Source organism: Rhizobium sp. BK098 (assembly GCF_014193155.1).
Classification (GTDB): Bacteria; Pseudomonadota; Alphaproteobacteria; order Rhizobiales; family Rhizobiaceae; genus Rhizobium.
Genome location: NZ_JACHYY010000017.1, coordinates 1 through 50,189 on the forward strand (window position 1 = coordinate 1; position 50,189 = coordinate 50,189).

Here is a 50,189-nt window from a genome sequence, read left to right on the forward strand (position 1 = left end):
CAATCCCTTGACCAAAGCCTGATCAGAAAACCATATTTAAACGTGGCTCACTTCTCGGTGGAAAAACCGGCTCTGTTCCGCGTGAAAACCAACATCTGGGGTAAGGATGGTCTCGCAGTATACACTGCAGCCTTGGAAGACCTTCTTGAAGTCGACCTCTTGGATCGACTCGAACCCCATGTCGGCCGTAACGATCTGCGTCGCGATCAGCAACACGGGAGCGCGGTTGCGGTTCGCTTCGTAGAGGCCGTTAATGAAATGCAGGCTCCCCGGGCCACAGGTCCCCGCGCATGCTGTCAGCTGTCCGGTGAGCAGTGCCTGTCCTGCGGCTGCAAACGCGCCCGCCTCCTCGTGCCTCATGTGCACCCACTCGATGGAGCTGCGTTCGATGGCGTGGGCAATAGTGTTCAGCGTATCTCCGACAATGCCATAGCACGCCTTCACACCAGCCGACTCCAGAACCTCCACCAGAAGATCTGCGACTTTTCTGCTCATTTTTTCCTCGACGTTCTTGGACCGCGCCCGAATCCGGGAAATTATCGCGTAGGCGAACTATCGAAGATTTTGACAGGACGTTCTTGTACCGAATTCTCCATTTTCAACAGGTCCCGTCCGCCTTCTCAGCCATCCTTTGTGGCCATGAGGCGCTGCCAATGGTGAGCGGTTGCTCCGTATACGTCACGTCGGGCTCGGTTCAAGTTTCCAAGGGGGCGAAACTGCGCCGGCGCGTTCCACGGATTGAATGCCAGTGCGTCGATAGTAGACATTTGATGTCTTCCCTCGATCCCTTGTATGTCCTGCTTTGGTATACGCAACGTCGCAATTTCGATTGAAGGCGACGCTATCTCGGTCCACTCAACCGCGCCGTCTTCAATCGGGGTGACAAGCTCGTTCTTATATTGTTGGATCGCCAGTCGATATCGTACGTCACGCTCCGCAAGCCTGGCCGCGAGTTCTTCACGAAGACCCTCGCCGCCTGCGGCTGTATCGAGAAATGCGTCCGCAGGACTGGCATCAGGAATAAGGTTAAACCGTACCGGAACGGTTCCCCACAGAATCGCACCACGACTCCAGAAGCGCTCAAGTGCGATACTACGGCAAGGCCGCATGCCCTTGGCGATCGCTTCAACGAGGCGTATCGCCTCCGACTTCCCAAAGGTCTGCTCCAGCCTCTCCATCATCAGCGCTCGGTCACCCGAAGCGATCGATGCAAATTCGACAAACTGTCGCGCGTTTCGGGCGTGCGACACTGGAAAGTTGGTCATGAGGAGATCGTGAAACATTCCCTGCCCGGTGTCCAAACGAATGGCGACGCCGCGCATATCAGCAGTGCCATCCGGCTGCGGGACGCCGCTGGCATTGGAAAACCGGACGGTCGCAGCCAGCGACGCGCCCGGCTGAAAATGACTGACGCGCAGGCTGCCTGGGAGGTTTTCGTCGATCGAGAGCACTGCGTTCGAGACGGCCGCGATTACCTTTGCGTGCAAGGCTCTTCTCGCATGAACCGCTCCGGCCTTCTGCCGATTGGCCTCCTGTACAGCAAGCATTTTCTGGACGAGTTGGCGGAAAATTTCCTTCTCCGCCTCTGGTGATCCGCCGTCGTAGATTTCGATCCAGTCGTCTTCCATCTTTGCCAGTCCATCGTAACAAATAAGAGCAGCCACATACCGATTTGCTGACCAGGGTCCCTAATAATCTTCGGGCCTGCTCGCTGTGACCGGTCGGCTGCACCGTTTCCATGAGCACCGGCCCCGCGACCGAATTTACGGCACAGGCATACCAATGTCTTGGATGAGGCTCACATGACCAACGAGTTTAATACTGTCCCAGACGCATCGATTTTGCCGCATTTCGCGGGTGGCAACTATGTGCTGTGTCATGCGGAGACTCAGCGAGTACAATCCGAACACTGCGCACGAAACTGCTGATAATCTTTCTGTGGTTCGACCACCTCCGAACCGCGTACGGGGAAACAAATATCGATGTAATCGTCGCTCGAGTTCGGGGTCCGTTAATTCCAGTCGCTCATAGGCTCTTGCAGGGACCTGCAAGGATAACCAGCAGCTTCCAGCGCCCCCTTCACTTGATGGGAATTGAACCATCGACCCGCTGTTTCGGGACCAGCAGCCCGCCCAGCAGGCGCCTTTTTATTCAAAGATCCCCGCGACAAAATCTGCAAATGCCCGCGCCTTTGCGCTTGCCAGGCGGCCAGTAGGAAATACCGCCCACAGGTCAAGCGATGGTAACTCCCAGTCCTTGAGGAGACGGATAGCTTGTCCATTGTGGAGTTCTGGCCAGAACATCCAGTCGGACGCGATGGCAAGACCCATATCCGCGAGCACCGCCGCGCGAAGTCCCTCGGCCGCGCTGAACCTTACTCGCCCCGAGACCGCGACCGAGGCTTCCGTTCCACCCTTCCGGAATATCCAGCTGTTGCCGAGTTGCGTGTAGACGATCGCCTGATGGGCGGCGAGATCGGCCGGTACTTTCGGGGTCCCATGCCTTTCGAGGTAGACCTTCGTTGCGATCACCGATCGACGCCCCGTCGTCAGGCGGCGGGCGACGGCGGACGAGTCCACCAGATCGCCCATGCGTAGCGCGATGTCGATGCCCTCGGAGACGAGATCAATGACCCGGTCATCGAGGATGACCTCAATTTCTAACTCTGGATGCGCCGCCATGAATTCCGACAGGCGCGGCACGATCATGAGCCTTGCGAATGTCGTGGCCGCGCAGATACGGAGCCTTCCCGACAATCCCGCGCCGGCGCCCCGCGCCTCCAGTTCCGCTTCATCGGCTTCCTGAATGGCCGTTTTGGCACGTTCGAAGAAACGCAAACCGGCGTCGGTCGGTGTCAGGCCGTGGGTTGAGCGGACCAGCAGCCGGACCTGCAGCCTATCCTCAAGCTGTGCGATCGTCTTTGATATGGCGGGCTGACCGACGCCGATGCGCCGTGCTGCCTCCGAGAAGGAACCCGTTTCGACCACCCTGACGAACGCCGTCATCGCGTGCAAACGATCCATGTGCTTATTCTCCTTCGGAATAAGCATTATCGCTTCACGCCGCCTGACGCAATATCCCGAGAATGGGCATAACTCTCCTCACCGGCGACATACCGCCAAGGAGAGACAGACATGATCGAAGTTTACGCATTTGCCACGCCCAACAGCGTCAAGGTCCCGATCGCCCTCGAAGAGCTCGGCTTGGCCTACGATCTGAAGCCGGTCAACGTCCGTAAGGGCGAGCAGAAGGAGGCCGGCTTCGTCGACCTTAACGCCAATGCCAAAGTGCCGGTGCTGGTCGACGCCGATGTAGAAGGCGCACCGCTGGTGCTGACCGAAAGTGCCGCTATCCTCGTTTATCTCGCTGAAAAGACCGGCAGGCTGCTGCCGGCCGGTGGCGAGGCCCGGGCTCGCGTCTTCGAACAGTTGTTCTTCCACGCTTCCGGCCTCAGCCCGGCCTTCGGCAATGCCGGCTTCTTCAAGCGTTCTTCGCCGGAGCCGCAGCCGGTCGCCGAAGCCCGCTTCTCGGGCGAGGCTGCACGCCTCACCGGCCTGCTCGATACCCTGCTTGCCGAGCGCCGCTTCGTGACCGGCGACGATTTCAGCATCGCCGACATTGCCCATTTCGGCTGGATATGGCGCCGCCAGTTTCCGGACGTCACCTTCGACGGCCGTCCCCATCTTGCCCGCTGATACGACGAGGTCGCAGCACGACCGGCCGTCAAGCGCGCCATCACCCGCGTCGAGGCCGTGGTCCCCGCCGCCTGACCCTTCTACCGCCTCAAACACCAGAAAAAACAAAGGAGACCACCATGTCCAAATTCGAAACCTACAAGAACACCTTCGCCAATGCCCGCCTGACCCGTTCGGAAAGCGGCGTCCTCGAAGTCGCGCTGCATACCGATGGCGGCAAGCTCGTCTTCAACGGCCATACCCATGAGCAGTTCGTCGACCTGTTCCACCAGATCGGCTCGGATGCGGACAATCGCGTCGTCATCCTTACCGGCTCGGGCGACGCCTTCATGGATGCGATCAGCCCCGAAGGCTTCGATTTCTTCTCGCCCCGCGGCTACGACAAGATTTTTCGCGAAGGCAAGAAAGTGCTGATGAACATCCTCGATATCGAGGTGCCGCTCATCGCCGCCCTGAACGGCCCAGTCCTCTTGCATTCCGAATATGCGCTGCTCGCCGATATCGTGCTGGCAACGCCCGAGACCGTGTTCCAGGACAAGCCGCATTTCGATTTCGGCATCGTCCCCGGGGATGGCGTCAACCTGCTTTGGCCGGAAGTCATCGGCAGCATCCGCGGCCGCTATTTCATCCTCACCCGCCAGGTGCTCGATGCCGCGACTGCCAAGGACTGGGGCGTCGTCAACGAGGTCGTGGCTTCGGACAAGCTGCTCGCCCGCGCCCATGAAATAGCCGAGGGCATCGCTTCCCTGCCGCCGCTGACCAGCCGCTACACCCGCATCGCCCTTACGCAGAAGCTGCGCCGGATCGTCGACGAAGGTGCCGGTTATGGCTTGGCGCTCGAAGGCATCAGCGCTGCCGAAGTCGCCCGCTCGATGGCTACCAACAGCTGATCACTCCCTCGTCCATCACCGGGCTTCAGCACAGATCCTGAGGTTCGGCATGCCCAACGCCTCCCATCCAATTCCAATCAAAGGAGAATTCCCATGTCCCTCCAAGCCAAACTCGACGCATTCAAGGCCGATTTCGAAGCCGGTAAGCCACCCTACAAAGTGCCCTATTCGGTGATCGAGACGATGCACCGCGCCACCGCCGAGCTGATCGCCTCGGGAGCGGCAGAGCGCGCCCTCAAGGCCGGCGACAAGATTCCCCGCTTCACACTCGACGATCCGGACGGCAACAAGGTCTCGTCCATCGACCTGCTGCGCAAAGGACCGCTGGTCATCAGCTTTTATCGCGGCGTCTGGTGCCCCTATTGCAACATGGAACTGCAGGCGCTGCAGCAGGCCCTGCCGGAGTTCCAGGCGCTGGGCGCCAGCCTGGTGGCGATCTCGCCACAGAACCCGGTCAACAGCCGCAAGTCGCTCCGCCAGAACAGCCTCGACTTCCCGATCCTTTCGGACTCCCACAATGACGTTGCTGCCGCCTTCGGCCTGCGCTTCGAGATGCAGGATTATCTGGTCGAGCTCTACAAGTCGTTGAAGAACGACCTGCCGGCCTTCAACGGCGACCCGAGCTGGACCCTGCCGATGCCGGCCCGCTACGTCGTCGGCCAGGACGGCACGATCCTCTATGCCGAGGTCAACCCGGACTATACCCGCCGCCCCGAGCCGGAAGACATGCTGCCGGCGCTGCGCCGCGCCGCATCAGTCTCCGCCTGATCCGATCCACCAGTAGAACCCTGCCTCCGACGAGGCAGGGCCGCATGATATTCAGAAGGACTGTCCCATGAAGAGAACCTTCCTGATCACCGGCGCCAGCAAGGGCATCGGTCTTGCCTTGTCGCAGCGCCTCGTCCGCCACGGCCATCGGGTCATCGGCGTCGCGCGCAATCCGACAGAACCCTTCCACGGCGAATTCCATGCCGTCGATCTTGCCGACCGTAAGGCCAGCGAGCGGCTTTCTGAGATCGTTCGCGACAATGCCGTCGATGGCGTCGTCAACAATGTCGGGCTTGTCCGGGCAGCCCCGCTTGGCGCGATCGCGGTGGAAACACTCGAGGAAGTCATGCGCGTTAACCTGCATCCAGCGCTCGTTTCCGCCCAGGCAGCGATGCCGGGCATGAAGGCGCGGGGTTGGGGGCAGATCGTCAACATCACCAGCCTGACGGTTCTCGGCAGCGTCGAGCGCACGGCCTATGCCGCGGCCAAGGCGGCACTGGTCAGTTTCACCCGCAATTGGGCACTGGAACTCGCAACGTCGGGCATCACCGTCAATGCCGTTTCGCCTGGTCCGACCGAGACCGAACTCTTCCGGGCCAATAATCCCGCCGGCAGCGCCGGCGAAGCACGATACCTGGCCGGCGTACCAATGGGACGCTTCGGCGCCCCGGACGAGATAGCGGCCACCATCGCTTTCCTGCTCTCCGACGATGCCGCCTTCTAAGCCGCCGGGGAAATCGGCGCCTTCGGCCACCAGTTCATCTCAAACCCGGGTATTGCCGATCGTCTGCGCGACGTTATCGCCCTGACGCCCTATGACAGCTCGACCTTCTATGACGGCAATGCCATCGGCTACACGGTTTATGAGCCTCATCACGAGGCGTCCATAGCGAAATGATCAACAGCGACCCGACCGGTGCTATCCATTACTTGGTCGAAAAATGGGCTTCAGGCGCGCCGGTCGTTCGCCGCTCGACGGGCAAGGCTTATCCACTCATCCACTTGAAGTATGGTGAATGACCGCAAGCTTTCATATCTCATAACCTCAAGTTCTTTGAAGTCACGTCCTAGCTGGATCACTAACACGCGGCGCGTACCAAGAAGCGGACGCAATCCTGATGAGTATATTGACTAGCCCCAGGACCCGCCCGGCGTCTCATCATAAATCGGACTAAAAAGTAGTATCGATCCCGATGCGGAACCTGATGCATGCGGTCACAAAAAAGAGCACTCGAAGATAAGGCAGAAGTAAAGACAAAATGACTCGGATGCTCACACGACGGACTACATTTCTGACCCCACTCATTGCATTACCTTGGTTGTTCGGGCGTGGCGCGCGCGCAGATGACGGCCGAAGCATTGTCGAAGACCGGCTCCGAGAACTCGAAATCCGCAGTGGTGGTCGTCTTGGCGTTGCGGTACTGGACACCGCAACCGGTCGGGTAATCGGGAACCGTCTCGATGAACGCTTCGCTCTGTGCAGTACGTTCAAGGCTCTGGCTATCGCGTTCACGCTCGCTCGCGTTGATCGCGGAGAAGAGAAGCTGGACCGAAGAATCTTCTTTGCCGAGAAGGATCTGGTCATGCCTTTCAAGGCGACCAAGCCGCACCTTGCTGACGGCATGACAGTCGAGCAGCTCTGCGAAGCGGCAGCAATTGTCAGCGACAGCACCGCGGCAAATCTGCTGATGGCCAGCTTCGGCGGACCTTCTGCATTGACCGCCTATCTGCGCTCAATAGGTGATCAAACGACCCGTATCGACAAGACCGAACTGGCTCTCAATATCGTCAAGTCCGGAGAAACGCACGACACGACTTCGCCGCGCGCGATGGTGGGCACACTGCAACGCATCGTACTCGGCTCCGCTCTGTCGTCTACGTCGCGGGCGCACTTGACCGAGTGGATGATGGCGTCCAGGGATGCGGCCGCACAACGCCTGCGGGCTGGTTTGCCGGTGGGGTGGCGGATCGCGAACAAGCCCGGGACTTGGGAGGGAATAGCGACCAACGATATCGGGGTGATCTTTCCACCCAATCGCCCTCCCATCGTCGTCGCTGCTTATCTCGGCAGGGCGCGCGGCTCCGTGGCTGATCAGGAAGCAGTTTTGGCTGAAGTCGCGCGCATCATTACGAGAAGCGCATAGTCGAAACAGCCTGCCAACGGCGGTAGAAAGGCCGCTGTCGATCGAGCAAGCTAGCATCTTAGCTGGTGCGGGAGAGAGCGTGCACTTCCGAAAGCAGCCAATCCGCAAATGCCTGTATTGGACCGTCACTCAACCGGATCGGCTCTGGGAGGATCAGACTGAAGGTCTTGGAGATCGACTGGCCTTCAGGCCAGGGTGCGACCAGACGACCTTCCGCCAATTCCGTCTGGACATAGAGGCGCGGCACCAGCGCAACGCCAAGTCCCGCCAGTGCGGCCTCGATCAACATGATGTGGAGATCGTAGCATGGGCCGATCGCGGGATTGGTCAGCGTGGTTCCGGTTTCCTGCGCATAGCGCTGCCAGGCATCCGGGTTCTGGCGACGGTGCAGACGTGGCAGGCGGTCGAGCGACGCCGCGTCTGCGGCTTTGTCGAGAAGGGCCGGATGGCAGACAGGCACCAGCGTCTCGTGCAACAACTGGTGCGTTCTCATACCAGTCCACGCGGGATGTTCGAAGTGGATCGCGGCGTCGAAGCCGCTTCCGGCGAGCACGAATGGTTCCATTCGTTCGGCAAGATGCACGATGATGTTGGGGTGGCGCTCCTGAAATCCTCCAAGGCGGGGAATGAGCCATCGCGTGGCGAAAGTCGGGATCGTCGCGATATCGATGCTGGCACCGTCGCTGGGCTGCCCCATCAGATACTGGCTGTCACGCTCCAGCCGGTCGAGAGACTCGCGAACCTGGGCGGCATACCGTTCCCCGCTCGGCAGAAGCCTGACGCGATTGCCGACGCGCTCGAAAAGCGTCACGCCGAGGAAAGCTTCCAGCCGGCCGATCTGGCGGCTGATGGCACCTTCGGTCAGCGCCAGCTCGTCCGCTGCGCGCGCGAAGCTGCCATGACGCGCCGATGCCTCGAACGCCATGAGAGCGGAATTGCTGGGAATTTTACGGCGCATCGGTGGCCTCCACAGGTTTGATCGGCACATGATCGACCCCAGCTTGATATTAGATCATTGAAGGGTGATGCAATATCGATATTCAATGGATCTCTCGCCTTCTACTATGACAAAATGTCAATTACAAAAGAAGCCGGAAGCGCTGCGCGGCCGGCCGGAGGCGATATGATGATCTATACGGTTGAATGCAGCTTTGCTGATCCGCACAGCGAAGCGGAATGGAACGCGTTTTACAGCCTGGACAAGCTACCTGCCCTGATTTCTGTCAGCGGCTTTCACACCTCACAACGCTTCAAAGCGTTGAGCGGCGGCTGTCCCGTCTACCTCGCTCTTCATTCGATCGACGGCCTCGATATTCTAACCGGCGAAGAATATAGCCGGAAGGGCGGCGGCAACTTCGCCCGTTGGCAGCAACACATCACCGATTGGCACCGGAACCTGTACGAGGGCATCGAACGCGCCCCGGCCGTCGGAGAAACCGAATATCTGGTGCTGAGCACAACAGGCCCTCAGCGGCTTCGCGAATTCGGCCTGACGCCTTTTGCGATGCGCGCGGTCGCCATGGAGAAGTTCCCGGAACATCGCTGGCTCGCGAAAGCGGGTCGCCACATGATCGGAGATATCGGACATCTGCCGGACGATGTTCACGTCTATGCGCCGATGACGCCGCAATTGACGAACCGCGATGACGTCGCCTCCCCAAGCGCGCGGTGAACGCCGATGCCGAATGTCACCCTCTACATCTCGCAAGACAGGACGCCGCCGGAGGAGATGCTCGTGGCGCTCACGGAGCGATGCACCGCGCTCTGCACCGGCATCCTTCGGGCGGCCTTGGAGAATGTGCATATCATTTTTGTCGCCGTTCGGCATGGCCGAGGCCATCCAGCCTTTGTCGATATCCAGTATCGCCTCGAACCGTTCCGGACAGCGGCCGTGATGGACCGGTTCATGAAGGAATTGGACGACGTCATTCAGTGCAGCACCGATCTGACCGCGCGCATTCGCTGCTTCGGCTACGAAGCGTCGAGCATCCACGCACGCAGCTGAACTCACGCCAGAGAAGAACCATGACGATGACCGATTTTCCCAGCCAGACGGTTGGCGACCTGACCCTCATAGCCATCAGTGACGGCTGTCTCCACGCCGGTTTCGGCCTACTCTCGAATATCGATGCTGACGATGCCTCTCAAATGCAGGGGAATGCGGGGATACGGGATCACACCGCTATCCACATCAACTGCTATCTGGTGCGGGGAGGCGGTCGCACGGTCCTGATCGATGCCGGCGCGGGCGGTTTCAAACAATGGGGCGGCCGGCTGAAGGACAACCTCGCCCGGGCGGGCATCCAGCCTGCTGCTATTAACGCCATCCTGTTGACGCACGCCCATCCAGACCATGTCGGTGGACTGCTCGACCCCACAGGCGAAGCCGCATTCCCAAATGCCGAGCTCATCGCCCATCGGCAGGAAGTCGCGTTCTGGCAGGATGACGGTAATCTGAGCCGCGCGCCGGAGCGTGCCCATGGCAACTTCATCTTCGCCCGTCAGGCGTTTGCCGCTTATCGTGGCAGGTTGCGCATGTTCGAGACCGGAGACGTGCTTCCCGGCATGACGGCAGTTCCGCTCCCTGGTCATACGGCAGGACATACCGGCTACCGTCTTGAGTCCGGCGGCCAGAACCTGTTGGTCTGGGGCGACATAGTCCATTTCCCAGAGATCCAAATCCCGCGGCCGGACGTGTCGATCGCGTTCGATCAGGATACGCATCTCGCCGCAGCGACGCGATCGAGGCTGCTGGATATTGTCAGTTCGGAACGGCTTCTGATCGCCGGGATGCATCTTGGTGAGCTCGGTTTCGCGCGCATCGAGCGAGCGGGGGGAAATTACCACGTCGCCTATGAGGAATGAGCACCGCAAACTCCACATGCGTGACAGAAGGTGTTCACGCGCGTTCGGTGTTGAGGAACGTCAGACCAACTTCCTGCCCAAGTCCTCCAGATCGCCCAGAAACCAGCACGACGATCCCAGATTTGATTCATACACGAAGTCCTTCAGCGCTCTGCTTCGCTCGCATGCACTTGAAATGTCGCCGAGGACTGCCAGGCGAAGTTGGTAATTGACGAATTTCTGAACGAGCAGCCCCGCAAATCCCGTTTGGAGATCGAAGAAATTCTGCGCCAATCGCACTGCGGGTAGTGCGACCAGATCGGCCCTTTCGCCAAAAGCGGTTCCGATGAGGCTGTTGACATCAGCCTCTGTAGAAATGTGCTGACCGTTCGGGTCGCAGGACCATACGCGTAAATTGCCCAGGGTTGTAATGACGTCGCTCATGGAATGCGTCCGATTTGCTTGTCTCGAAGAAAATTGAAGATGTTTTCCCGCTGATCGGGGAGGTGATGAAAGGCCTGTTCCAGATAATGAAGTTGCGCGTTCGGCATAGTGCTCTCCACCCGCCGCCCGGTCTCGCTTGAATGAATAAGAGCATCCCGTCCCCCAACAATGATGAGGGCCGGCATCTTCAGGCTGGTGAGATCTGCATCTGAGACAAGCGGAATCGTAATCGACCGTGGGCGGACTTTCGAATGGATGCTGGAGACGAGATCCATCAAAGGTCGCGCCCTGTCGGCCAACGTTTGCGACTGCGGGCCCATGACCATAGCGCGAACCTTGGCCTTTCCCCAGGAGCCAAGCAACAGAAGCGGCAAGGCTTTTAGGAAGAACGACTTCTGGCGGCCGATTCCTGCCGGACAAAGCAACGCGAGACGATCGACACGAGACGGACGGCGGACGGCGTAATCCAGAGCAAGCCACCCTCCGAAAGAAACGCCGACAAAGGCTGCGCTTACCAGATCCAGCCCGGCAAGCACGTCGTCAAGCCACGCAGCGTACCTACCGCCTTCCACGGGAAGCTGTTTAGCTGTACTCAGTCCGGGCTCCCCGATCACGTCGACAGCATAGACACGAAACGACTGCGACCAGAGTTCGGCATCGAACATCCAGATCGCCGAATTGGTCAGCGCTCCATGCAGGAGGACGAGCGGGGGCGCATCCTTGGGACCACAGGCGACGACAAAAGTGGTGCCCTCTCGTGTATCGACCCAGAGGTGATCGGCAGCAACCGGCCATTGATCAAGAACGTTCCGATATTGATCGATGAGCACGGTGTCGAGTTTCGACATATTCGATATCTCCGTCGTCACCTGACTGCCTCCAGTTGCCTGTCCAGGCTCCTCAAGAGTTCGGAAGTATCTGATGCGGAGCCGATCATAATCAGCTTCAAATGCCGCAACTCCGCGTCATAGACGGAATTGAATTGAACGCGATCGGGGCTGCGCTCCTGAGAAAGCAGCATCGCCTGAATGGTTACCGTCAGGCGATGCGACAGTTCGGGGGAGACATCGGGAACATCGACAACACAGGATACTCGCGCCGTGATCGGCAGCTGCAGAGCCCGCCCCGCGCCGGCGAATTCATCCAGTTTGGATCGTAGAATTCGATAGGACTTACCGATTTTCGTCCCTTGCAGGCGTCCTTCACGGATAAGCCGGAGCACGGTTTTCGGGTGCAGTATCAAACGTTCCGCCGCCTGACCGACAGTATAAAACTCTTCAGACATGTCGCCAAAAGCATCCTTATTATTCCATAAAAAGGGACCTTATGGGTATAATAAGTAGTATTGCGGAACATGGCAAGGCGCAGCACTCAGCGCGACCTGTTAGGTATGCCCGTCTCGAGCATCTCCGGGACTGATGACCGGCGCGGCGGCTGAGAACCAACGCCGTTTCTCGCCAACTAAGTGCATAGTCAGGCAACCGATTTTATATCGGAGGGGATCGATATCGTTGCGATAGCCGCAACGATAGAGGCGATGCCCGTCAAAACGGTCAAGGCGTCAAATTGATACCGTCAATCGGGAAACGGGCGAGCCAGTCGAGAGGGATCATCTCGGCGTGCGGCCAGGGCGCGGCGCCGACGCGTTAATGACCTGGCGGTTCTCACGGGGATCCGAACGTGCAGAGTCCTCTGCAGTCCGTTCCGGCCAAAGTCAGGGCGCGGACTATCCCGCTGTCCGGGATGACCATTCCTCCGCCAGAAGCCCGTAAATCAGAGAATCCCGAACGCCGATATGCGTCTGCCATTCGGCCCGCAGGCACCCCTCCAGCGTGAAGCCGAGCCTCGTCAACAGCGCGATCGATGACTGGTTGTCCGGATCCGTATCGGCGAAAACGCGCCGGTGTCCCTCGGCTAATAATTGGTCGATCAGTATGGCGACAGCTTCGCGCGCATACCCATGCCCCTGCGCTTCGCGCGCAAGCAGATAGCCGATCTCGGACACACCTTCGCGTTTCTGGCCTGCCGCCACGAAGCCAATGGCAAGCTCTTCACCTGTCCGTACAATCGCCCATGAGCGCCAGTTCGATTGATCGTCGTTGGCGAAATACTCTGACCTTGCCCCCAAGTTTTATCCAGTTTTGAGTTCGCTCCAGCGGTTTTTGAGGTGCTCCCCGATTTTGGGCCAGCGGGAGCTGGAATTTTCCGGGGTTAAGGCTCAGCTCGGCGGGGGTGCCGATGAGCCATTCATGAGCGAAATCGGCACCTTGTTGCCGATCGCGCTGTGTGGCCAGAACTCGTTATACTCTCTACGCCAATCCTCCATCTTCAAGCGTGCGTCGTCAAGAGACATGAACCAATGAGCGTTCAGGCACTCGGCGCGGAACTTGCCATTGAAACTTTCGATGTAGCTGTTGTCGGTCGGCTTGCCTGGCCGCGAGAAGTCGAGCACGACGCCCTTGTGATAGGCCCATAGATCAAGGTCTCGGGAGATGAATTCGCTGCCGTTGTCGACCCGAATGGTGGCGGGATAACCGACCTGCCGACATACCCGCTCAAGCGTCTGGACCACGTCTTCGCCTCGATAGTTGAAGCGTGCATCGACTGCTGGCGAGAAGCGCGAGAAGGTATCGACCACCGTCAGGACTCTGATCTTGCGACCCGTGGCCAACTGGTCGTGGACAAAGTCCATGGCCCAAACATGGTTGGAATGGGTCGCCTCCGTGCGATCGGCCCGTAGCTTCGCCTTGACCCGCCGCTTGGGGACCTTATTGCGCATTTGCAGGTCCATCTCCTTGTAAAGACGATAGATCCGCTTCGGATTGACCGTCCATCCATCACGCCTGATCAGTATATGGACACGGCGATAGCCATAGCGCACCCGTGTCTGGCAGATCTCCTTGATCTTCAGCTTCAGTTCGGCCTGCTCGCCGCGCCTGGACTTGTAGACATAAAGCGACCGGTCGATCTTCAGAACCGCGCATGTGCGCCGTACCGAGACCTTCCAGTCCGCTTTGACCGTGTCGACAAGCTTGCGCTTGCGGGCAGGCCTCAGAGTTTTTTTGACAGCACGTCCTGGAGCATGGCCTTGTCCAATGACAGGTCCGCCACGATCCGCTTCAACTTGGCATTCTCCTCCTCGAGCTGCCGCAGACGCTTCATCTCTGACGGCATCAGGCCGGCATACTTTTTGCGCCAATTGTAGAAGGTCGCGTCCGAAATTCCCGCCTTGCGGCAGACCTCACCGATCGGCGTACCGTCCTCTGCCTGCTTCAATACGAATGCGATCTGTGCTTCCGAAAACTTCGAGGCCTTCATCGAATTCTCCTCTTCTTCCCAACAGGGATCATAAGTGGAAAATTCCAGGTCCGAATGGCCTAATTTATTGGGGGCACGTCACCCTGTCTCAGGCCGACAAGCCGAAGTTCCTTGAGCAACTGTCCGGCACGCCGGAAGGGCAACGGGCCCTCCACGAGGCGAAGACGATCGTCCTGGCGCTTGAGCAACGGTTCGGCAGTTCCGATCCGCGCGAGTTGAAGAAAGGAAACCTGCGGCTTGGGCCAGAGGTTGCCGATAAGCTCCATCGCATCGAGGCAGTCGCTCGTATAGCCGATCGGGCACAGAAGGCAGAGCTATCGCGTCAATACGAGTTGAAGCGGACCCTGAACAAGGGGCTGGGATTGGGGATGTAGTTTGCTAGCAGGTGGGTGTCCCGGGTTAAGGCACCAGGCCATTTGGCTTCGGCAATCCCGACCCTTTTCAGGCCAGGAGGGGTCTGCTGCTGCAGGCGGAACTCCAACCGTCGCATTCTTTGAAATTGCCGTTACTTTTCCTGCTCGTCAATCTGGAACAAGGAGATCGCCATGGTGAAGCTTGCATATGGTTTAGGAGGACTGCTTGTTCTGATCGGTCTCGTCTGGATGGGGCAGGGCAGTGGGTATTTTCCGTATCCGGCCGAGAGCTTCATGATCGACCAGTCGCCCTGGATTTATCGGGGAGCCCTGGTCGCCATTGTCGGCGTTGCGGTGATCGTGCTGGCGCGACGCAAGCGGCCGTTGCCGTGATTGCACGTGTTCAGCACAGCGAGTTACCATCCGGTATTACTTCATTCGCTGCGCAGATAGCTTTACAATATACAAAGTAAGGTCATTGATAGTATTCGGGCTCAATCATAATAAGGTATGCCGATTGAGCGAATTGCTTGCAACGGTTTCTATAAAAATTCGAATTGCAACTTGACGCTGTTATACAAATAACGCAGAGTTTGCCTTGGTCGCAATATCTAAAATTCGCTAAACGTTAGGCTGAGGATTTCTCCATGGTCAGTGTACGCTTTGCTTTGCCTGTTGCGATTATTTGCTTGGCCCTTACTCAGCAGGCAGCGGCAGAAAACAAACCTTCGACGGAAACGAATAACTGGGAACCACTGGAGAACGATGTTCCGCGAGAGGATTTATTTGCGTATATCGTAAAAGACCGATTAGCGGGAGGAGCCATATCGCCTGGAGAAGAAGGCCCTATATCCGCGCCACTAAAGGGTAATTTTAGTTTCCCTCACGACGCAATAGTTGACGACGCTACTGGACTGAAGCGGACTGCATCAATCTTTGGAATAGACATCAGTCATTACACCGATTCCAGCTTAGATCTAACCGCATTGAAACGGCAGAAAATCGATTTCGTCTACGTCAAAGCGACGCAAGGTACGAAATACGGGGATGCGAAATTTCCTCTGTTTTGGGCAAGCCTCGGCCAAGGACCCGCAAACTATAGGGTTCTAAGAGGAGCCTATCACTTTCTGTCTTCGTCAGGTGATGGCAAAGCACAAGCCGATCGGTTCATCAGCTACGTCAACAAAGCTGGCGGCTTTGGACCGGACGACCTGCCGCCCTGCGTCGATCTCGAATGGGATGTAGACAAAGTCGGCGGGCCCGATAAATGGCTCTCGCGCACGCCGGACGAAATTGTTGATACCGCCGTGGCTTGGCTAGAAAGAGTTGAGGCCGTTACCCATAAGATACCGATGATTTACACCAACCGAGTTTGGTGGCAGAGCGCGATAAAATCCGAGTCCAAGTTTTCCCGTCTAGCTCAGTATAGGATTTGGATTGCTGATTATTCAGGCAGTGATCGTGTCATCGAAGTCCCCTCTGTTCCAGGAGGAGGCAACGCTCATATTTGGCAGTTCACCGCCACGTCACATTTGGCAAACTACGGCAAAGGGCTCGATGCCAATATTTACAAAGGGTCTCGAGCCCAATTCGCTAGCGAGATGCAAATCAGCCCGTCGATTGTGGGGCAAGATCAATAATTGGCGAACCGTGGATATTGGCAGCATGCAGGCTCAAACGAATGCTGAGACAAGATTGAGTGATGCCGCCCGCGATCTTTGCGAGCTGGTTCGCAAATTCCGAACTCGTTTTGTGATATGTTTCGTTGTATGGCTTCTCGGCTGGTCTCAATCACATGCGGACATTCGCTGCACTATACCGCCTGCGACCGAACCAAACGGACCGACGGTAAAATCTGAGGATTTCTGCGAATACTTTAAAACATACAGGCCAAGTGGCTCTGAAATTGATCCGAGAATCTTAAGGGCAATGGGCCTCAAGGATTCGGACAGCGACAAAGCGCGTCGGCTCGCAATTATTGTCGGCGTGGGGGAGTATCCGAACCTCAATTCCGACCAAAATCTCCTAGTATCCGCAGATAACGATATCCAACACCTAATAGAGTTTCTACGGACAGACCAACAGTTTGACGAAATCATAGTATTGCGGAACAAGGATGCCACAAGAGAAAATATAGAGTACTTTCTTACCTCTTATTTGAAACACACGGCCAACTCATACAGTGGTCACACACAATTTCTATTTGCCTATTCCGGACATGGTTTTCCGTCACAGAACACCGGTGAATCAGCCCAATTGGCTCTGTTTGGCATATCGGGGTTTGACGACTACGATCATTCGCTCGGTCTTGGCATCCTTGCGCAATGGCTGCGAGATTTAAGCAGCACTAATTTCAGCTCGGTGGCACTGATAAACGCTTGCTACGGCGGTGACATATTCGGCACGTCATATGGCGGAGCAAATCCTGACGCGCCTGGCAAACCTGGCGGATGGGCGCTGACCGCTGGTGCGGCGGACGATCTCGTCTGGTCATCGGGTAAAAGCAATGCGGGAAGTATCTTTTACGATCTGATGATCGATGGAATAAAAACAGGAAAGGCTGATCCATTCTATGGACAAAAAGTGGTCGATAGGGAAGCTCACGTCGTCCGTCAGGAATCACTTGTTCGTCTAGGGCAACTGAATGGCTATCTCACTGGCGAAATAGAAAACTTAGGGATGAATCCCAAAACGAGCAGACCGTACTCGTATCCAAATATCGGTGTACTGCAAAATCGGGGCACCGCCCAGGGAGGGTTCTTTTTCCTGGCGCCAAGAGTTGTCGTGCAACTGCCGCCAAAACCGGACGGCACACGGGAAACAAACCCGATCGGCGAATACGGGCCCGTCAGCAGCATCTATCATCGAGCCGATCTAAAAGTATTCAATGATCCCGACGACTACCCGATAAAGGGCGTTCAGCTGTCATCTCGACAACACGACATTGATTGGAGTCAGGTAAAGAACAGGGTCAATTGGGTCTACATCAGGGCAACAGACTTTGGTGGTAGCATAGACAGCAATTTCTTGGCTAACTGGTCAGATTCGGCTAAGGCCGGGATGCCGCGCGGGGCGTATCATACCTTCGATCCCTGCATGGCGCCGTCAGACCAGCTGAAGACGATTGAGGAGGAAGTCCCTGTAATGAAGGACGCCTTGCCCATTGCCATCGATGTTGCCTACCATTCGAACCGCGATTTCACCGAAAATATCACCACCTGTCCGAACCTGGGGGATGAGGCCGGAATCAAGAAATCCATTCTCGAGCTGGCCAACCAGTTGAGGGGTTACTACGGGAAGCTACCGATCATCGTTGGCGATAGCTGGGCATTCTCGAACCTCATAGATGATGACTTTCGTTCGTTTCCCATTTGGATGCACGAGATCGACAACGGCCATCCATCTGTCCGCCTTGCTGGAAGCAATCCTTGGACACTATGGCTGACGAGCAATGCCTCCGTGCTGCCGGGAACCCAAGGGCACTTTGATGAGAGCGTTTTTTTTGGAACGCCTGCCCAGTTTGCGGGCTTCCAAAAGGGTAGCGAGAACATAGCACTTTCGGCAGCTGGATCTGGCGAGAAATAGTCTGACAATGTGAAGCCGGCTCTATGACGCTTCCGCCAACACTGACGGTTTCCACTAATTGGCTCCTAAGACCGGAGTAACTCGAATGGGTTGTTTTAGCGAGGGGTATCTTGTTGCGTTTGGTATGTTGGCCTTGGCGACCTGTAACTACTACCCAGGAGTGGCCGTCGCGGGGACAGTGGGCCTTGTGTCTGATGAAACATCGCACGGCAGGGGCTGCCGGCAGGCAGCGGCATTGCCGACGCCAACCAACGGCGGACCGGACTTCGAGACTATTGATCCCGCGGTGGCAATTTCCTTGTGCCGTCAGGCGATCGCCGAAAACCCCACTGATCTCGCGTCCTACGCGTATCTTGCAAGGGCACTGGTAAAAGCCGATCGCAATCAGGAAGCCTTCGATCTGTTGCAGCCATTGCGCGAGAGCGGATCGGAAGCCGTCGAGGCGTATCTTGGAGTCATGTATGAGTACGGCTACGGCACCAAGCAAGACGATGCCGAAGCGGCGGTTTGGTATCGTAAAGCCGCGGAGCAAGGAAATGCGACCGCCGAGGACAATCTCGGCATCCTGTACGAAAACGCTCGAGGTGTCCTTCAGTCCTATGCCGAGGCGGCAAGCTGGTATCGCAAGGCTGCCGATCAAGGGCTTTCCAGCGCTCAGAACCATCTCGGCAATATGTATTATCAAGGACACGGGGTCACGCAGGACTATACCGAGGCAGCAAGCTGGTTCCGCAAGGCCGCGGATCAAGGAAACGTCGACGCACAGAGCGAACTGGCTGCAATGTACTACAATGGCCAGGGTGTGCCACAGGACTATACCGAGGCAGTTCATTGGTACCGCAGGGCCGGCGACCAAGGAAATGTTCGCGCTCAATACCTTCTCGGTCTACTGTATGGAAACGGATTGAATGTGCCACAGGACTACGCTGAGGCGGTGCTTTGGTACCGCAAGGCCGCGGATCAGGGCTATGCCGACGCCGAGAAAGAACTGGCCGATATGTACGTCAACGGCAAAGGCGTAGCACAGGACAACACGGAAGCGGCGCGATGGTACCGCAAAGCAGCCGACCAGGGAAACGTTGACGCAGGAGTGAACCTCGGAGTTTTGTACGCCAACGGTCGTGGTATGTCGAAAAACGAGGTTGAGGCGGTGCGCCTCTATCGCAAGGCAGCGGATCAGGGCAATGCCGTCGCCCAATATAACCTTGCTGGTATGTACAGCGAGGGTCGGGGCGTTACCCGTGACGATTCTCAAGCCCTGCGTTGGTATAGCAAAGCTGCCGACCAGGGTAATGCCCCCGCTCAAAACGCTCTCGGCATCATGTATGCAACTGGCCAGGGCATACCGCAGGATTACACGGAAGCTGTGCAATGGTATCGCAGAGCCGCTGATCAGGATGATGTCGATGGTCAAGGAAATCTCGCAGACGCCTATGGGAGTGGAGAAGGACTTCCGCAGGACTATATCGAAGCTCTGCGATGGTATCGCAAGGCTGCCGATCAGGGCAGTGCCCATTGGCAGGCAAGACTGGGCAGGATGTACGAACACGGCCACGGCGTGGCACGGGACTATGCCGAGGCACTGCGTTGGTATCGGAAGGGAGCGAACCAGGGCGATGCTGATGCACAATCGAAGCTTGCCGATCTCTTTAAAGATGGCCGGGGAGTGCAGCAGGATTATGCTGAGGCAGCCCGCTGGTACCGAAAGGCGGCAGATCAGGACGATGCGTCTGCTCAGTACAATCTCGGCACCTTATACTTCAGCGGCCGTGGGGTGCCGCAGGCTTACGACGAGGCGGTTCGCTGGTATATTAAAGCGGCTCGAGGTGGCGATGATGCGAGCCGCGAGATAATTGGGAAAGCGTATCTTAACGCTGACGATCCTCTGCATGCCGACCTCATCACGACCCCGGGTCTACAGACGGCCCTCAGTGAGGCCGCCGTCGATATCGGCGTCTCTTTCGAGGAAAGCAAGGTCGATTGCTTCTCGTATCTGGTCGACTGCGGCGAGATCGCCTGGCGGCGGCTGGATCTGGCGAAGGCGGCAAACTGGTACAGAATGGAGGCCGTTAGCAATCCAGAGGCGGCTTTCCGGCTCGGTCGCCTACTCGACGCTCATCCGGAACTTGCGCAGTCCGCGGGAGAAGCTCTCATCCATCTTCATGTCGCGGCGGATGCCGGCAATCCGGAGGCCGGCTTCATTCTGGCAACCCGTAACCTTTCTGCGGTGCCGCCCGGTGACCGGCTCGGCCGTGTCGAGGCAGCTCTTGCATCCCTTTCCCCGGAAACGGCGATCCGACTTGCCTTCGCAGGTGCCACTGGCCGCTTCAGCGATCCGGTCATTGCGCCAGCTTACCTTTATCTCAAGACCCGTGCCGACCAGGGCGTTGCCGAGGCGGCCGTCGGGTTGATCTACGTCTATGCCTTCTACGGGGCCTATGGCGAGGCGGAGAAGGTCGCGGGCACGCTTAGCAATGCCGACTGGTTCGAGTTGTCGGGCTGGGACTATTCGATCGACCACTTTCTCGACTTCTGGCTCGAACAGACCGGTAGGGGTAACCTCCCCAGGGAGGGTAGCCTCGACGGCGTGCAACACCTGCTTTCGACCCTGTCGGATAAGGGCAGCCAGACTGCGGCCAGGCTCCTGTCGAAGCTCGACGGCGTCAAGGAGGCCGCCGCCGCCCATCCCGCGACACAAGCACCAGCATCCGGACCAGTGATGCCGGCACTGACTGCGGCCGAATGGCAGGCGGCGATCGACCGCATCCAGACCCGAATTGCCGAGAAGCAGAGGCTTGGAGGCCTCTCCCCGCTGATTGTCGAACTCTACCGGGCGCTGTCCCGCGCCCAGGCCGCACTTGGCAAGAAGGAGGAAGCCGTCGAGTCGGCCCTGGTCGCGCTGTCGGCTGGCGAACAGATAAACGCTGCGACCCGCTATCAGACGGGCAGCTTGGTCTACCATCTCGAACAGTCATGCCAGTTGCGCAAAGCGAGCGAGTACCTGAACGGGCTTGAACAGAACGAACTGTCCCTTCTACTCGCTAAAGCCGCGGTCAACGACCTGCAGGATGCCAGAACGGAACTGACGGGACTTCCAGCCGGCCTCCAAGGTTGCTTCCGCGACCAGATCAGCGACCAGTATCGCGTACTGGCCGACCTGTTCATCCGGCAGGGGCACTTCCTCGAAGCGGAATGGGTTCTCGGTCAACTCAAGGACTTCGAGACCTACGAGTTCAATCGCGAGGAAAGAGCTTACGCCGGGGAGGCGTTAAGCCACACACCGATGACGGATGAACAGAACAGCGTGCTGGCACAGATCATGAGCTTGCCGCTGCAAGAACTCGTCCGGCTGAACCAAAGGTCGGAAGACCTTGACCGGGATACCGATCCGACTGACGCGGTCCGGATGGAAAAAACCGAGGTTGAAGACCAGTTACTCAAGGCAAAACAAGACCTCGATAGTCAGCTCGCGGCACTGAAGGACAACGTCACGAAGCTCAGGCCGCCGGATGAAGCTACGACCCTCAACGCGGCGCTCATGCCAGGAGGGGTTGAGAATCTTGCGAGCACGCTCAGGAAACTTCCGGCAAACACAGCAATCTTCTATACGGCAGTCCTGCCGGAGCGCATACACATCCTGATCACGACAAGCGCCGGAACAGAGCATTTGGTGGTCCCCATGCCGGAAACGCAGCTGAATGGCATGATCGGAAAGGCTCGCGCCGAGCTGCAGGACAGCACGAAAGATCCGATCCCCACTCTCCAGACGTTGTATGATCTACTTTGGAAAGCCGCCGATCCCGACCTGCGTAAGCTTGGTATCACCGATGTCGTGCTCTCGCTCGACCGCCAGCTGCGATATCTTCCGTTCGACGCCCTGCATGATGGCCAGTTCTATCTCGCCGAACGCTACCGCTTTAATCTCCTGACAGCAAAGGAAAACGCCCAGCTCGGTGTGCGAGGCGGCTTTCCCAATCTAACCGTCCAGGCGTTCGGAACATCACTGGGACGAAGCCCGAACTTCGAACCGCTTCCCAATGTGCCACAAGAGATCGACGGCATCGTCAAAGATCCCGGGGTTGACAGACTTGGTGTGCTGCCCGGCAATCGCTGGCTCGATGGCGCCTTCAATCGCAAGAACTTGGCTGCTGCTCTTGCCAGCAAGCCGCATCCGCCCATCGTTCACATCGCCACCCATTTTGCGGTAGGGGCCAGCGATGATACTTCACGCCTGCTGCTGGGCGACGGCCCGATGTCGCTGACGGATATCAAGAAGATCATAGCAACGCACCTTCCAGCTTTCCAGGATATCAGGCTTCTCGTGCTCTCGGCCTGCGAGACCGCCTTAGGGAATGGCAATGAGCTGGAAAGCATGGGCGCCGTTATGCAGGATAACGGCGTCGAATCGGTCATCGCCACGCTCTGGCCGATCGCCGACTCGTCAACCGCGGCATTCATGGTCCGCTTCTACACCTATCTCAATCTTGGCGTGCCCCGCGGTGAAGCATTGCAGCGCACTCAAATCGACTTCATACACAATAGACAGGACAGCCCGGTGGCCACGCAGCCCGATGCGCCCCCTGCCATCATCGCCTCGAACGCAGCCGAACTCACCCCCTCTTCAGCCCCCGCTCACATCTTCAACAACTTCTCACACCCGAGATACTGGGCACCCTTTATCCTCATGGGGCAATGGAAGTGAAACGGTCTGGCGTTGGGGCGGGATGGACCGCGTTCAAGAAGGACCCGACAGGCGATATGATAGGCAAAGGGGAGCTCACGTTCGATGCAAGACCCTATCTACAAGACGGTGGTCGCAGCCAAGATTGGTTTGCTGTTTTCGCATCCGGAGGGTGGCCGTGTCATGGCTGCGCTCCGGCTCGTGGAGATCTCGCAGTCCGACCTTGGGTGAAAATCGATGGCGATGCCCTGCAGTTCGACAGGGAATATGTGAAATGGTGGCGTCGCCTTAATGGAAGCCAGGATCTAAAGGGTGGTGCTGTCGGCTTTTCAGGCGTCAACCGACAATGCGATTTCACGCCAGGTGGTGACGGCCTGGGTGCGGAGTTGGCGATGATCAGTGGCAGAGAGATGTTTCCGATGAAGCTGAAAGAGGTTGGCGACCTGACCATGGACCGAGACGAAACGTTGACATTGTCGCGCTGACTTAAAGCACATCATTCGCCGCTCTCGGCGCCGTAGCGGCAGATGAGAATTTTCGGCACGGTTGTTCAATCCCTTGTGCGATCGATGCTCTACGCCCGGCATCAACTCGGCCTTCGCGGCGGAATACGAACGCAGCTTGTCAGTCACCAGCACCCGTGGGGTGGTACCCTGGTTCTTAAGCAGCCTGCGCATCAGACGCAGCGCTGCTGCCTTGTTCCTTCTGCTTTGCAGCAGGGCATCGAGGACATAACCGTTTGCATCGACGGCGCGCCACAGCCAGTATTTCTTTCCCTTGATCGTCACCACCATCTCATCGAGCTGCCACTTGTCGGCAAAGTGGCCTCGTGAGCGCCGCCGGAGCTGATGAGCGAACTTCAAGCCGAATTTTGCCGCCCATTCCGTGACGGTCTGAAACGTGACCGTGATGCCGCGCTCCGCCAATAGATCTTCGACGTCGCGCAGGCTCAGCGGGAATCGATAATACAGCCATACCGCATGGGCAATGATCTCAGCAGGAAACCGGTGGCGTCTGAAGTGAGCATGCGGGGCTTCGGTCATGACAGACCGAATACCAAGTCGATTCAAACCAGCCGGTTAAGGCGACGCCACCATTGCGGATTGAACGAACAATCAGCGCATATGTATGGCTGCTTGTCTTCTGGAAATCAGCGAGGCGCTAAGGCCAATCGCCCTCCCATTCGGAGGGCTCATACCTCGTTTTTCTTATTCTCTTTGAGCACCATATCGACCCTGCGCAGCAGGCTTTTCAACTCTGGCTCGCGGACATGAGCGGCGGCCTCATTGGGCGAGAACCACTGCAGGTGGCGCTGACCGCGCTCGGGAAAGCGCTCGACTAATTCGGCGACTTCAAGCAGATGAACCTGAACGACGGCGGGGACAGTATCGCCGGTATCGAGAGACTTCAAATAGGTGTAATAGCCAAAACTCTTCTTCCTGGCCTTTCCCTTGACGCCGGCCTCTTCCCAGGCCTCACGTTCGGCGACCTGATGCGGCAGCTTGCCAACGATCGGCCATCCCTTTGGAATGATCCACCGACGGCTGTCGCGCGAGGTGATCAGCAGGATTTCTACATCTTTCAGCACCGGCGAGCGCCTATAGCAGATCGCGGCATATTGCTCGATCGGCCGACCGGCGAAGAGCTTTTCTGCCGCGTCCGCCAAACGGCTGAGATAGGTCTTTTTACTCATGTGCGGTCACTGCAACCGGTTGGGCCGGGCCTGGAGTCCGGCTTTGCAGGAGTTCGCCGCGCTCCTCCAGAACGGGATAGGCGGCAGCGGCGACCAGATGGGAATTGATCTGTTTGAGATCACGTAGCAGGTCGAGGTGAAGAGAACTGGTCTCGACGGTCTCGATCCCGCCTTGCCGCAGGCGTTGGAAATGAGCCTCCGTACCCTCACGCTCCGCTTTGCGAAAGATAACCTTCTCCTCCGCCAGCATGCGAGCGGTGCTCTCGTTTTGGGTCATGAGCAAGGCCGACGTCGTGCGCAGGTTCGTCTGCAATCGATCGAACAGCCGCGCCAATTCAAGTTGGCCCTCCTTCGAGAAGTTCAGACCCCGGCGCAGACGTTTGGCCAGATGCGGCAAGAGGTTCTGATCGAGAACGTCGCCGGCGTGTTCCATATTCATCGAGAACAGCAGGATCTCGTTCAAGCGTCGTCTGTCGGCCTCGCCGAGTTCATCGGGATCGATCGAGGTGAGATAGGTCTTTACGGCCGCATTCAGACTGTCGAGGATATTGTCCAGCGACCGCAATCGCGTCAGCGCCTTTCGATCCGTATCCGACAGGGCAGTCTTGGCGCCGGCGAGCATTTCGGAGAGGACATCGACCAATCTCAATGCCTCCCGTGCTGCCGCGCCAAGCGCGACGACAGGCGTCTCCTTGGCAGCCGGGTCGAGATATCGGGGACGCGTCGGATCGGCCTCGTCAATCTTCCGCGGCAGCAATTTGGTCAGGAGATCGGCATAGGGCCGCAATAGCGGCATGAACACCATGGCCAAAACGACGTTGAAGGCGGTATGAAAATTGGCGACGGCGCGGGCGCTATCGCTATCCACCAGCGCCGACAGGCGCGTGACCGGTTCGAGAAAGCCGATCAGTGCGGCGACGCCGACAATGCGTGTCATCATATTGCCGATGGGCAGGCGTTTCACCGATAGATCGGTCCCCGATTGCCCTTCGATGAGCGGATTGATCGCGGTTCCGAGATTGGCGCCGAGAACAAGCGCAAAAGCCTGGTCGACATTGACAAGGCCCTTGCTCGCGAGAGACATGATGAGCAGCACGACGGCCACGCTGGAATGGGCGGCCCATGTCAGAATAGCGGCAAGGAGCATGCTCAGCACCGGCGTCGCGGCAATCGCATCGAGGACATAAGCCAGCGCCGTCGACCCCTCATACTGCGTCATCAAGTCGAGAAGCTGATGCAGCGCCAGAAGCATGAAGCCAAGCCCGATCATGACCCGGCCAAGATCGTGCACGCGTGAATTCCCGGTTCGGCGGAACATCAGCACGCCGATCAGGATCAGCGCCGGGGAAGCCGCCGCGACATTGAAAGACAACACCTGGACGATCAGGGTCGTGCCAACATTGGCTCCCAGCATGACGGCAAGCGCCGGCACAAGATCCACCAGGCCACCGGCCGCGAAGCCGGAAGCCATCAGGCCGGTTGCCGTGCTGCTCTGCAGGACGGCAGTGACGCCGATCCCGGCAAAAAACGCCTTGCTGCGATTGCTAAGCGCGCGGCCCAGAAAAGACCGCAGATCAGGTCCGAAGGCGCGCTGAATGCCGGTCTGGACCATACGCGTGCCCCAGAGCAGAAGGGCGATGTGGCCGGCCAGAGCAACGAGGCCGAGGATAAGCGCCATAATGGTCCTCCATAAGCCTGCGATCTCTCCCGAGACAAGCGCCGGGCATCAAGATTGCAGATTGTAAACTTTCATTAGCCGACTATGTTCTTTGTCTTTGCACCTTTTGCAAGGGCGGATTGTCATAAAACTGTCGTAAATCAAGTTTTTGTTTTATAAACAACGGGATACGGTCCCCCTATCCGCCTCTGATCGTCTCGCGCCAGACGAGGTCCGCCTGCATTGTCAAAGACTTGCCCTTGACAATGCCGCTTTCGGCCAACCAGGTTACGGCCTCACGTGCAATTGCCGTGACTGGCTGCGAAAACGTGGTCAGCCGGTAGGAAGACCAGGACGCCTGTTCGATGTCGTCGAAACCGACGACGCAGAGCTGCTGCGGGATCGACAAGGAAAACTGATGGCGAGCGGCATCCATGAAGCCACAGGCTAGCAGATCGGTCGCACAGAAGACGGCATCGGGCCGCTCCTTTCGTGTCAGCAGGCGCTGTGCCACGATCTGACCCGCCTCATATCCGGTCCAACCATGCCTTTCCACCACGACACTAAGACCGTGCTCGCGAGCGGCGGCTATAAAGCCCTCCTCCCTTGCCATGAGGCTTGGCGTACCAGCCTCAGAATTCGCAAAGGCGAGCCGCGCGCAGCCAGCACGCACAAACGCCGTTACCACACGTGCGGCCGCCTCGCGGTCGTCGAGATTGATGTGCAGCGGCCCCGACTGATCTTCATCGCGATTGATCAATACGAGCCGCTGTCCGCTCCGCAGACAGAGCTGCGTAATCGACTTGTCCGGCAGGCCTGAAAGGATCACGGATGCATCGGCCCGGTAGCGGATCGCCTGCTGCAGCGCTTTGTTGACGCTGCCGTCGGAACGATCGGTATTGATCAGCATCGCCACCTTTCCGGCAAGTTGCAAGTGCAGCGTCAGTTCGCGTAGAAGGGCGGAGCGATAGGGTGTCGCGACATCCGAAACGATGAGGCAGACGATGCCGCTTTCGTTGCGCATCAACCCACGGGCAAGATGATTGACCTGGTATCCCAACTCTTCCGCCGCCTGCAGGACCTTCTGCCTGGTAGCCTCGGAGACGCTCGCCCCCGGCGTGAAGGCGCGCGAGACCGCCGAGCGCGAAACACCTGCGCGCTGCGCCACTTCCTCAGCGCTGACAAAATCTCGTTGCGACACGGCGCCTCCCCTATTCGCCACAAGACTTCATCATAGTTTGCAATCGCGTGCAACACATTGATCATGTCGGCATTGTGAAACTTTTGTGAAAATTCGGGTTGACAGCGCAAGCCGAGCAATGCAGCATTTGCACACGCTTGCAAAAAGCGCTCGGCGTGGAGGCGCCGCATAGCAGGGAGGACATCATGCGATTGATCAACATGGCTGCGGCAACCCTTGCCGCGGGAATATCTCTTATTGCCTGGTCGGCCCATGCAGCCGGCGATCTCAATGTGATCTGCTCTGCCGATCCCGAAGTCTGCGATCTGATGAAGGGGCTGTTCGAGAAGCAGAGCGACATCAAGGTCAACATGGTTCGGCTTTCGGCCGGCGAAACGTACGCCAAGATCCGCGCCGAGGCGCGTAATCCAAAGACGGACATCTGGTGGGCTGGAACCGGCGATCCGCATTTGCAGGCCGCAGCCGAGGGCTTGACGCTGGAATATAAATCACCGCTTTTCGATCAGCTTCAGGGCTGGGCGAAGAAGCAGGCAGAAAGCGCCAATTTCCGTACGGTCGGCGTTTATGCGGGAGCGCTTGGCTGGGGCTATAACACGGACATCTTGAAGAAGAAGGGCTTGAAGGAGCCCAAATGCTGGGCCGACCTTCCTGACCCCTCCTATAAGGGCGAGATCCAGATCGCCAATCCGAACTCGTCGGGGACATCCTACAACACGCTAGCGACACTTGTGCAGATCATGGGCGAGGACAAGGCCTTCGATTACCTATCGAAGCTCAATGCCAATGTCTCGCAATATACCAAGTCTGGTTCCGCCCCTGTGAAGGCGGCTGCTCGCGGGGAATCGACGATCGGCATCGTTTTCATGCATGACGCGGTTGCACAGACCGTCGAAGGCTTTCCCATCAAGGCGGTCGCACCGTGCGAAGGCACGGGCTACGAGATTGGCTCCATGTCGATCATCAAGGGCGCCAGAAATCTAGATAATGCCAAGAAGTGGTATGATTGGGCGCTCAGCGCCGAGGCGCAATCGCACATGAAGGATGCCAAGTCCTATCAGCTTCCCTCCAACAAGTCGGCTGCCGTTCCGAAGGAAGCCCCGAAGTTCGAGGACATTAAGCTGATCGACTACGACTTCAAGAAATACGGCGATCCCACGATCCGCAAGGCCCTGCTTGCGCGATGGGACAAGGAAATCGGCGCCAAGGCCAACTGACGGCTTTTTCGACTGCCCTCGCAGGCCGGTTCCTCGCACATCCGACCTGCTTCATCTCTGAATTTTGCTGAATGGGATGCGAATCCGACCATGACCAATAGCAAACGCCGGCTGGATGTTGCGCTGATCTTCGGTACTGCTGCCCTGATACTACTCCCATGGTATCGCATCGAGGGCGGCTTCTTCAGCCTTGGCTGGTTAGGCAGCTTTCCAAGCGACCCCTCCACAGCGCCTGGGATCCTGCAGATTGCCAGCTACGGCCGATGGTGGCTCGCGATCGCCGCCGGGCTCCTAATGCTCGGTGGCATCGCGCGCTTCATATCCAGTCCGATGTCGCGCGGCGCGCTCATGACGCTTGCCGGTGCATTGGGTTTTGCCTTTTTGTCGCTGCAGGGACTCGCGATCACGTCGGCGGGCTGGAGCTGGTCGATCTGCGAGACCATCTTCGGTGCGCTGGCGGACGGCCAACCAGCGATGGGTGCCGGCGCCATTATCCTAGGCATCGTCTTCGTCCTGCTCTTTTCATTTGGCCTTGCCGAACGCGGCGTAATGAAGGGCGATGCCTTCGTTGTCAGTGCCGTCACCATGCTGGTCGTGCTGGTCGCGATCTTTGTGTTCTATCCCGTTGGCAGCATGTTTGTCGGCGCTTTCCAGTCATTCGACGGATCGTTCGATCCCGGCGGCTTCACGACGAACATCCAGGATCCGTCGATCTGGAGTCTTGGCTGCGTGGTTGGCGGCGACCGTTGCGGTGTGGCCTGGCGCACACTCTTGCTGGCGATCCTGACGGCAGGCGCGTCGACGCTACTTGGGCTCTGCTTTGCCCTTGTCGCCACTCGCACCCGCTTTCCCTTCAAGAAGGGACTGAGGCTTCTCACGATCCTGCCGATCATCACACCGCCCTTCGTAGTCGGTCTGGCGCTGACCCTGCTGTTCGGACGGGCCGGTGTAGTCACCCAAGCTGCGGCCTCGATCTTCGGAACCGAACCCAGCCGCTGGCTCTATGGCCTGACGGGTATCTGGATCGCGCAGGTTCTTTCCTTTACGCCAATTTCCTTTCTTGTCCTCATCGGCGTGGTCGAAGGCGTCAGCCCGTCGATGGAAGAGGCGTCACAGACCCTGCGCGCCAATCGCTGGCGCACGTTTTGGCGCGTGTCCCTGCCGCTGATGAAGCCGGGTCTCGCAAACGCCTTCCTGATCGGCTTCATCGAAAGCATGGCGGATTTCGGCAATCCGATGGTTCTCGGCGGCAGCCACGGGGTTCTGTCGACAGAGATATTCTTCAGTGTCGTCGGCGCACAGAACGATCCGTCGCGCGCGGCAGTCCTTGCCATGATCCTGCTCGTCTTCACGCTCAGCGCCTTCCTCGCGCAACGCCTCTGGCTACAGGGCAAGAGCTTTGCGACGGTGACAGGCAAGGGAGATTCGGGCGCTCATGGCGCCCTGCCCCGCGGCCTCTCGATCGCGGTCCATACGCTCGTCATCCCCTGGATGGTGTTCACCGTCGTTGTCTACGTCATGATACTCTTCGGCGGCTTTGTCCGCACCTGGGGTCTCGACAACACGCTGACGGTGGAACATTACGTCAAGGCCTTCTCGATCGGCCTACGTGACGATGGCGGCATCGCCTGGACCGGTGTTGCCTGGAACTCCTTCTGGACGACGATGGAGATCGCCCTGATCTCCGCGCCCTTGACGGCTGCCGTCGGCCTTCTGACGGCCTATCTGATCGTGCGCCAGAAATTCGTCGGGCGCGGCCTGTTCGAATTCGCGCTGATGATGAGCTTTGCCATCCCCGGCACGGTCATCGGCATCAGCTACATCATGGCCTTCAACCTGCCGCCGCTGGAGATGACCGGGACTGCGCTCATTCTCATTGCCTGCTTCGTGTTTCGCAACATGCCGGTCGGTGTGCGCGGCGGCGTTGCCGCCATGAGCCAGCTCGACAAAAGCCTCGACGAGGCATCGCTGACATTGCGGGCCGACAGCCTGCGCACCATCCGGAAAGTAATTCTGCCGCTGCTGCGGCCGGCGATTACCGCAGCACTTGTCTATTCCTTCGTACGGGCCATCACCTCGATCAGCGCCGTTATCTTCCTCGTCAGCGCCCAGTACAACATGTCCACGGCCTATATCGTCGGCCTGGTCGAAAACGGCGAGTATGGCATCGCAATCGCTTATTCCTCCGCCCTTATCGTCGTCATGATATCAGTCATTGCCGGGTTCCAGCTGCTCGTCGGAGAAAGGCGGCTGCGGCGCGTAAACCGCGTCGCGATGACGCCGTCGCCGACCGCGCCCGCATCCATCGTTCAGGAGAAAACCGCATGAATCCGAAGGCTCCCGGTTCCGTCGTCTTCGAGAATGTTCGAAAAACCTTCGGCGCGTTCACGGCCATTCCCGATCTGTCGCTCACCATCGAGCCCGGCACGCTCGTCACCCTGCTCGGCCCTTCCGGCTGCGGCAAGACGACGACGCTTCGCATGCTGGCGGGGCTGGAACACCCCTCCTCCGGCCGCATTCTGATCGGCGGCAAGGATGTCACCATGCTTCCGGCCAATGAACGCGACGTCTCGATGGTCTTCCAGAGCTATGCCTTGTTTCCGCATATGACGGCGCTCGACAATGTCGCCTATGGACTGGAATCCTCCGGCATGAAACGCAGGGACGCACGCGAGAAGGCGGAAGGTGCGCTTGGCCTTGTCGGCCTTGCCGGCATGGGCTCGCGTCTTCCGGCCGAACTTTCCGGGGGCCAGCAGCAGCGTGTCGCCGTGGCGCGTGCGCTCGTCGTCGAACCTCAGGTGCTGCTTCTCGACGAGCCGCTTTCCAATCTCGATGCTCGGCTGCGCCGGCGCGTCCGGACGGATATCCGCGAATTGCAGCAGCGGCTTGGCTTTACTGCCGTCTATGTGACCCATGACCAGGACGAAGCACTTGCCGTATCCGATCGCATCATCGTCATGAAGGATGGCGGCATCGCGCAGCAGGGTGCACCGCGCGAGCTCTACGATACGCCAGCCTCCGCCTTCATTGCCGACTTCATGGGCGAAGCCAATGTCGTGCCATGCGATGTCGTCGAAACCGACGGCGATGGCGTCACGATCACGATCCAGGGACTTCGCCACAGGGTCAACAGCCGTTCGGTCAAATGCGGTTCCGCGCAGCTCGCCGTGCGGCCGAACGCGATCATTCTGACGCCAGGAACAGGCAACGGCCAGTTCAATGGCCAGATCACTCATTCCGCCTATCTCGGCGATCACGTCGAGTACGAGGTAAAGACCGATCGCGGATCGCTCTTCGTTGTCGATGCAACGGTCGATTCCGCCCTTCCTCCCAACACCGATGTCACGATCGCTTTCAAGGATCGCGGCATTGCCGTCATCGGCGGCTGATTGCCGTCAAACATCAGACGATTAAGGACCTAGCTGCATGACCTACGTTACCCTCGCCGATCTCGAAGCACGCCTCGTTCTTGCCGAGACCATCGCCCGCGAGGCCGGCAATCTCGCTCTCGACTATTTCAAGCGGCGCGAGACCCTGATCATCGAAACCAAGCGCGACCTGCAGGATGTTGTCTCGATTGCCGACCGGGAGGTTGAAAATCTCATCCGCGGAAGCATCCATACGGCGCATCCTCAGGACAGCATCCTCGGCGAGGAATATGGTCTGGAAACCGGCACCTCCGGCTACACCTGGGTCGTCGACCCGATCGATGGGACGAGCCCCTTCGTCAACGGCATGCCCAACTGGTGCGTTTCCATCGCAGTATTGCGTGACGGCACTCCCGTGATCGGCGTCATCTCGGCACCATGCCACGATGAGCTTTACGTCGCCGCGCACGGCAGAGGTGCCACCTTGAACGGCAAGAGCCTCAAGCTGGATGCATCGCGCAATATCCGCAACGCCGTGACTGGCATCGGCGCCAACAATCATGTCTCACCCGCCTTCGTCGCGAAAATGGTCGAGCAGGTTCTCGAAGCCGGCGGCAATTTCATCCGCAACGGCTCGGGCGCCCTGATGCTCGCCTATGTCGCCGCCGGCCGCCTGGTCGGCTATTACGAACCATACATGCATGCCTGGGATTGCCTGGCCGGCTATTGCCTCGTGAAGGAAGCCGGCGGCTGGTACCATCCCTTCCCGACGGAAGGCGAACGTCTGACCAAGGGATCGGTGGTTCTGGGTGCCGCCCCGGGTGCGATCGACGATCTGAAAAAGATAGCTGGCTTATAAGTTTTCCCGGTAGACAACAGTTGAGTAAGCATTAGTTTAAATGAACGCGCTTGCAAGTTGATCGTCACATCCGGCGGCAGTGCAGCGCAAAGCGGGTCGGCCGATCGAGGAGGATCGACCAAGCCGTTTCACGGAACGAATAATAATGGGAGGAAAAATGCCTAATCGCCTCGCGTGGAGCTGCCTTGTAGCGGCAGCAATTTCATTCGGAGGAACGTCGCACGCGTTTGCAGTGACCGAGCTGCAATGGTGGCACGCAATGTCGGGCGCCAACAACGAAGTCGTCGAGCAACTGGCCAAGGAATTCAACGAGGGCCAAAAGGACTATAAAATTGTTCCGGTGTTCAAGGGCACCTATCCGGAAGCGCTGAATGCCGGTATTGCGGCGTTTCGCTCCAAGCAGGCGCCGGCGATCCTGCAGGTCTTCGACGCCGGCAGCGGCGTGATGATGGGTGCGGAAGGCGCGATCATGCCGGCGGCCGATGTGTTGAAGAAGGGGGGCTACACGTTCGACAAATCACAATACTTGTCGGGCATCGTCTCCTATTATTCAAAGCCGGACGGCACGATGCTGTCCTTCCCCTATAATTCGTCTTCGCCGATCCTCTACTACAACAAGGACACCTTCAAGAAGGCTGGGCTCGACCCCGAGAATCCGCCGAAAACCTGGCCTGACGTCTTCGAGGCCGCCAAGAAGATCAAGTCGAGCGGCGCATCGGCCTGCGGCTTCACCTCGACCTGGCTCACCTGGATTCAGACCGAGAATTTCGCAGCCTGGAACAATGTCAGCTACGGCACCAACGAAAACGGGCTGGGCGGCACCGACGTCAAGCTGGCGTTCAATGCACCGCTCTTCGTCCAGCATTTCCAAGCGATCGCCGATCTTGCCAAGGATGGCACCTTCCGCTACGGCGGCCGCACCTCGGAGGCCAAGCAACTCTTCACCTCGGGTGAATGCGGCATTCTGACGGAATCGTCTGGCGGCCTTGGCGATATCATCAAGAGCGGCATGAATTACGGCATCGGCCAGCTTCCCTATTATGATGGTGAAGGCCGGCCGCAGAACACCATCCCGGGCGGCGCCAGCCTCTGGGTTTTCGCGGGCAAGAGCGATACCGAATACAAAGGCATCGCCGAGTTCTTCCATTTCCTCTCACAGACCAAGATCCAGGCGCGCCTGCATCAGGTTTCGGGTTATCTGCCGGTGACAATGGCCGCCTACGAGGAAACCAAGAAATCCGGTTTTTACGACAAGAATCCCGGCCGCGAGACGCCGATCCTGCAGATGCTCGGCAAGGCTCCCACGACCAACTCCAAGGGCGTTCGCCTCGTCAACCTGCCGCAGGTGCGCGACATCATGAACGAGGAGTTCGAGGCGATGCTGGCCGGCAAGGAAGATGCCAAGACGGCACTCGACAAGGCCGTCGAACGCGGCAATGCCGCTATCCAGCAAGCCATCGGCAACTGATGCACTGATACGGTTTGGCCCGCGGCCACCAAGGCTGCGGGCAGTTTCCCATCACAGGAGATCGCCGTGCAGCGCGTCGTCTTTCCAAACAAGATCCTTCCTTATTTCCTGGTCGCACCGCAGATCATCCTGACGGTCGTCTTCTTTTTCTGGCCGGCAAGCCAGGCGCTTTATCAATCGACACAGCGCGAAGACCCCTTCGGGCTGAAGAGCGGCTTCGTGGGGTTTGCGAATTTCCGCGCGATTTTGTCTGACGGGACCTATCTGCATTCCCTGCAGGTGACGGTGATTTTCAGCGTTGCGACGGCGCTGCTGTCGATGATTGTTGCGCTCGCGCTCGCCACTGCTGCCGACAAGGTGGTGCGCGGACAGACGCTCTATCGTGCGCTGCTGATCTGGCCCTACGCGGTCGCACCCGCCGTCGCCGGCATGCTCTGGCTGTTCATGTTCAACCCGGCCATGGGCACCTTGGCCTATATTCTGCGCCGCAATGGCTTTGCCTGGGATCCGCTGCTGAACGGCAACCAGGCACTGGTGCTGGTCATTGTCGCCGCCGCCTGGAAACAGATCAGCTACAATTTCCTGTTCTTCGTCGCGGGGCTGCAGGCAATCCCCAAATCATTGCTCGAAGCGGCCTCCATCGACGGTGCTCGCGGCAATCGGCGCTTCTGGACGATCGTCTTTCCGCTGCTAGCGCCGACGACCTTCTTTCTCCTGGTGGTCAATACGGTCTACGCCTTCTTCGACACCTTCGGCATCATCCATGCCGTCACCGGCGGCGGACCGGCAAAGGCGACAGAGACCCTGGTCTACAAGGTCTACAATGACGGCTTCGTCAATCTCAATCTCGGCTCGTCGGCAGCCCAGTCCGTCGTCCTCATGGTGATCGTGATCGCGCTGACGGCATTCCAATTCCGCTTCGTCGAGAAGCGCGTGCATTATGCGTGAGGCGAGACGATGATTGAAAAACGCCCCATCGCCAATCTGATCGGCCATCTGATGCTGATCATCGGCATTATCATCGTCGCCTTCCCGATCTATTACACCTTCGTCGCCTCGACGATGACGTCGGCCGAGATTTTGCGGCCGCCGATCTCGCTGCTGCCCGGCGGCCATTTCGCCGAAAACTATGGCGAGGCGCTGAACGGCGGTGTCGAGCGCGTGGTCGGCGTCAGCCTCGAGCGGATGCTCTGGAATACATTTGTCGTTGCAGTCGTCATCGCTGCCGGCAAGATCGCGATCTCTTTCCTGTCGGCCTTTGCCATCGTCTTCTTTCGCTTTCCACTGCGGATGGTGTTCTTCTGGATGATCTTCGTCACGCTGATGCTGCCGGTGGAGGTGCGCATCTTGCCGACCTACAAGGTTATCGTCGATCTTGGAATGATCGACACCTATGCAGGTCTGACTTTACCGCTGATGGCGTCGGCAACGGCGACATTCCTGTTCCGGCAGTTCTTCCTGACGGTGCCGGGGGAGCTGCTGGAAGCCGCCCGCATCGACAATGCCGGCCCCTTTCGCTTCATGCGCGATATCCTATTGCCGCTGTCGAAGACCAATATCGCAGCCCTTTTCGTGATCCTCTTCATCTACGGCTGGACGCAATATTTGTGGCCACTGCTCGTCACCAACGACGCGAAGATGTCGACGATCATTATTGGGCTGCGGAAAATGGTGGATTTCGCCGATGCGGCGACACCCTGGAATTTCGTGATGGTGACGGCGATCCTGGCGATCATCCCGCCCATTCTCGTCGTCGTGCTGATGCAGCGCTGGTTCGTCAAAGGTCTTGTGGAGACGGAGAAATAATGGCTGGGATCACCCTCAAGGATGTCCGCAAAACCTATGGCGGCAACGTTGATGCAATCAAGGGCGTGTCGCTCGATATCGCCGACGGCGAACTCGTCGTGCTGGTCGGGCCTTCCGGCTGCGGCAAGTCCACGCTCCTGCGTATGATCGCAGGTCTTGAAGCCATCACATCCGGCGAAATCAATATAGGCGGCCGCATCGTCAATCGTCTGGAACCCTCCGAACGCGACATCGCGATGGTCTTTCAGAACTATGCGCTTTATCCGCACATGACCGTGCGCCAGAACCTGGCATATGGTCTGAAGAACAGGAATGTGCCAGCTGCGGAAATAGACCAGCGCATCCAGTCGGCAGCTCGATCGCTGGAGATCGAATCTTTCCTCGAGCGCAAGCCACGTCAGCTCTCCGGCGGCCAGCGGCAACGTGTGGCGATGGGCCGTGCCATCGTGCGCGAGCCGGCGGCGTTCCTGTTCGACGAGCCGCTCTCCAATCTCGATGCCAAGCTGCGGGTGCAAATGCGTGTCGAGATCAGACGGCTGCAACGATCTCTCGCGACCACGAGCGTCTATGTCACCCATGACCAGATGGAGGCCATGACGCTGGCCGATCGCCTGGTCGTCTTGAATGGCGGGCGAATCGAACAGGTCGGCACACCCATCGAACTCTATGAACGACCCGCCACGACCTTCGTTGCGACCTTCATAGGCTCGCCTTCCATGAACCTTCTGAAATCTACCGAAAGCAGCACAATTGCGCTTTCACCCGGCGGCCGCCTTATCGGCGCTGACACGACGATCGGCGTTCGGCCCGAGGACCTTCACCTGGCCGATGGCGCGAGCGATGCGGCGTTCAGCGCAAAAGCGCGTGTCCAGGCGGTGGAGCTCGTCGGGGCGGAAAGCTATGTCTACGGTGCTCTGGCGGATGGCCAAACCATCGTCTTTCGAGTTTCGGGGCGGTCCCGGATCGCAATTGACAGCGAATGCGTGGTTGCCGCTTCCGCCGACAGCCTGCATTTCTTCGACGGTCACGGGAACCGATTAGACCGCGCATAAGCAGTTCAAATCTTGTGATGAGACTGTCGGAGAGCGCCGTTTTGCGGATGTCTCGGCTTTCCATGTCGGGCCCCGTCATTTATGACGGATTTATGACAACGCCTGTTTGGAGTGCGGAAAGTGAACTGGTTTCGTAGACTGATGCCGAGAGAAGACCGTTTTTTTGATCTTTTCTCTCGACATTCGCGCACGATCGTCAGCGCGGCGGAAGCTCTGAACGAATTGCTGGCTGGCAAAGACACGGAGCAGCACTGCCAGCGCATCGTTGAGCTCGAGAACGAGGCCGATGACATCACGCGCGAAGTTCTGCTTGCCACTCGGCGCAGTTTCATCACGCCCTTTGACCGTGGCGACATCAAGGATCTCATCATGTCAATGGACGATGCGATCGACATGATGCACAAGACGGTCAAGACCATCCGGCTATTCGAACAGGACAGCTTTGATCCCGGTATGCAGGAAATGGGCAAGGCGATCGTCGAGGCCGCAAAACTGGTAGCCGAGGCAATCCCTCTCCTTGATCGCATGAGTGCCAACTCTTCTCGCCTCAGCGCGCTCACTGAAGAGGTCGTAAAGGTCGAGGGTCGCTCCGATGAGCTACATGATCAAGGTCTAAAAGATCTCTTTCGCCGGTATGGCGGCACCAATCCAATGGCATACATGATCGGCAGCGAGATCTTTGGTGAATTGGAGAAGGTGGTAGACCGTTTCGAGGATGTCGCCAATGAAATCAACGGCATCGTAATCGAGAACGTCTGATGGAGGCCACTCTCGCTTTCCCATTGCTGGTGGGCCTCATCGCGGTGGCATTGTTCTTCGATTTTTTGAATGGGCTGCACGACGCAGCCAACTCAATTGCCACCATCGTCTCGACCCGGGTCCTGCGACCGCAATACGCCGTGTTATGGGCCGCATTCTTCAATTTCATCGCTTTCCTGTTCTTCGGGCTCCACGTCGCCGAAACCCTCGGCACCGGCATTATCGATCCCAACATCGTCACGCCACAGGTCATCTTCGCCGCCCTGATAGGGGCGATCATATGGAATATCGTGACCTGGGTACTGGGCATCCCATCAAGCTCGTCGCATGCTCTGGTCGGTGGCCTCGTCGGTGCCGGCGTGGCGAAGATTGGCATGGATGCCATTGTTTGGTCCGGCCTGCTGAAGACGGCCGGCGCCATCGTCATGTCGCCACTGCTTGGCTTCGTGCTCGCGCTCTTCCTCGTGCTGTGCGTGACATGGATATTCGTTCGCCAGACGCCTTTCGCCGTCGACAGCACCTTCCGCGTCCTGCAATTCGTCTCCGCTTCTCTCTACTCCCTCGGCCATGGCGGAAACGACGCCCAGAAGACCATGGGCATCATCGCCGTACTGCTCTACTCCCAAGGTCATACCGGTGCGGAGTTCCACGTGCCCCTGTGGGTGGTGTTATCCTGTCAATCCGCGATGGCGCTCGGGACACTGTTTGGCGGTTGGCGGATCGTGCACACGATGGGCTCGAAGATCACGAGGCTCAATCCAATGCAGGGCTTTTGCGCTGAGACCGGTGGCGCCTTGACCTTGTTCGCCGCGACATGGCTTGGCATCCCAGTCTCGACGACCCATACGATCACGGGCGCAATCGTCGGTGTCGGCGCCGCGCGGCGGATCTCGGCGGTTCGATGGGGATTGGCGAGCAATATCGTCGTCGCATGGATAATAACCCTGCCCGCGGCGGCGGCTATCTCGGCAATAGCCTACTGGATCACGAACTGGGTGTGAATCGGCGTCGCCGAATGACCCCGCCCATCCTTGAAATATCAACAGCTTGTGACGCCGATTTGCCCCTAATCATCGCGCCGATTCACAGCCAGCATTTCCGTTTGCGCCTTCCCGATCTTTGCGGCGACCTGTTGGTCTAGAGCGTTTCTGATTTTGTTAGAATCGCAGATTCCCTTTTGCTGTGGAATGTGATTCAAGATGCTGGCTGAGAGGAGGTCAGCATCGATGGTCGCACCTCTTTCGAATGATCTGCGTGAACGTGTCGTGGGCGCTGTAGCGGCGGGAGAGAGCTGCCGCTCGGTGGCGGTGCGGTTTGGTGTCTCGGTCTCATCTGTGGTGAAGTGGTCGCAGCGGTATCGCCGCAGCGGTTCGGTCGCGCCCGGTCAGATGGGAGGGCATCGCAAACGTCTTTTGGAACCACATCGCGCTTTCATAGCCGAGCGGATTGCGCAGAGCCCGCAAATCAGCCTGCATGGTCTCAAGGACGAACTGGCGGTCAGAGGCGTCATTGTCTCGCATGACGCCGTTTGGCGTTTCCTGCGCCGCGAGGGGCTGCGCTTCAAAAAACGTATGGCTCGCCCGTCTGCAAGTGGTATGAAAGAGCCTGATCAATCTGCACCAACGTATCCGGTCTCAAAGCATGCCTTGGCCAAGATGGAGCTCCGCACGCCCTGATCCTCATAAACGCTTCGGCGAGGTCCGCCATCTTTTTGATCGGGTTTTCAAGGCGTCGTCTAACTGTCAGGCCATCTTCCTCATTCCACCCGCAGATACTCGCGAGGCAGCAACGCCTCGACTACGACACGGCGGCTGTGTGTTCGAACATCACACGTTTCTGCAACACTGCCCAAATGATGCGCGCCATCTTTGCCGCCAATGCGACGATAACGATGTTTGGATGAGCGCGCGCGATCAGTCCTCGTAGCCACGCTCCAGTTGCGGTCTGGGTTCGTGCCAGATGCGGCATGGCGGCCCTGGCCCCATGGATCAGCATGCGACGCAGGGCTTCTGTTGCAAACTTCCTGGTTACTGGTGACATGGCATTGATCTCCGGAAGTCGCGGAGATTGGCAATGTTCAAAGGTCGGCATTTCGAGCAGTCGGTGATCTTGCTGTGCGTGCGCTGGTATCTGAGCTATGGCCTGAGCCTGCGCGACCTGAAGGAAATGATGGCCGAAGGCGGCATCAGCGTCGATCATTCGACGATCCATCGCTGGGTCGTCCACTTTGCGCCCCCGTTGGCGGATCGGTTCAATCGGCGCAAGCGCGCCATCACTGGCAAGCGGCACGCCGACGACACCTATATCAAGGTTCGCGGCCGATGGACGAATCTCTATCGCGCCATCGACAGCAACGGCGACACGGTCGAGTTCTTCTTCAGCGAGAAGCGCAACCCGCCGGCTGCCAAATGCTTCTTCAGAAAGGCTTTCGCCCGGCACGGCCGGTCGGAGCGCATTGTCATCGATGGCAGCCAGACCAACCGGGAAGCGATCATTTCCTGTGACACCACAAGCCGCCTTCAGGATCGGTCCTGCCGTCGCCCTGAATCCCTATGCATTCGACAGAGTCAGTATCTGAACAACCGCATCGAGCAGGATCACCGGCGCATCAAGCGGCGTGTCAGACCGATGCTCGGCTTCAAGTCATTTAAATCGGCCATAGCAACATTGTCCGGAATTGAGATGATCCACATGCTACGAAAGCGCCAATTGCAGGACGCTTACGCTGCCAACCCGTCAATCTCTGATCAGGTTGAGAGCCTGGCTGCCGCGTTCTGAGCAGCCGTGGCAATCGGTCGACGCGACTACCTCAAATTTTGCAACAGAACCGATGAAAGGGCCGTGCTCGTAGATCATTCCACGATTTATCGCCGGGTCCGGAAATAAGCGCCGGAAATGGAAAGCGGTTGCGCTCGCACTGGCGCCGGCCGCAGTCAACAAGCTGGCGCGTCGATGAAACCTACGTTAAGGTGCGCGGACAATGGACCTACCTTTTCCGGGCCGTCGATAAATTCGGCAACACCATCCAAATAATAAACCGGACCAAGCATCGTGAAACTCGATGGGCGGTATTTTATATGAAGTTCTCCCTGCCATTGTTGCCAACGAATGCGATTGCGTCGATTTCGACTAGATATCCGTAGTGAAGTTCAGGCACTGGCACAACGGTGCGGGCCGGTTTTGCGTCCCCCAGTCGCTGCGCATAGATCTGATTGAAGCGCGGCCAGTTGCCGACCCCAACTATGTAGGCGGTCACTCTGACGAGGTCAGCCGGGGCGCCGCCCGCAGCCTTCAAGATTGCCAACACGTTGTCGATTGCCTGTTCGACCTGCGTCTCGAAGCTGTCGTCATGGAGCGGCGCCCCGTCCGGCCGGATAGGAAGCTGGCCGGAGATGAAGATATGTTGAAAAGCGACCTTTGCCTGCACATAATGCCCTGCCGGGGCCGGAGCGTGATCTGTACTGACGTTAATAGGTGCGGACATCACCAACCTCCAAAGCGCGGCCAGCAGGCCTCGACCACTTGCGAATGCCCGCGCACGACATGATATGCGTCATGCTGCGCAGCGGTTGCACATGCATGGTTCGGCAGAATCCTCACCCGTTCCCCCACCGCAAGATCGGGCAGCTGCGCACCCGACCCGGGACGAACTGCGATAATTCCGTGCTCCTGATTGGCGTCGGCAACAATAATGTCGCCATAAAGGTTGCCATCGATGTCACAGACTAGACCGTAGCCCTGATCAACAGCCTGCTTGGCCGTGCCGCGATCACGCGAAAGCGACATCCACCCGCCGTCAGTGATGATCCAGCCCTTTTCACGCTGATGTCCGATTACCGTCGCAAGAACGCTGAGCGCGATGTCGCTGACCTGGCAGATGCCGATGCCGGCCATGACCAGATCGAAGAAGACGAACACGCCGGCGCGGACCTCCGTCACACCGGAAAGATCCGTCGCATGATGCGCGGTTGGGGTCGAGCCAACGCTAACGACTGGGCAAGATAGACCGGCGGCGCGCAGGACCCGCGCGGCCTCCACAACGGCCAACCGCTCCGCTTCGGCATAGCGCTGCTGCGCTTCTACGCCGCCGCCCTTATAACTATCGCCGGCATGGGTCATCACCCCCCGCAATTCGGCGCCCGCCGCCAGCGCTTGCCCGACTTCCAGAAGCAAGGCCCGATTGGCTGGCGCAATCCCGGACCGATGCCCGTCGCAATCGATTTCGATCATGGCCGGGATGGGTATTCCCGCATTCAGGGACGCCTCGGCGATCGCATGGGCCTGATCAACGCTGTCGAGAACGACGACCAGATCGCCCCCCTTCTCTCGCAGCGCCAGAACACGGGCAATCTTGGAAGGCGTGATCCCGACCGCGTAGATCATGTCGCGAACGCCTGCGGACGCAAATTGCTCTGCTTCCTTTAGCGTGGAGACTGTTGCCGGGCCTTCGGGCGTCGTCATCACCCGGCGGGCTACCTCGGCAGACTTGGCTGTCTTCAGATGCGGGCGCAGCGAGACGCCCAGACCATCCAGCCGGCTCCTCAGTCGCTTGATGTTCCGCTCCATCCGCTCGGCGTCCAGCACCAGACAGGGCGTCTCCAATGTTTGAAGCGTCATTTCCGTTTCCGTGTGGGCGGTCGTCGCAACCGTCTGTTCCATCCGTTCCATTTCCGTTTGCCTTTGATCTTGCTTTCTTTGCAGTCCTGACGGCGTCAAAATCCGAGGATGGATTTCGTCTCGAGATATTCCTCGAGCCCATAGACCCCGTATTCACGCCCGTTGCCCGACCGCTTGTAACCACCAAAGGCGGCTGCTCCGTCCCAAGCCGGATAGTTGATATGAACCTGGCCCGCCCGGATCCGCGCCGCGACCCTTCGCGCCCGTTCTAAATTGGAGGACTGCACATGGGCGCCGAGACCATAGACGCTGTCATTGGCAATCGAGACAGCGTCATCCTCATCCCTATAGGACATGATGGAAAGCACGGGGCCGAAGATTTCCTCCCGCGCGATCCGCATGTCGGGCGTCACCTCGGAAAAGATCGTCGGCCTGGCAAAGAAACCATGGTTCAGTCCGTTTGGGCGCCCGAGGCCGCCGCACAACAGCTTGGCGCCGTCATCGATGCCGGCTTGGATCATCGTCTGGACACGCTCGAACTGGGCGCGATTGGCAATAGGTCCCATGTTGGTTTGCGGATCACGCGGGTCACCAACAACGAGTGCGCGCGCAGTCTTCGCTGCCAAATCTTCGACCTCGGCAAGCCGATGCGCGGGAACGAGCATCCGGGTCGGCGCACTACACGACTGGCCGACATTGCGCATGCCGGCCAGCACGCCCTTTGCAACTGCCTCGTCTAAATCGGCGTCATCAAGAAGAATATTGGGTGATTTGCCGCCGAGTTCCTGAACGACCCGCTTGACGGTGGGTGCAGCGGCCTGTGCGACGAGCACGCCCGCGCGCGTCGAGCCGGTAATGGAAATCATGTCGACCTCCGGATGGCTGGCAAGAGCCGCTCCGACGCTCTCACCTGTGCCATTGACCAGATTGAACACTCCCGATGGCGTACCTGCATCATGCATCAGCTGTGCAAAAAGGAGGGCGCTGTAAGGCGAGAGTTCGCTGGGCTTGAGCACGATCGTGCAGCCAGCAGCGATGGCCGGGGCCACCTTGGCGGTGATCTGATAAAGCGGCCAGTTCCAGGGCGTGATCAAGGCACAGACGCCGATGGCTTCCCTAGTCGTCGCTCGTGTCCCATCGACCGCAACGAAGGGATATTTCTCGAGAACCTCCATCTGAACCCGTATATGCTCGGCCGCAAAAGGCACCTGTGACGCGCGTGCAAAGCTGATCGCGGCTCCCATTTCCGTGACGAGGGTCTGCGCAAAAGCCTCGGCGCGCTCCTTCAGAAGGGAATGCATCCTGCCAAGCAGACTAATCCTTTCCGGCACAGGCATTTGCGAAAATTTCGGAAATGCCTTGCGGGCGGCCGCAACGGCGATGTCCACGTGGCGGGCTCCTCCCGCTGCAATCTGCCCGGTCACCGTTTCCGACGTCGGATCGATGACGGGTAGACGGGCCACATCCCTGAATTCCTGCCACTGGCCGTCAATGTAGAAACTGCTTTCTCTCTCAATCATAAGGGTTTCCTTGCGCTACAACATGACGGCCATTTCGCGGGGGCTAAAGTGGCCTGGAGGGTAAAAAGGGCGGGCAACCGACGGAGGCGGAACGTCGTTACCAAGCAGTCTTGACTTCAAGCCTCGCACTTGAGGTGTGGCTCGCAGCGGCTCTAGCCGAGCGCCTGGCTCACCAGCGAATAGGTGGGCGTCCCCGATGATTTTCCGATCGCGGATATGAACCATCCTTGTAACACGGTCACCCAACAGGTGCCTCGTCGTTGCAACGGCTTTGGCTGTCGGTCATATCCTAGTCAGTTCCGCTACAGGTGTGGCATCGATAGTATTCGAAGATGGCGAGGCATTTGCATTCTCTCTTTCGTCCTATCACTGCTCTAAACGCCTTTTCACGTTTTCGATCCCAAACACAGGGCTTGTCAGAACTGGAATGCAGTGTGTCATTCGCCGCACCGCACGCGCCATCGATGCTTGCGCCAAGACAATTACGTCGACCTTCTGCGACAGCTCTTCGAGAGCTTGGCGCAATTGCGCATCATGGGTCTGGACGTCCCCGCCGGCGAGGAGTTGAAACGCGCCCTGAACAAGCACATAGTCGATCATCACGTCCTTGCCCGCCTCATGTGCCTGGCGCTTCAGCAGATCCACCGTCAGGACCAGCGTCGTGGGTAAGGTCGCCATGACGCCTATGCGATTTCCATGCTCGACGGCGGCTTTGGCCATGCCTTCGTCAATGCGGAACAGCGGCACAGGGCAAAGCGGCGCAACCGCATCGACTGCCGGTCCGAGCGTCGAGCAGGTGACGACAATCGCATCTGCCCCGGCGTCGACTGCCGACCATATGTAGATCGCGAGCCTCCGTATCGTCAGATCGGACAACGACCCGCGCTCGATCGTATCCCTCAAGAGGCTCTCGTCGAGAACCGCGAATGGCTTCCAGTCGGGCAGATGTTGTTTCGCGAGGCCCTCAAACTCGGAAACAAGGCCCGAAACGGTATGGATGAACGCCAGGTTTCTGGCTGGAGCGCTTGGTATCGACATATGATTTCCATATAGCTTCCACGAAGATCTCGCTCATCTGCGGCCAAATCGCATCAGATGGCGCCCACTTCAATTTTCGATCTGTCCGTAAAACGCGACAACCGGAATGGGGTCGGATCGACGCATGGAGCGTCGCCCGCGACCAGATCCGCCGCCAGATGGCCAATGCCAGGGCCAGCCCCGAAGCCATGTCCGGAACAGCCTGCCGCCGCGTACACGCCTCCAATGCTGTCCACCGGTGAAATCACAGGTATGGCGTCCGGTGTGCAGTCGACATATCCACCCCAAGAGGACACGATGCCTGCATCGGCAACGGCGGGGAACAAGGCTTTTACCCGCGTCATTATGGTTGCCACCAGCCGCATGTCCGGAGCAGGATCGAGCACGCGGACACGTTCAAACGGGGTTGGCCTGTCGAGATGCCAGCGCTCGAGTGTTTCCGGACCCTGGAAGAACGAGCGGCCCATGCCGATCTCGATGGTACTCAGTCGCTTGATGAACATGGGCATAAACGGGCGCGCATAGCGGATGCTCTGCGGTGTGAGTTCGAGCTTCGCCCTGCCGCTGACGGCTACCGTGTAGCTGCCATCGATCCGGCGCGTCAGGGCACAGTCAGACGTATAGATTGCCCCGCCCAAATCCGGCGCAGGGCCAGTCCGTAAGGCGGTCTGACGGACGCTGGCCTGGGGCAGCGAAACCGCGTGCATGCGCAGGAAAGCGGAAGCCCAGGCGCCGGCTGCACAGAGTACCGCGCTGGTGCGGATGGTGCCATTCTCAGTGACGACGCCACTCACTTGCCCATTAGTGATGTCCAGGCCGCGTGCCGCGCAGTTCTGATGAATGGTCGCGCCATGCATGCGCGCGCCCTCAGCTATCCGGGGGGCGGCGAGCCATGGCTCGGCCTTGCCGTCGTCTGCCGCATGGACACCGCCCAGCCACTTGCGGCCGCCAGCCGCAGGAACGGCGGCGGTGGCCTCATCGGCCGTAAGCATCCGCGTATTGACGTCGAACCGTCCGGCAACCTCGCGCCATTTGTCCCATTCGGCGAGTTGCTTTTGATCGGAGCTCGCATAGACGAGCCCGCAACGGCGGAAGCCAAGGTCATGCCCGATCTCTTTGGTGAGCTGTTCCCACAGCCGCAGCGCCAGATTGGCGATCGGCAACTCACGCGCATCGCGGTTCTGCCGGCGGCACCAGCCCCAGTTCCGGCTCGACTGTTCGCAACCGACATATCCCTTTTCGATCAGCGCCACCGACAGGCCGCGCCGCGCCAGAAAGTAGGCCGCGCTGGCGCCGACAATCCCGCCGCCGATCACTACAACGTCCGCAGACTTGGGCAGCGCTTCATCACTGCAGATGTGGTGGATTGTAGGGGACATCGGCGCCTCGACGATCAACAGGAACTGGCAGTATCGGCAATTGGTGCCGCAGAATGCACCTACTGCATCAGCATTTCGGTATTTTGCGCCGAATATTGCCGGCATTCAGCGAATGACGCGGAAGAGGCGGCGTGAGCCTCGAAGCACGCGACAACGCCTGCACCGGCAGACCTGGACGGGAGCACGTGGTCTTCCGAGAATCTCTGGTCTTCACGGAGATGCTTCTGAGCGTCTCTTCTTGCGCTTCGCGCCCTGGTATGGTCCGCAGGATGACAGGTTTCGGGGAATGGCTTAGCTCTGCTGAACGACCGATTTGACGGTGTAAAGCTGCCGAAGGCGTCCACTACTGGCGGGCCTCGCCCACGAAGGGCTGACCCGATTTACGAACGTCTACCGCCTTGAATAGATTTGAACCCTCGGCCTCATATCTGCGATTTGCTCAGCGCGTTGAATTTTTATGGCAATGTTCTCTGTCGTTAGTAGAATGAGCCTCCTCGGTTACTATCAATGCACCACAGGACCGACATCGAGGCCGGAATAGGTCACGGCCTCCTTGACGACGGTAACGTTTGTTCCGTTGCGGAACTTCGTGCGCATGCGTTCGAAGGGCTCAAGCTTGTTGACGATGGCGCGCGCAGCGGCGAAATCGCCTTTCTCCAAGGCAGCGTGAACGGCAAGCCCACGGCAGCCTCATGAATCCTGCTGCGGGCATGAAGGAGGTCGGTTACGAAAATCCTGTCCTGATCGCAGTGGGTAACGCTGTTTCGGCCCGCCAAAACACGACCGCAAATGCCTACGGCCTTGCGGAAAACCCCACGGGAGCTATAGGTGCGATCTCTCCGAAAAATTCGCGTCTGCTCAACGATCATTGGTCAGTGACCGCTTTCGGATGAGCTCCAAAATAAGGACGCCGCTCGAGTTCGGCAGATTTCAAGGAACTCCTGAGCCGCAACAAGTCCTTACGCGCGATTAGGCCAACAAGTTTGCCGGTCGATCGATCTATGATAGGGATTCGGCCGGTGTCTGCGGCAAGCATGAGATCGGCAATGAATCCAACGGTGTCGTCGGGATGACCGACGGGGAGCGAACCGTCAGAAATGTTTTTCTTAAGACTTTGGCCGGCAAGATCTTCGTCACCCTGCCAACGCAGCACGTCGGCACGAGAGACCACGCCTGTAAGCAGGCCACTATCTTCGACGACCGGATAGACGCGATGGCTTTTTTGTTGAGATGAAAAGAAGCTACAGGCCTCTCCGAGGCTTATATTTGCAGACAAAGTGTCAACTTGCCGGATCATAATTTCGGATGCACGTGTCAGTTCAAAGGGATCAATGCCGTATTCGCGGGTGATATGCTGACCGCGACGTGCAATCTTTTCGGTCAGAATGGAACGGCGGAGCAGCAGAACGGTGACGGCGTAGGCTGTGACCGTCGCTGCAAGTAGCGGCACAAGGGCGCTGATGTCGCCGGTGATCTCGACCGCGAAGAACGTTCCAGTCAACGGCGCACGCATCGTGCCACCCATCATGGCAGCCATGCCCAGCAAGGCCCAGAAGCCTGGATCTCCGGGAAAGACGAGCCCAACGAGCCAGCCGAGAGCACCACCGAGAATGAGGAGCGGCGCAAGCACGCCACCTGACGTTCCAGAGGACAGAGCCACCAGCCAGATCCCGGCCTTAACAAGAAGGATTGCAAGGACCGCTTTGGCAACGATATGGCTGCCCAACAGATCCGAGATGATGTCATAGCCGACGCCAAGCGCACGCGGTTCGATCAACCCACCAAGCCCCACTACTAAGCCACCGAGCGCAGGCCACCACATCCAATGGATCGGTAACCGTTCGAACGCATCCTCAATTTTGTAAAGCAAGGTCGTCAGCAGACCGGACTGCAGACCGGAAATGATGCCCATCGCAAGGCAGAGAAACACGCTCCACCAGGGAAGATGGCTCTGGAAATTGGTCGGAAAAAGTGGACCTTGTCCAAACAGTAGCGGTCGCCAGTAGATCGAAACACATGCCGCCACCGCAACGGGAATGAAGCTGCGCGGTTTCCATTCGAACAACAACAATTCGACAGCCAGCATCACTGCCGCAATCGGCGATCCGAAAATCGCTGTCATACCGGCCGCAGCACCTGCAACCAGCAGCGTTTTGCGTTCCGCAGCGCTCATGTGGAAACATTGCGCAAACAGCGAGCCGATGGCACCGCCGGTCATGATGATCGGACCTTCCGCGCCGAAAGGGCCGCCGGTTCCAATGGAGATGGCCGATGAAAGCGGCTTTAGAAGTGCGACTTTGGGTGACATCCGACTGCCGCCGATCAGGATGGCCTCGATGGCCTCGGGAATACCGTGCCCGCGGATCTTGTCAGAGCCGAACCGGGCCAACAGGCCGATCACGAGGCCACCGATCACGGGAGCCGCCACCATCCAGGCCGATCGCGGCGCATTCGCGAGTGAAGACGCTTGCGTGCTGACGTGTCCGAGCCACACAACGTTTGTCACAAGCGAAATCAAATTGACGAGTAACCAGGCGGCTAAGGCGCCGCCCGTGCCGACGATAATCGCCATGCCGATCAATAAAAGCACGCGCTTGTCTGTTGTGAAGTCGCCAGCCTCCCGTCGGGCAAGGCCGCCGGTGAAGTCATGTTGACGATGGTGTGGTCTGCTTTCCGGGTTTTTCAATGCGTTGTCTCCAAATCGCGCTGCTGTTCAACGCAGGCGCATTTTTTCATCGCTTCCCCGATATGTCGTGATACGATATAAATCAACATCTTTGTGACTGATGGAGTTGCAGCATGACCACGAAAAGACATGAGGATGCCCTTTCGCCGGGAGATTATGAGGCCCTTGCGAACCTGCGCTATGCACTGCGAAAATTTACGGAGTTCAGTAACGCGGAAGTATCGAATCTCGGCCTGACGCCACAGCAACATCTGGCGCTGCTTGCGATCAAAGGGCTACCACCTGAAAAAGAGATGACCGTCGGAATGCTCGCCGATCGGCTGCTGATTGCGTCGCATTCAGCAACGGAGCTTGTGAGCAGGATCGCCGAGGCGGGCTATATTGAGCGCATATCGAGCAAGGCCCATGGCCGCTGGCAGATCGTACGATTGATGGACAAGGCCGAACGCATTCTGGCAAAGCTCAGCGGAGCGCATCTGCACGAAATCAGGGAGATGGCTCCGGAGCTGATGCAAGCACTGCGTATCCTCCAGGATCGACGCAAGCTGGAGAAAATCGCCTGGATGGCATAGATGTGGTTGGCTAGAGCGACGCAAATACTGAGATCGTGCAGATGACGAAAGAAACTTTGAGTGGCAGTGATTATGAAGCGTTGGCCAATTTACGCTATACGCTGCGCAGATTTATGGATTTCAGCACATCGGCTGCCCAGGAAGAAGGACTTCCCAGCCAGCAGCACCAGGCCTTGCTCGCGATCAAGGCGCAGCCCGTCAATGATGCTATGACCATCGGATTGCTGGCGAACCGTCTACTGATTGCACCCCACACAGCGACCGAGCTCGTTGGACGATTGAGCGCCGCCGATTTGGTGACACGACACTCGGACCCGCAGGACAAACGGCGACAGACATTGACGCTGACCGCGAAGGCAGACGACGTCCTGCTGCGGCTCAGCGCTGTGCACCTCAAGGAAATACGGGAAATGGCACCCGAACTCATCATGATCCTGCAACGCCTGCAGGCCAAAATCGCCTGACGACGAAGATTTCATCGTGGTATCCGGTCCGCCTTGCAATCTCGCTGTAGGTGAGGCCCTGCTGGCGCAAAGCTTGAAGCGTGTCGAAAATTTCCTGACGAGATTGCCTGTGCG

The 50,189-nt window shown here is 58.5% G+C and carries 46 protein-coding genes and 3 pseudogenes; 28 read left to right on the forward strand and 21 right to left on the reverse strand.

Going from position 1 to position 50,189, the window contains the following annotated elements:
* Positions 1-36: 36 nt before the first annotated feature.
* From FHT73_RS27195 to FHT73_RS27205, 3 genes are all read right to left on the reverse strand, one after another.
* The gene (locus FHT73_RS27195) at positions 37-495 is read right to left on the reverse strand and encodes a thiamine pyrophosphate-binding protein (RefSeq protein ID WP_246712254.1); all 459 of its coding nucleotides are present in this window, start codon (positions 493-495) and stop codon (positions 37-39) included.
* A 125-nt stretch (positions 496-620) separates the two neighbouring features.
* Positions 621-1,628: a catalase gene (locus FHT73_RS27200; RefSeq protein WP_112611288.1), complete on the reverse strand. Its 1,008-nt coding sequence runs from the start codon at positions 1,626-1,628 to the stop codon at positions 621-623.
* A 519-nt stretch (positions 1,629-2,147) separates the two neighbouring features.
* Positions 2,148-3,023: a LysR family transcriptional regulator gene (locus FHT73_RS27205; RefSeq protein WP_112611290.1), complete on the reverse strand. Its 876-nt coding sequence runs from the start codon at positions 3,021-3,023 to the stop codon at positions 2,148-2,150.
* Positions 3,024-3,134: 111 nt separating this feature from the next.
* Here FHT73_RS27205 and FHT73_RS27210 point away from each other — a divergent pair, with 111 nt between their 5' ends.
* From FHT73_RS27210 to bla, 5 genes are all read left to right on the forward strand, one after another.
* Positions 3,135-3,695, forward strand: a complete 561-nt coding sequence (locus tag FHT73_RS27210) for a glutathione S-transferase family protein (RefSeq protein WP_246712255.1) — start codon at positions 3,135-3,137, stop codon at positions 3,693-3,695.
* Positions 3,696-3,814: 119 nt separating this feature from the next.
* Complete coding sequence (locus FHT73_RS27215; protein ID WP_112611292.1) at positions 3,815-4,585, forward strand: enoyl-CoA hydratase/isomerase family protein; 771 nt, start codon at positions 3,815-3,817, stop codon at positions 4,583-4,585.
* A 93-nt stretch (positions 4,586-4,678) separates the two neighbouring features.
* Positions 4,679-5,353 carry a peroxiredoxin-like family protein gene (locus FHT73_RS27220; protein WP_112611294.1) on the forward strand — a complete coding sequence of 225 codons (675 nt, stop codon included), beginning with the start codon at positions 4,679-4,681 and terminating at the stop codon, positions 5,351-5,353.
* Between the two features lie 67 nt (positions 5,354-5,420).
* Positions 5,421-6,077: an SDR family oxidoreductase gene (locus tag FHT73_RS27225; protein WP_112611296.1), complete on the forward strand. Its 657-nt coding sequence runs from the start codon at positions 5,421-5,423 to the stop codon at positions 6,075-6,077.
* A 535-nt stretch (positions 6,078-6,612) separates the two neighbouring features.
* Positions 6,613-7,497 carry a class A beta-lactamase gene (gene bla, locus FHT73_RS27230; RefSeq protein WP_112611298.1) on the forward strand — a complete coding sequence of 295 codons (885 nt, stop codon included), beginning with the start codon at positions 6,613-6,615 and terminating at the stop codon, positions 7,495-7,497.
* Between the two features lie 58 nt (positions 7,498-7,555).
* On the opposite strand, the gene FHT73_RS27235 is transcribed toward bla, so the two are convergent.
* The gene (locus FHT73_RS27235; protein ID WP_112611300.1) at positions 7,556-8,455 is read right to left on the reverse strand and encodes a LysR substrate-binding domain-containing protein; all 900 of its coding nucleotides are present in this window, start codon (positions 8,453-8,455) and stop codon (positions 7,556-7,558) included.
* 165 nt (positions 8,456-8,620) lie between these two features.
* Here FHT73_RS27235 and FHT73_RS27240 point away from each other — a divergent pair, with 165 nt between their 5' ends.
* The 3 genes from FHT73_RS27240 to FHT73_RS27250 are packed head-to-tail and all read left to right on the forward strand — an operon-like array spanning position 8,621 to position 10,362.
* Complete coding sequence (locus tag FHT73_RS27240) at positions 8,621-9,169, forward strand: sugar ABC transporter (protein ID WP_246712256.1); 549 nt, start codon at positions 8,621-8,623, stop codon at positions 9,167-9,169.
* A 6-nt stretch (positions 9,170-9,175) separates the two neighbouring features.
* Positions 9,176-9,502, forward strand: a complete 327-nt coding sequence (locus FHT73_RS27245) for a hypothetical protein (RefSeq protein ID WP_183716119.1) — start codon at positions 9,176-9,178, stop codon at positions 9,500-9,502.
* Between the two features lie 20 nt (positions 9,503-9,522).
* Positions 9,523-10,362, forward strand: a complete 840-nt coding sequence (locus tag FHT73_RS27250; protein ID WP_112611304.1) for an MBL fold metallo-hydrolase — start codon at positions 9,523-9,525, stop codon at positions 10,360-10,362.
* Positions 10,363-10,422: 60 nt separating this feature from the next.
* On the opposite strand, the gene FHT73_RS27255 is transcribed toward FHT73_RS27250, so the two are convergent.
* From FHT73_RS27255 to FHT73_RS27275, 5 genes are all read right to left on the reverse strand, one after another.
* A complete protein-coding gene (locus tag FHT73_RS27255) occupies positions 10,423-10,785 on the reverse strand; it encodes a DUF4180 domain-containing protein (protein WP_112611306.1) in 363 nt (120 codons plus the stop codon).
* Entirely contained in the window at positions 10,782-11,633 is an 852-nt protein-coding gene (locus FHT73_RS27260) for an alpha/beta hydrolase (protein ID WP_112611308.1), read from the reverse strand. The genes FHT73_RS27255 and FHT73_RS27260 overlap by 4 nt, the downstream gene beginning before the upstream one ends.
* Before the next feature lie 17 nt (positions 11,634-11,650).
* Complete coding sequence (locus FHT73_RS27265) at positions 11,651-12,070, reverse strand: helix-turn-helix domain-containing protein (protein ID WP_112611310.1); 420 nt, start codon at positions 12,068-12,070, stop codon at positions 11,651-11,653.
* Positions 12,071-12,511: 441 nt separating this feature from the next.
* Positions 12,512-12,913 carry a GNAT family protein gene (locus tag FHT73_RS27270; protein WP_112611312.1) on the reverse strand — a complete coding sequence of 134 codons (402 nt, stop codon included), beginning with the start codon at positions 12,911-12,913 and terminating at the stop codon, positions 12,512-12,514.
* A gap of 90 nt (positions 12,914-13,003) precedes the next feature.
* A protein-coding gene (locus FHT73_RS27275) for an IS3 family transposase (protein ID WP_183716121.1) occupies positions 13,004-14,103 on the reverse strand; the annotation gives its coding sequence in 2 pieces (ribosomal slippage) (positions 13,004-13,851 and positions 13,851-14,103; 1,101 coding nt in all).
* Between the two features lie 545 nt (positions 14,104-14,648).
* Here FHT73_RS27275 and FHT73_RS27280 point away from each other — a divergent pair.
* The 5 genes from FHT73_RS27280 to FHT73_RS29770 all read left to right on the forward strand — a co-directional run bounded on the left by FHT73_RS27280 (position 14,649) and on the right by FHT73_RS29770 (position 22,953).
* On the forward strand, positions 14,649-14,849 hold the full coding sequence (locus tag FHT73_RS27280) for a hypothetical protein (RefSeq protein WP_112611511.1): 201 nt from the start codon (positions 14,649-14,651) through the stop codon (positions 14,847-14,849).
* A 254-nt stretch (positions 14,850-15,103) separates the two neighbouring features.
* Entirely contained in the window at positions 15,104-16,096 is a 993-nt protein-coding gene (locus FHT73_RS27285; RefSeq protein ID WP_112611509.1) for a GH25 family lysozyme, read from the forward strand.
* Between the two features lie 25 nt (positions 16,097-16,121).
* A complete protein-coding gene (locus FHT73_RS27290) occupies positions 16,122-18,041 on the forward strand; it encodes a GH25 family lysozyme (protein WP_162708137.1) in 1,920 nt (639 codons plus the stop codon).
* 85 nt (positions 18,042-18,126) lie between these two features.
* Positions 18,127-22,743, forward strand: coding sequence for a CHAT domain-containing protein (locus FHT73_RS27295; RefSeq protein ID WP_183716123.1), 4,617 nt, complete (start codon positions 18,127-18,129; stop codon positions 22,741-22,743).
* An 84-nt stretch (positions 22,744-22,827) separates the two neighbouring features.
* Positions 22,828-22,953: a hypothetical protein gene (locus FHT73_RS29770; protein ID WP_281409884.1), complete on the forward strand. Its 126-nt coding sequence runs from the start codon at positions 22,828-22,830 to the stop codon at positions 22,951-22,953.
* Between the two features lie 98 nt (positions 22,954-23,051).
* Here FHT73_RS29770 and FHT73_RS27300 read toward each other — a convergent pair whose 3' ends face one another.
* From FHT73_RS27300 to FHT73_RS27315, 4 genes are all read right to left on the reverse strand, one after another.
* On the reverse strand, positions 23,052-23,765 hold the full coding sequence (locus tag FHT73_RS27300) for an IS6 family transposase (RefSeq protein ID WP_183716125.1): 714 nt from the start codon (positions 23,763-23,765) through the stop codon (positions 23,052-23,054).
* 149 nt (positions 23,766-23,914) lie between these two features.
* Positions 23,915-24,415 carry an NUDIX hydrolase gene (locus FHT73_RS27305; protein ID WP_183716127.1) on the reverse strand — a complete coding sequence of 167 codons (501 nt, stop codon included), beginning with the start codon at positions 24,413-24,415 and terminating at the stop codon, positions 23,915-23,917.
* Positions 24,408-26,093: a Na/Pi cotransporter family protein gene (locus FHT73_RS27310; RefSeq protein ID WP_183716129.1), complete on the reverse strand. Its 1,686-nt coding sequence runs from the start codon at positions 26,091-26,093 to the stop codon at positions 24,408-24,410. The genes FHT73_RS27305 and FHT73_RS27310 overlap by 8 nt, the downstream gene beginning before the upstream one ends.
* A 178-nt stretch (positions 26,094-26,271) precedes the next feature.
* Complete coding sequence (locus FHT73_RS27315; protein WP_112610367.1) at positions 26,272-27,273, reverse strand: LacI family DNA-binding transcriptional regulator; 1,002 nt, start codon at positions 27,271-27,273, stop codon at positions 26,272-26,274.
* Between the two features lie 185 nt (positions 27,274-27,458).
* Between FHT73_RS27315 and FHT73_RS27320 the strand changes: the two genes are divergently transcribed.
* The 11 genes and pseudogenes from FHT73_RS27320 to FHT73_RS27370 all read left to right on the forward strand — a co-directional run.
* On the forward strand, positions 27,459-28,487 hold the full coding sequence (locus FHT73_RS27320; protein ID WP_112610369.1) for an ABC transporter substrate-binding protein: 1,029 nt from the start codon (positions 27,459-27,461) through the stop codon (positions 28,485-28,487).
* 90 nt (positions 28,488-28,577) lie between these two features.
* A complete protein-coding gene (locus FHT73_RS27325) occupies positions 28,578-30,815 on the forward strand; it encodes an iron ABC transporter permease (protein WP_183716131.1) in 2,238 nt (745 codons plus the stop codon).
* Entirely contained in the window at positions 30,812-31,876 is a 1,065-nt protein-coding gene (locus FHT73_RS27330; RefSeq protein WP_112610373.1) for an ABC transporter ATP-binding protein, read from the forward strand. Before FHT73_RS27325 ends, FHT73_RS27330 begins: the two co-directional genes overlap by 4 nt.
* Positions 31,877-31,913: 37 nt before the next feature.
* The gene (locus FHT73_RS27335) at positions 31,914-32,714 is read left to right on the forward strand and encodes an inositol monophosphatase family protein (protein ID WP_183716133.1); all 801 of its coding nucleotides are present in this window, start codon (positions 31,914-31,916) and stop codon (positions 32,712-32,714) included.
* A gap of 157 nt (positions 32,715-32,871) precedes the next feature.
* Positions 32,872-34,182 (forward strand): sn-glycerol-3-phosphate ABC transporter substrate-binding protein UgpB, encoded by a 1,311-nt coding sequence (gene ugpB / locus FHT73_RS27340; RefSeq protein ID WP_162708082.1) that lies wholly within the window; start codon positions 32,872-32,874, stop codon positions 34,180-34,182.
* Between the two features lie 66 nt (positions 34,183-34,248).
* Positions 34,249-35,130, forward strand: coding sequence for a sn-glycerol-3-phosphate ABC transporter permease UgpA (ugpA, locus tag FHT73_RS27345; RefSeq protein ID WP_112610379.1), 882 nt, complete (start codon positions 34,249-34,251; stop codon positions 35,128-35,130).
* Positions 35,131-35,139: 9 nt separating this feature from the next.
* A complete protein-coding gene (gene ugpE, locus FHT73_RS27350) occupies positions 35,140-35,988 on the forward strand; it encodes a sn-glycerol-3-phosphate ABC transporter permease UgpE (protein WP_112401258.1) in 849 nt (282 codons plus the stop codon).
* A complete protein-coding gene (locus FHT73_RS27355; protein ID WP_112610381.1) occupies positions 35,988-37,040 on the forward strand; it encodes a sn-glycerol-3-phosphate import ATP-binding protein UgpC in 1,053 nt (350 codons plus the stop codon). Before ugpE ends, FHT73_RS27355 begins: the two co-directional genes overlap by 1 nt.
* 141 nt (positions 37,041-37,181) lie before the next feature.
* Positions 37,182-37,799 (forward strand): DUF47 family protein, encoded by a 618-nt coding sequence (locus FHT73_RS27360; protein WP_112610383.1) that lies wholly within the window; start codon positions 37,182-37,184, stop codon positions 37,797-37,799.
* Complete coding sequence (locus FHT73_RS27365) at positions 37,799-38,800, forward strand: inorganic phosphate transporter (protein ID WP_112610385.1); 1,002 nt, start codon at positions 37,799-37,801, stop codon at positions 38,798-38,800. The genes FHT73_RS27360 and FHT73_RS27365 overlap by 1 nt, the downstream gene beginning before the upstream one ends.
* A gap of 225 nt (positions 38,801-39,025) precedes the next feature.
* Positions 39,026-39,373 (forward strand): annotated as a pseudogene (locus FHT73_RS27370) (transposase); the annotation flags it as partial.
* A 223-nt stretch (positions 39,374-39,596) separates the two neighbouring features.
* Here FHT73_RS27370 and FHT73_RS27375 read toward each other — a convergent pair.
* Positions 39,597-39,839: a hypothetical protein gene (locus tag FHT73_RS27375; RefSeq protein ID WP_183716135.1), complete on the reverse strand. Its 243-nt coding sequence runs from the start codon at positions 39,837-39,839 to the stop codon at positions 39,597-39,599.
* Between the two features lie 33 nt (positions 39,840-39,872).
* On the opposite strand from FHT73_RS27375, the gene FHT73_RS27380 reads away from it, so the two are divergent.
* A complete protein-coding gene (locus FHT73_RS27380) occupies positions 39,873-40,577 on the forward strand; it encodes an IS6 family transposase (protein WP_183716137.1) in 705 nt (234 codons plus the stop codon).
* Positions 40,578-40,631: 54 nt separating this feature from the next.
* A pseudogene (locus tag FHT73_RS27385) lies at positions 40,632-40,825 on the forward strand (DDE-type integrase/transposase/recombinase); the annotation flags it as partial.
* Positions 40,826-40,872: 47 nt separating this feature from the next.
* Here the strand turns inward: FHT73_RS27385 and FHT73_RS27390 are convergent.
* The 7 genes and pseudogenes from FHT73_RS27390 to FHT73_RS27420 all read right to left on the reverse strand — a co-directional run bounded on the left by FHT73_RS27390 (position 40,873) and on the right by FHT73_RS27420 (position 49,039).
* Positions 40,873-41,283 (reverse strand): RidA family protein, encoded by a 411-nt coding sequence (locus tag FHT73_RS27390; protein ID WP_112611620.1) that lies wholly within the window; start codon positions 41,281-41,283, stop codon positions 40,873-40,875.
* Positions 41,283-42,458 carry a DSD1 family PLP-dependent enzyme gene (locus tag FHT73_RS27395; protein ID WP_112611618.1) on the reverse strand — a complete coding sequence of 392 codons (1,176 nt, stop codon included), beginning with the start codon at positions 42,456-42,458 and terminating at the stop codon, positions 41,283-41,285. Before FHT73_RS27395 ends, FHT73_RS27390 begins: the two co-directional genes overlap by 1 nt.
* A gap of 53 nt (positions 42,459-42,511) precedes the next feature.
* Positions 42,512-43,936: an aldehyde dehydrogenase family protein gene (locus tag FHT73_RS27400; RefSeq protein WP_183716141.1), complete on the reverse strand. Its 1,425-nt coding sequence runs from the start codon at positions 43,934-43,936 to the stop codon at positions 42,512-42,514.
* A gap of 366 nt (positions 43,937-44,302) precedes the next feature.
* On the reverse strand, positions 44,303-44,974 hold the full coding sequence (locus FHT73_RS27405) for an aspartate/glutamate racemase family protein (protein WP_183716142.1): 672 nt from the start codon (positions 44,972-44,974) through the stop codon (positions 44,303-44,305).
* A gap of 53 nt (positions 44,975-45,027) precedes the next feature.
* Positions 45,028-46,353 (reverse strand): FAD-binding oxidoreductase, encoded by a 1,326-nt coding sequence (locus tag FHT73_RS27410; protein WP_183716148.1) that lies wholly within the window; start codon positions 46,351-46,353, stop codon positions 45,028-45,030.
* A gap of 513 nt (positions 46,354-46,866) precedes the next feature.
* A pseudogene (locus FHT73_RS27415) lies at positions 46,867-47,031 on the reverse strand (dihydrodipicolinate synthase family protein); the annotation flags it as partial.
* A 187-nt stretch (positions 47,032-47,218) separates the two neighbouring features.
* The gene (locus tag FHT73_RS27420) at positions 47,219-49,039 is read right to left on the reverse strand and encodes a chloride channel protein (RefSeq protein ID WP_183716144.1); all 1,821 of its coding nucleotides are present in this window, start codon (positions 49,037-49,039) and stop codon (positions 47,219-47,221) included.
* Positions 49,040-49,152: 113 nt separating this feature from the next.
* Here FHT73_RS27420 and FHT73_RS27425 point away from each other — a divergent pair, with 113 nt between their 5' ends.
* Together FHT73_RS27425 and FHT73_RS27430 are read left to right on the forward strand one after the other, a co-directional pair.
* Entirely contained in the window at positions 49,153-49,611 is a 459-nt protein-coding gene (locus tag FHT73_RS27425; RefSeq protein ID WP_183716146.1) for a helix-turn-helix domain-containing protein, read from the forward strand.
* 41 nt (positions 49,612-49,652) lie between these two features.
* Entirely contained in the window at positions 49,653-50,075 is a 423-nt protein-coding gene (locus tag FHT73_RS27430; RefSeq protein WP_034513032.1) for a helix-turn-helix domain-containing protein, read from the forward strand.
* The last annotated feature ends 114 nt before the right edge of the window (positions 50,076-50,189 follow it).

Bases quoted from the DNA above. Each gene is read 5' to 3' on its own strand.
- FHT73_RS27330 (WP_112610373.1), top strand. From the start codon at position 30,812: ATGAATCCGAAGGCTCCCGGTTCCGTCGTCTTCGAGAATGTTCGAAAA.
- FHT73_RS27235 (WP_112611300.1), bottom strand. From the start codon at position 8,455: ATGCGCCGTAAAATTCCCAGCAATTCCGCTCTCATGGCGTTCGAGGCA.
- FHT73_RS27395 (WP_112611618.1), bottom strand. From the start codon at position 42,458: ATGGAACAGACGGTTGCGACGACCGCCCACACGGAAACGGAAATGACG.
- FHT73_RS27280 (WP_112611511.1), top strand. From the start codon at position 14,649: ATGGTGAAGCTTGCATATGGTTTAGGAGGACTGCTTGTTCTGATCGGT.
- FHT73_RS27355 (WP_112610381.1), top strand. From the start codon at position 35,988: ATGGCTGGGATCACCCTCAAGGATGTCCGCAAAACCTATGGCGGCAAC.
- FHT73_RS27260 (WP_112611308.1), bottom strand. From the start codon at position 11,633: ATGTCGAAACTCGACACCGTGCTCATCGATCAATATCGGAACGTTCTT.
- FHT73_RS27240 (WP_246712256.1), top strand. From the start codon at position 8,621: ATGATGATCTATACGGTTGAATGCAGCTTTGCTGATCCGCACAGCGAA.
- FHT73_RS27285 (WP_112611509.1), top strand. From the start codon at position 15,104: ATGGTCAGTGTACGCTTTGCTTTGCCTGTTGCGATTATTTGCTTGGCC.
- FHT73_RS27320 (WP_112610369.1), top strand. From the start codon at position 27,459: ATGCGATTGATCAACATGGCTGCGGCAACCCTTGCCGCGGGAATATCT.
- FHT73_RS27380 (WP_183716137.1), top strand. From the start codon at position 39,873: ATGTTCAAAGGTCGGCATTTCGAGCAGTCGGTGATCTTGCTGTGCGTG.
- FHT73_RS27215 (WP_112611292.1), top strand. From the start codon at position 3,815: ATGTCCAAATTCGAAACCTACAAGAACACCTTCGCCAATGCCCGCCTG.
- FHT73_RS27325 (WP_183716131.1), top strand. From the start codon at position 28,578: ATGACCAATAGCAAACGCCGGCTGGATGTTGCGCTGATCTTCGGTACT.
- FHT73_RS27310 (WP_183716129.1), bottom strand. From the start codon at position 26,093: ATGGCGCTTATCCTCGGCCTCGTTGCTCTGGCCGGCCACATCGCCCTT.
- FHT73_RS27250 (WP_112611304.1), top strand. From the start codon at position 9,523: ATGACGATGACCGATTTTCCCAGCCAGACGGTTGGCGACCTGACCCTC.
- bla (WP_112611298.1), top strand. From the start codon at position 6,613: ATGACTCGGATGCTCACACGACGGACTACATTTCTGACCCCACTCATT.
- FHT73_RS27430 (WP_034513032.1), top strand. From the start codon at position 49,653: ATGACGAAAGAAACTTTGAGTGGCAGTGATTATGAAGCGTTGGCCAAT.
- FHT73_RS27225 (WP_112611296.1), top strand. From the start codon at position 5,421: ATGAAGAGAACCTTCCTGATCACCGGCGCCAGCAAGGGCATCGGTCTT.
- FHT73_RS27400 (WP_183716141.1), bottom strand. From the start codon at position 43,936: ATGATTGAGAGAGAAAGCAGTTTCTACATTGACGGCCAGTGGCAGGAA.
- FHT73_RS29770 (WP_281409884.1), top strand. From the start codon at position 22,828: ATGCAAGACCCTATCTACAAGACGGTGGTCGCAGCCAAGATTGGTTTG.
- FHT73_RS27390 (WP_112611620.1), bottom strand. From the start codon at position 41,283: ATGTCCGCACCTATTAACGTCAGTACAGATCACGCTCCGGCCCCGGCA.
- FHT73_RS27290 (WP_162708137.1), top strand. From the start codon at position 16,122: ATGCAGGCTCAAACGAATGCTGAGACAAGATTGAGTGATGCCGCCCGC.
- FHT73_RS27360 (WP_112610383.1), top strand. From the start codon at position 37,182: ATGCCGAGAGAAGACCGTTTTTTTGATCTTTTCTCTCGACATTCGCGC.
- FHT73_RS27220 (WP_112611294.1), top strand. From the start codon at position 4,679: ATGTCCCTCCAAGCCAAACTCGACGCATTCAAGGCCGATTTCGAAGCC.
- FHT73_RS27335 (WP_183716133.1), top strand. From the start codon at position 31,914: ATGACCTACGTTACCCTCGCCGATCTCGAAGCACGCCTCGTTCTTGCC.
- ugpB (WP_162708082.1), top strand. From the start codon at position 32,872: ATGCCTAATCGCCTCGCGTGGAGCTGCCTTGTAGCGGCAGCAATTTCA.
- FHT73_RS27365 (WP_112610385.1), top strand. From the start codon at position 37,799: ATGGAGGCCACTCTCGCTTTCCCATTGCTGGTGGGCCTCATCGCGGTG.
- FHT73_RS27265 (WP_112611310.1), bottom strand. From the start codon at position 12,070: ATGTCTGAAGAGTTTTATACTGTCGGTCAGGCGGCGGAACGTTTGATA.
- FHT73_RS27205 (WP_112611290.1), bottom strand. From the start codon at position 3,023: ATGGATCGTTTGCACGCGATGACGGCGTTCGTCAGGGTGGTCGAAACG.
- ugpE (WP_112401258.1), top strand. From the start codon at position 35,140: ATGATTGAAAAACGCCCCATCGCCAATCTGATCGGCCATCTGATGCTG.
- FHT73_RS27210 (WP_246712255.1), top strand. From the start codon at position 3,135: ATGATCGAAGTTTACGCATTTGCCACGCCCAACAGCGTCAAGGTCCCG.
- FHT73_RS27425 (WP_183716146.1), top strand. From the start codon at position 49,153: ATGACCACGAAAAGACATGAGGATGCCCTTTCGCCGGGAGATTATGAG.
- FHT73_RS27375 (WP_183716135.1), bottom strand. From the start codon at position 39,839: ATGTCACCAGTAACCAGGAAGTTTGCAACAGAAGCCCTGCGTCGCATG.
- FHT73_RS27405 (WP_183716142.1), bottom strand. From the start codon at position 44,974: ATGTCGATACCAAGCGCTCCAGCCAGAAACCTGGCGTTCATCCATACC.
- FHT73_RS27200 (WP_112611288.1), bottom strand. From the start codon at position 1,628: ATGGAAGACGACTGGATCGAAATCTACGACGGCGGATCACCAGAGGCG.
- FHT73_RS27245 (WP_183716119.1), top strand. From the start codon at position 9,176: ATGCCGAATGTCACCCTCTACATCTCGCAAGACAGGACGCCGCCGGAG.
- FHT73_RS27410 (WP_183716148.1), bottom strand. From the start codon at position 46,353: ATGTCCCCTACAATCCACCACATCTGCAGTGATGAAGCGCTGCCCAAG.
- FHT73_RS27295 (WP_183716123.1), top strand. From the start codon at position 18,127: ATGGGTTGTTTTAGCGAGGGGTATCTTGTTGCGTTTGGTATGTTGGCC.
- FHT73_RS27255 (WP_112611306.1), bottom strand. From the start codon at position 10,785: ATGAGCGACGTCATTACAACCCTGGGCAATTTACGCGTATGGTCCTGC.
- FHT73_RS27300 (WP_183716125.1), bottom strand. From the start codon at position 23,765: ATGACCGAAGCCCCGCATGCTCACTTCAGACGCCACCGGTTTCCTGCT.
- FHT73_RS27305 (WP_183716127.1), bottom strand. From the start codon at position 24,415: ATGAGTAAAAAGACCTATCTCAGCCGTTTGGCGGACGCGGCAGAAAAG.
- FHT73_RS27195 (WP_246712254.1), bottom strand. From the start codon at position 495: ATGAGCAGAAAAGTCGCAGATCTTCTGGTGGAGGTTCTGGAGTCGGCT.